49 protein-coding genes and 3 pseudogenes are annotated in these 57214 nt (G+C 71.9%); 20 read left to right on the top strand and 32 right to left on the bottom strand.

Annotated features, from left to right (window positions below; translation table 11 throughout):
* Positions 1–182: 182 nt before the first annotated feature.
* Complete coding sequence (locus tag AB0958_RS24530) at positions 183–1544, top strand: MFS transporter (RefSeq protein WP_366892602.1); 1362 nt, start codon at positions 183–185, stop codon at positions 1542–1544.
* 115 nt (positions 1545–1659) lie between these two features.
* Here AB0958_RS24530 and AB0958_RS24525 read toward each other — a convergent pair whose 3' ends face one another.
* Positions 1660–2085 carry a PPOX class F420-dependent oxidoreductase gene (locus tag AB0958_RS24525; RefSeq protein ID WP_366892601.1) on the bottom strand — a complete coding sequence of 142 codons (426 nt, stop codon included), beginning with the start codon at positions 2083–2085 and terminating at the stop codon, positions 1660–1662.
* Between the two features lie 207 nt (positions 2086–2292).
* Between AB0958_RS24525 and AB0958_RS24520 the strand changes: the two genes are divergently transcribed.
* Positions 2293–3516, top strand: coding sequence for a serine hydrolase domain-containing protein (locus AB0958_RS24520; protein WP_366892600.1), 1224 nt, complete (start codon positions 2293–2295; stop codon positions 3514–3516).
* A gap of 184 nt (positions 3517–3700) precedes the next feature.
* On the opposite strand, the gene ribA is transcribed toward AB0958_RS24520, so the two are convergent.
* Positions 3701–4360 (bottom strand): GTP cyclohydrolase II, encoded by a 660-nt coding sequence (ribA, locus tag AB0958_RS24515; RefSeq protein WP_360529155.1) that lies wholly within the window; start codon positions 4358–4360, stop codon positions 3701–3703.
* A gap of 38 nt (positions 4361–4398) precedes the next feature.
* On the opposite strand from ribA, the gene AB0958_RS24510 reads away from it, so the two are divergent.
* Positions 4399–5157, top strand: a complete 759-nt coding sequence (locus AB0958_RS24510; protein WP_366892599.1) for a creatininase family protein — start codon at positions 4399–4401, stop codon at positions 5155–5157.
* Between the two features lie 98 nt (positions 5158–5255).
* On the opposite strand, the pseudogene AB0958_RS24505 reads toward AB0958_RS24510, so the two are convergent.
* The 5 genes and pseudogenes from AB0958_RS24505 to AB0958_RS24485 all read right to left on the bottom strand — a co-directional run.
* Positions 5256–6137: pseudogene (locus AB0958_RS24505) on the bottom strand (lysylphosphatidylglycerol synthase transmembrane domain-containing protein); the annotation flags it as partial.
* Entirely contained in the window at positions 6134–7081 is a 948-nt protein-coding gene (locus tag AB0958_RS24500) for an SAM-dependent methyltransferase (RefSeq protein ID WP_366892617.1), read from the bottom strand. The gene AB0958_RS24500 and the pseudogene AB0958_RS24505, both read right to left, overlap by 4 nt.
* A gap of 95 nt (positions 7082–7176) precedes the next feature.
* The gene (locus AB0958_RS24495) at positions 7177–8388 is read right to left on the bottom strand and encodes a glycosyltransferase family 4 protein (protein WP_366892598.1); all 1212 of its coding nucleotides are present in this window, start codon (positions 8386–8388) and stop codon (positions 7177–7179) included.
* Positions 8385–8783, bottom strand: coding sequence for a 6-carboxytetrahydropterin synthase (locus tag AB0958_RS24490; RefSeq protein WP_132887112.1), 399 nt, complete (start codon positions 8781–8783; stop codon positions 8385–8387). Before AB0958_RS24490 ends, AB0958_RS24495 begins: the two co-directional genes overlap by 4 nt.
* A 149-nt stretch (positions 8784–8932) precedes the next feature.
* Positions 8933–9913: a zinc-binding alcohol dehydrogenase gene (locus AB0958_RS24485; protein ID WP_366892597.1), complete on the bottom strand. Its 981-nt coding sequence runs from the start codon at positions 9911–9913 to the stop codon at positions 8933–8935.
* Between the two features lie 122 nt (positions 9914–10035).
* On the opposite strand from AB0958_RS24485, the gene AB0958_RS24480 reads away from it, so the two are divergent.
* Positions 10036–10839, top strand: a complete 804-nt coding sequence (locus AB0958_RS24480) for a CDP-alcohol phosphatidyltransferase family protein (protein ID WP_366892596.1) — start codon at positions 10036–10038, stop codon at positions 10837–10839.
* A gap of 66 nt (positions 10840–10905) precedes the next feature.
* Here AB0958_RS24480 and AB0958_RS24475 read toward each other — a convergent pair whose 3' ends face one another.
* The 12 genes and pseudogenes from AB0958_RS24475 to AB0958_RS24420 form a co-directional block, all read right to left on the bottom strand.
* A complete protein-coding gene (locus AB0958_RS24475; protein ID WP_366892595.1) occupies positions 10906–11628 on the bottom strand; it encodes a YcnI family protein in 723 nt (240 codons plus the stop codon).
* A 52-nt stretch (positions 11629–11680) separates the two neighbouring features.
* Positions 11681–12301, bottom strand: coding sequence for a hypothetical protein (locus tag AB0958_RS24470; protein WP_366892594.1), 621 nt, complete (start codon positions 12299–12301; stop codon positions 11681–11683).
* Between the two features lie 129 nt (positions 12302–12430).
* Positions 12431–12796: pseudogene (locus AB0958_RS24465) on the bottom strand (MFS transporter); the annotation flags it as partial.
* Entirely contained in the window at positions 12793–14496 is a 1704-nt protein-coding gene (locus tag AB0958_RS24460; protein WP_366892593.1) for an ABC transporter permease subunit, read from the bottom strand. The pseudogene AB0958_RS24465 and the gene AB0958_RS24460, both read right to left, overlap by 4 nt.
* A 3-nt stretch (positions 14497–14499) precedes the next feature.
* Positions 14500–16014: an ABC transporter substrate-binding protein gene (locus AB0958_RS24455; protein ID WP_366892592.1), complete on the bottom strand. Its 1515-nt coding sequence runs from the start codon at positions 16012–16014 to the stop codon at positions 14500–14502.
* Positions 16015–16109: 95 nt separating this feature from the next.
* Entirely contained in the window at positions 16110–16640 is a 531-nt protein-coding gene (locus AB0958_RS24450) for a GNAT family N-acetyltransferase (RefSeq protein WP_366892591.1), read from the bottom strand.
* A gap of 16 nt (positions 16641–16656) precedes the next feature.
* Positions 16657–16842 carry a DUF397 domain-containing protein gene (locus tag AB0958_RS24445; RefSeq protein WP_366892590.1) on the bottom strand — a complete coding sequence of 62 codons (186 nt, stop codon included), beginning with the start codon at positions 16840–16842 and terminating at the stop codon, positions 16657–16659.
* Positions 16839–17708, bottom strand: a complete 870-nt coding sequence (locus tag AB0958_RS24440; protein ID WP_366892589.1) for a helix-turn-helix transcriptional regulator — start codon at positions 17706–17708, stop codon at positions 16839–16841. Before AB0958_RS24440 ends, AB0958_RS24445 begins: the two co-directional genes overlap by 4 nt.
* 117 nt (positions 17709–17825) lie before the next feature.
* Positions 17826–19190, bottom strand: a complete 1365-nt coding sequence (locus tag AB0958_RS24435) for a GH1 family beta-glucosidase (protein ID WP_366892616.1) — start codon at positions 19188–19190, stop codon at positions 17826–17828.
* A gap of 20 nt (positions 19191–19210) precedes the next feature.
* Complete coding sequence (locus AB0958_RS24430) at positions 19211–20071, bottom strand: carbohydrate ABC transporter permease (RefSeq protein WP_366892588.1); 861 nt, start codon at positions 20069–20071, stop codon at positions 19211–19213.
* Complete coding sequence (locus AB0958_RS24425) at positions 20064–21056, bottom strand: sugar ABC transporter permease (protein ID WP_366892587.1); 993 nt, start codon at positions 21054–21056, stop codon at positions 20064–20066. The genes AB0958_RS24430 and AB0958_RS24425 overlap by 8 nt, the downstream gene beginning before the upstream one ends.
* 5 nt (positions 21057–21061) lie before the next feature.
* Positions 21062–22378 (bottom strand): sugar ABC transporter substrate-binding protein, encoded by a 1317-nt coding sequence (locus AB0958_RS24420; RefSeq protein WP_366892586.1) that lies wholly within the window; start codon positions 22376–22378, stop codon positions 21062–21064.
* Positions 22379–23216: 838 nt separating this feature from the next.
* Here AB0958_RS24420 and AB0958_RS24415 point away from each other — a divergent pair.
* Positions 23217–24395, top strand: coding sequence for an MFS transporter (locus AB0958_RS24415; RefSeq protein ID WP_366892585.1), 1179 nt, complete (start codon positions 23217–23219; stop codon positions 24393–24395).
* A gap of 151 nt (positions 24396–24546) precedes the next feature.
* On the top strand, positions 24547–26247 hold the full coding sequence (locus tag AB0958_RS24410) for a carbohydrate binding domain-containing protein (RefSeq protein WP_366892584.1): 1701 nt from the start codon (positions 24547–24549) through the stop codon (positions 26245–26247).
* Between the two features lie 95 nt (positions 26248–26342).
* Here AB0958_RS24410 and AB0958_RS24405 read toward each other — a convergent pair whose 3' ends face one another.
* Positions 26343–29708, bottom strand: a complete 3366-nt coding sequence (locus AB0958_RS24405) for a lectin (protein ID WP_366892583.1) — start codon at positions 29706–29708, stop codon at positions 26343–26345.
* Between the two features lie 907 nt (positions 29709–30615).
* On the opposite strand from AB0958_RS24405, the gene AB0958_RS24400 reads away from it, so the two are divergent.
* The 3 genes from AB0958_RS24400 (at position 30616) to AB0958_RS24390 (ending at position 34126) form a co-directional block, all read left to right on the top strand.
* A complete protein-coding gene (locus AB0958_RS24400; protein WP_366892582.1) occupies positions 30616–32232 on the top strand; it encodes a hypothetical protein in 1617 nt (538 codons plus the stop codon).
* An 86-nt stretch (positions 32233–32318) separates the two neighbouring features.
* Positions 32319–32813, top strand: coding sequence for a hypothetical protein (locus tag AB0958_RS24395; protein ID WP_366892581.1), 495 nt, complete (start codon positions 32319–32321; stop codon positions 32811–32813).
* A 101-nt stretch (positions 32814–32914) separates the two neighbouring features.
* On the top strand, positions 32915–34126 hold the full coding sequence (locus tag AB0958_RS24390; RefSeq protein WP_366892580.1) for a cytochrome P450: 1212 nt from the start codon (positions 32915–32917) through the stop codon (positions 34124–34126).
* 20 nt (positions 34127–34146) lie between these two features.
* Here the strand turns inward: AB0958_RS24390 and AB0958_RS24385 are convergent.
* Together AB0958_RS24385 and AB0958_RS24380 are read right to left on the bottom strand one after the other, a co-directional pair.
* Positions 34147–35170, bottom strand: a pseudogene (locus AB0958_RS24385) (hypothetical protein); the annotation flags it as partial.
* Positions 35171–35292: 122 nt separating this feature from the next.
* Positions 35293–35730, bottom strand: a complete 438-nt coding sequence (locus AB0958_RS24380) for a glutaredoxin domain-containing protein (RefSeq protein WP_366892579.1) — start codon at positions 35728–35730, stop codon at positions 35293–35295.
* Positions 35731–35823: 93 nt separating this feature from the next.
* Between AB0958_RS24380 and AB0958_RS24375 the strand changes: the two genes are divergently transcribed.
* From AB0958_RS24375 to AB0958_RS24345, 7 genes are all read left to right on the top strand, one after another.
* Entirely contained in the window at positions 35824–37995 is a 2172-nt protein-coding gene (locus tag AB0958_RS24375; protein WP_366892578.1) for a hypothetical protein, read from the top strand.
* Between the two features lie 292 nt (positions 37996–38287).
* A complete protein-coding gene (locus AB0958_RS24370) occupies positions 38288–39370 on the top strand; it encodes an acyl-CoA desaturase (RefSeq protein ID WP_366892577.1) in 1083 nt (360 codons plus the stop codon).
* A gap of 155 nt (positions 39371–39525) precedes the next feature.
* Entirely contained in the window at positions 39526–40728 is a 1203-nt protein-coding gene (locus AB0958_RS24365) for an Ig-like domain-containing protein (protein WP_366892615.1), read from the top strand.
* A gap of 237 nt (positions 40729–40965) precedes the next feature.
* Positions 40966–41313, top strand: a complete 348-nt coding sequence (locus AB0958_RS24360; protein WP_366892576.1) for an antibiotic biosynthesis monooxygenase family protein — start codon at positions 40966–40968, stop codon at positions 41311–41313.
* Positions 41310–42197 carry an NAD(P)-dependent oxidoreductase gene (locus AB0958_RS24355; RefSeq protein ID WP_366892575.1) on the top strand — a complete coding sequence of 296 codons (888 nt, stop codon included), beginning with the start codon at positions 41310–41312 and terminating at the stop codon, positions 42195–42197. The genes AB0958_RS24360 and AB0958_RS24355 overlap by 4 nt, the downstream gene beginning before the upstream one ends.
* Positions 42194–43177, top strand: a complete 984-nt coding sequence (locus tag AB0958_RS24350) for an amidohydrolase family protein (protein WP_366892573.1) — start codon at positions 42194–42196, stop codon at positions 43175–43177. Before AB0958_RS24355 ends, AB0958_RS24350 begins: the two co-directional genes overlap by 4 nt.
* Positions 43174–44412, top strand: coding sequence for a cytochrome P450 (locus AB0958_RS24345; protein ID WP_366892571.1), 1239 nt, complete (start codon positions 43174–43176; stop codon positions 44410–44412). Before AB0958_RS24350 ends, AB0958_RS24345 begins: the two co-directional genes overlap by 4 nt.
* A gap of 7 nt (positions 44413–44419) precedes the next feature.
* On the opposite strand, the gene AB0958_RS24340 is transcribed toward AB0958_RS24345, so the two are convergent.
* The 5 genes from AB0958_RS24340 to AB0958_RS24320 form a co-directional block, all read right to left on the bottom strand.
* Positions 44420–44779 (bottom strand): STAS domain-containing protein, encoded by a 360-nt coding sequence (locus AB0958_RS24340; protein WP_366892570.1) that lies wholly within the window; start codon positions 44777–44779, stop codon positions 44420–44422.
* 167 nt (positions 44780–44946) lie between these two features.
* Positions 44947–45897, bottom strand: coding sequence for a sensor histidine kinase (locus AB0958_RS24335; protein ID WP_366892569.1), 951 nt, complete (start codon positions 45895–45897; stop codon positions 44947–44949).
* Positions 45894–46676: an MEDS domain-containing protein gene (locus tag AB0958_RS24330; protein ID WP_366892568.1), complete on the bottom strand. Its 783-nt coding sequence runs from the start codon at positions 46674–46676 to the stop codon at positions 45894–45896. The genes AB0958_RS24335 and AB0958_RS24330 overlap by 4 nt, the downstream gene beginning before the upstream one ends.
* Before the next feature lie 208 nt (positions 46677–46884).
* On the bottom strand, positions 46885–47544 hold the full coding sequence (locus AB0958_RS24325) for a response regulator transcription factor (RefSeq protein WP_366892614.1): 660 nt from the start codon (positions 47542–47544) through the stop codon (positions 46885–46887).
* Positions 47545–47609: 65 nt separating this feature from the next.
* Complete coding sequence (locus AB0958_RS24320; protein WP_366892567.1) at positions 47610–48902, bottom strand: sensor domain-containing protein; 1293 nt, start codon at positions 48900–48902, stop codon at positions 47610–47612.
* A gap of 188 nt (positions 48903–49090) precedes the next feature.
* Between AB0958_RS24320 and AB0958_RS24315 the strand changes: the two genes are divergently transcribed.
* Genes AB0958_RS24315 through AB0958_RS24305 form a run of 3 tightly spaced genes read left to right on the top strand, consistent with a single transcriptional unit; the run spans position 49091 to position 52632 of the window.
* A complete protein-coding gene (locus tag AB0958_RS24315; protein WP_366892566.1) occupies positions 49091–49324 on the top strand; it encodes a hypothetical protein in 234 nt (77 codons plus the stop codon).
* Positions 49321–50070: an ABC transporter ATP-binding protein gene (locus tag AB0958_RS24310; RefSeq protein WP_366892565.1), complete on the top strand. Its 750-nt coding sequence runs from the start codon at positions 49321–49323 to the stop codon at positions 50068–50070. Before AB0958_RS24315 ends, AB0958_RS24310 begins: the two co-directional genes overlap by 4 nt.
* A gap of 3 nt (positions 50071–50073) precedes the next feature.
* The gene (locus AB0958_RS24305) at positions 50074–52632 is read left to right on the top strand and encodes an ABC transporter permease (RefSeq protein ID WP_366892564.1); all 2559 of its coding nucleotides are present in this window, start codon (positions 50074–50076) and stop codon (positions 52630–52632) included.
* A 33-nt stretch (positions 52633–52665) separates the two neighbouring features.
* On the opposite strand, the gene AB0958_RS24300 is transcribed toward AB0958_RS24305, so the two are convergent.
* The 5 genes from AB0958_RS24300 to AB0958_RS24280 form a co-directional block, all read right to left on the bottom strand.
* Positions 52666–53346, bottom strand: coding sequence for an NAD(P)H-dependent oxidoreductase (locus AB0958_RS24300; RefSeq protein ID WP_366892563.1), 681 nt, complete (start codon positions 53344–53346; stop codon positions 52666–52668).
* Between the two features lie 34 nt (positions 53347–53380).
* Positions 53381–53719, bottom strand: coding sequence for a metalloregulator ArsR/SmtB family transcription factor (locus tag AB0958_RS24295; protein WP_366892562.1), 339 nt, complete (start codon positions 53717–53719; stop codon positions 53381–53383).
* 107 nt (positions 53720–53826) lie between these two features.
* Positions 53827–54897, bottom strand: a complete 1071-nt coding sequence (locus AB0958_RS24290) for an aldehyde reductase (RefSeq protein ID WP_366892561.1) — start codon at positions 54895–54897, stop codon at positions 53827–53829.
* An 11-nt stretch (positions 54898–54908) separates the two neighbouring features.
* On the bottom strand, positions 54909–55235 hold the full coding sequence (locus tag AB0958_RS24285) for a hypothetical protein (RefSeq protein WP_366892560.1): 327 nt from the start codon (positions 55233–55235) through the stop codon (positions 54909–54911).
* Positions 55232–56281 (bottom strand): aldo/keto reductase, encoded by a 1050-nt coding sequence (locus AB0958_RS24280; RefSeq protein WP_366892559.1) that lies wholly within the window; start codon positions 56279–56281, stop codon positions 55232–55234. The genes AB0958_RS24285 and AB0958_RS24280 overlap by 4 nt, the downstream gene beginning before the upstream one ends.
* A gap of 75 nt (positions 56282–56356) precedes the next feature.
* Here AB0958_RS24280 and AB0958_RS24275 point away from each other — a divergent pair, with 75 nt between their 5' ends.
* Entirely contained in the window at positions 56357–56893 is a 537-nt protein-coding gene (locus AB0958_RS24275) for a TetR/AcrR family transcriptional regulator (RefSeq protein ID WP_366892558.1), read from the top strand.
* Positions 56894–57214 lie beyond the last annotated feature (321 nt).

Below are 57214 nucleotides of genomic sequence, written 5' to 3'. Positions count from 1 at the left end.
CCCGGAGTCCGGCGCGACCTCTTGACAGCGGGGAAACGCGGGCGCAACATCCGTACCCATCGCGACTAACTACCCAGTGGGTTAATTAGCACGCTGGTCCGCCGACCCGTCACCCCTGGGAACCGGCCTTCTCCCCCGCCGCCCACTCCGCCTGAGTCGGAGTTCCCCGAAGGAGCACCGCCGTGCCCGTCCCCGCCCCACCCGCCGGCACCGCCGTACCGTCCGGCGGCCAGCCGAGGAAAGCCGCGCTGGCCGCCTGGATCGGCAGCGCCCTGGAGTACTACGACTTCTTCATCTACGGCAGCGCGGCCGCGCTGATCTTCCCGAAGGTCTTCTTCGACGAGTCGGACCCGGCCAACGCGACCCTGCTCTCGTTGGCCACGTTCGGGGTCGCGTACGCGGCCCGGCCGGTCGGCGCGCTGTTCCTCGGGCATTTCGGGGACCGGATCGGCCGCAAGAAGATCATGGTGTTCACGCTGCTGCTGATGGGCCTGTCGACGTTCCTGATCGGCTGTCTGCCGAGCCGCGCCCAGGTGGGGTCCCTCGCTCCGGTGCTGCTGGTGCTGTGCCGGGTGCTCCAGGGCGTCTCGGCCGCAGGTGAGCAGGCCAGCGCCAGTTCGATGAGCCTGGAGCACGCGCCACCGGACCGGCGCGGCTTCTTCACCAGTTTCACCCTCAGCGGCACCCAGGGCGGTCAGCTGATCGCCACCCTCGTCTTCATCCCGGTCTCCCAGCTGCCCGACGACCAGTTGCTGTCCTGGGGCTGGCGGGTGCCGTTCTGGGCGAGTGTGGTGGTCGCCGTGGTCGGCTGGGTGATCCGGCGCAGGATCCAGGAGACCCCGGCCTTCGTGCAGCAGGCGGCCGGCGAGGGTGTCGTACGGCTCCCGCTCGTGACGCTGCTGCGGCACCACTGGGCGGACGTGCTGCGGGTGATCGGCGGTGCGCTGATCGCGTCGGTGAGCACGATCTTCACGGTGTGGGCGCTGGCGTACGCGACCAGCGACTCGGTGGGCATGTCCAGGACGTCCATGCTGTGGGTGGGCGCGCTGGCGAACCTGGTGGCGCTGGGTGCGATCCCGGCGTGGGCCACGCTGTCGGACCGGATCGGCCGACGGCCGGTGTACCTGATCGGCGCGGTGGGCAGCGCGGTGGCGATGGCCGGGTACCTGTGGGCGATCTCCACCGGCTCCTACCCGCTGGTCATGCTTCTCGGGATCGTCGCCTTCGGTGTCGTCTACAGCGCCGCCAACGGCATCTGGCCGTCCTTCTACGGGGAGATGTTCTCGACCCGGGTGCGGCTGTCCGGCATGGCGATCGGCACCCAGATCGGGTTCGCGGTGGCCGGGTTCGCGGTGACCTTCGCGGCGCGGATCGCGGGTCCCGGCGGTGACGACTGGTCGGCGGTGGCCCTGTTCACGGGGGCGCTGTGCGTGCCGCCGGTGATCGCCGCGCTGACCGCCCGGGAGACCCACAGGGTGCCGACCGCACTGCTCGGCGAGCGGTCGGGGACGGCGGCGGCGCGACCGGAGGCGGTCTCGGCCTGAGCACTCCGCCGCGGGCGGCCTCCGGAGTCCCACGGCTCCGGGGGCCGCCCGCGCGTCAGGAGTCCACGGCCTGCGCGGGCACGTCGTGCTCCCGCACGACCACCGGTCCCGGGACCTACGCGCGCGGGATGCCGTACGCCCGTTCCACGCGGAGTCGGAGGACCAGGCGGCGGTCGCGGACCATCGCGGCGCGGTAGTCGTCCCAGTCGGGGTGTTCGCCCTGGACGTCGCGGTAGAGGCGGATGAGCTCCTCCACCGTCTCGTCGTGGGGGTCCTGGGCGACCGGTGACAGGTCGGCGGTGCCCTCGGCGACCGTGTAGGCCCAGCGGTCGGGGCTGGTGACGTGGTAGGAGGCGCGGGGATCGCGGCGCAGGTTCCGGGTCTTCGCGCGGTCGTCCGTGATCGACACGCGCACGGTCCGTTCGTCGGGGTAGTAGGCGTGGCTGACGTTGGACAGCTGGGGGCGGCCGTCGCGCTTGAGGGTGACCAGCACCCCGGCGTGGCCTTCGGCGAGCAGCTTCAGAAGTGTGTCCTGGGTCATGACGGGGGCAACCCCGGCGCTCCGGCCCGGCATTCCCACCGTCACCCGGGGCACACGCGTTCGGGACGTCGGCACGTCGGCTGCCCGGTGTCCCTTCTATAGCGTCCGTCACACCGCACGCGGATGAGCGCGACCATTCCCCTCTTCCTGCGCGACGATGAGGTCCAGGTCGGACCGCACCGCGGACGACACGACCGGAGGAGAGCGATGGCACAGCTGCGACAGGAAGTCGACCCCGGCGAGGTCGGGCTGGACGCGAAGGCGCTGGACCGCCTCGACCAGCACTTCGCCCACTACGTCGACGAAGGGCGCCTGCCCGGCTACCTGGTGGCCGTGGCGCGCGGCGGCCGGGTCGCCCACCTCACCACGCACGGCCTCCGTGACCGCGCCGCGGGGCTGCCGGTCGAACCGGACACCATCTGGCGGGTCTACTCCATGACCAAGCCGGTCACGGCGGTCGCGGTCCTGCTGCTGGTCGAGGACGGCCTGCTGTCGCTGGACGACCCGGTCGACCGCTACCTGCCGGAGTTCGCCAACCCCCGGGTCCACGTGAGCGGTTCGGGTGCGGACATGGTGACCAGGCCCGCCGACGGGCCGATCCGGATCCGTCATCTGCTCACCCACACCGCCGGGTTCACCTTCGCCTTCTACCACGCGCACCCGGTGGACGCCCGCTACCGGGAGGCGGGCCTGGAGTTCTCGGTGCCGGCGGGCGCGGACCTCGCCGAGACGACCGCCGTGTACGCGCGCATGCCCCTCCAGTTCGAGCCGGGCACGCAGTGGAACTACTCGGTCGGCTTCAACGTGCTCAGCCGGGTCGTCGAGGTGGTCTCCGGTCAGCGGCTCGACGAGTTCTTCGCGGACCGGATCTTCCGCCCGCTCGGCATGCCGGACGCGGGCCTGCACATCGCCCCCGAACAGGCCGACCGGCTCTCGGAGTTGTACGGGGAGACGAGCGACGGCGGCATCGAGCCGGTCCCCGGGCTGCCGTTGCGCGGCCGCCCCCGCATGCTGTCCGGCAGCGGCGGCCTCGCGGCGACGGCGTACGACTACCACCGTTTCATGGAGATGCTGCGCCGGGGCGGCGAGCTGGACGGCGCCCGGCTGCTCTCCCCCGCCTCGGTCGGGCTGCTCTCCCGCAACCACCTGCCCGGCGGCGCCGACCTGCGCGCCTTCGGCGCCCCCGCCCACCAGGAACCCGGCAACGACGGCCTGGGCTTCGGCCTCGGCGTCTCGGTCGTGATCGACCCCGACCGCACCCTCTCGCCGAGCAGCCGCGGCGCCTACGGCTGGACGGGGGCCGCCACCACCGCCTTCTGGGTCGACCCGGCGCACGACCTGACCGTGCAGTTCCACACCCAGCTACGGCCGAAGACGCTGAAGGTCTTCCCGGATCTGCGGCGGCTGGCCCACGAGGCGATCCTGGACTGACCCGCGTGCCGATCAGCGGGGAGAGCCGGGCCGCCTCCTTCGGGGTGGAAGAGGCAGCCGACGCGGCGCAGCCCGGCTTCCAGCGTGGGCGCGCACTCCGCCCGCGGCCTTCGAGGTGGATCCGGCGGCCGGTTCGGCGCGTTCGACGAGGACGTCGCGGACGCCGGGGAGGCCTCCCGGTACCTCAGGACCAGTGCGCCACCGCGTCGAGATGGGGCAGCACGTGGTCCAGGCGCTCCCGCTTGGTGCGCAGGTACGTGATGTTGTTCTCGCACGGCTCGATCAGCAGCGGGACCGTCTCGGCGACCTCGATGCCGTGCCGTACCAGGGACTCCCGCTTGCGCGGGTTGTTGGACATCAGACGTACCGAACTCACCCCGAGGTCGCGGAGCATGCCGGCGGCGACGCCGTAGTCCCGGGCGTCGACCGGCAGGCCGAGCGCGAGGTTCGCCTCGACGGTGTCCAGGCCCTCCGCCTGCAGGGCCATCGCGCGCAGCTTGGCGAGCAGTCCGATGCCGCGGCCCTCGTGCCCGCGCAGGTAGACGACGATCCCGCTGCCCTCGGAGACGACCGCGCGCAGTGCGGCGGCCAACTGGTCGCCGCACTCGCAGTGCTGGGAGCCGAACGCGTCCCCGGTGAGGCATTCCGAGTGCAGCCGGGTCAGCACCCGCTCACTGCCGATGTCGCCGTAGACCAGGGCCACCTGCTCGTCACCGCGGTCGTGGTCCAGGTAGCCGATCGCCTGGAATTTCCCGTACACGGTGGGCAGCGGTGCATTGACGACGCGTTCCACGCCCGAACGCCGTGGGGACTTCGTGCCGAGTACGCCGATGTTTTCTGTCATGATCTGATTCCTAAGCAGAGACGAAAGGCCGTGAAACGATGAGTGGTTCGGGCGCGCGTACGGCGGCGAACGGTCTGTTGCCGGCGGACACTACGGAGGAGGTACGGACCAGGGGGGCGGGCGTTTCAACACAGGTCGCGGTCCTTCCCGTGGGGAGCTTCGAACAGCACGGCCCCTACCTCCCGCTCGCGACGGACACGCTCGTCGCCTGTGCCGTGGCCCGGGAGATCGCCGCCGCGTACCCGGTGCACCTCCTTCCTCCGGTGACCGTCTCCTGCTCGCACGAGCACGCGGCCTGGCCGGGGACCGTCAGCATCTCCTCGGTCACCCTGCACGCGGTGGTGAACGACATCGCCGCCTCGCTGCGCCGCTCCGGTGTCGAGGCGCTGGTCGTGGTCAACGGCCACGGCGGCAACTACGTGCTGGGCAACGTCGTGCAGGAGGCGTCCGCGCGCGGCGAACGGCTGGCGCTGTACCCGGCCGCGGAGGACTGGGAGGCAGCGCTGAGCCGCGCCGGAGTGGAGACCTCGGCGCTCACCGACATGCATGCCGGGGAAATCGAGACGTCCATTCTGCTGCACGCTCATCCCGAATTGGTCCGCCCTGGTCACGAGTCCGCCGATTTCACCGCTGACGACCGTCGTCATCTCCTCACCCTGGGAATGTCCGCCTATACCGAGTCGGGCGTCATCGGCCGCCCTTCCCTGGGATCGGCGGAAAAGGGGAAGGAACTCCTCGCGGGCCTCGTCGATTCCTTCGGGGCGGTTTTCGAACTGCTCACCGCCGGGCGGGAATAGCGCAGCCCGGTGTACCAGCGGACGACCAGGACCACGAGGCCCGGCAGGGCGGCCACGAAGCTGAGGACGCCGTAGACGACGGCGGTCGCGAGCCCGCTGTCCGCGCCGAGGCCGGCCGCCGCGAACGCCCAGGCGGTGACGCCCTCGCGGGGGCCCCAGCCGCCGACGTTCAGCGGCAGCCCCATGGCGACCAGGGCGAGTACGCAGATCGGGACCAGCGCCGCGACGGAGGCGTGGGAGCCGGCCACCCGCGCGGAGACCACGAACATCCCGACGTGTCCGGCGAGGATGGCCGCCGAGGACAGGGCGACGCCCGGCCCGTTCTGCCGGGACAACAGGGCGCGGCGGGCCTCGGCGAGGGTCGAGCGCAGGGCGCCGACGCGCTTGCCCGGGGCCCGGTTCATCCGCAGGGCGACGACGATCGCGCACGCGCCGGCCACGCCGGCCGCCGCCAGCGGGGCGAAGCTGCGGACGTCGTCGCGGACCGGCGAGGGCAGGATCAGCAGGGCGGCCGCGCCGAAGACGGTCAACGCGAGCTGTCCCGCGGTCCGTTCCAGGACGACCGCGCGGACGCCGCGCCCGATGTCGCCCTCGCTCTGGCCGTGCCGCACCGCCCGGTGCACGTCGCCGAGCACCCCGCCGGGCAGGGCCGCGTTGAGGAACAGCGCCCGGTAGTAGTCGCCGACGGCGGGTCCGAGCGGCAGCCGCAGACCGAGGCTGCGGGCCACCAACTGCCAGCGCCAGGCGCTCAGCACGGTCGTGACCGCGCCGATCGCCAGGCCCATGAGCAGGGTCGGCGTGTCGATACGGCGCAGTCCGTCGACGAAGACCCCGGTGCCGAGCCGCCACAGCAGCACCGCGAGGATGGCGACCCCGCCGAGGGTGCCCAGATGGGTGCGGACGGCGCGCAGGTCCAGGCGCCGGGGCACGGCGACCGGGGCGACCGGCGCGCTCTCGCGGACCAGGGCGGGGGTGGTCATGCGGTGCCTCCGGTCGGGCGGGCGAGGGCCAGCAGGTCGCTGTGGTGCAGGAGGACCCGCAGTTCGCCGGCCGCGTTCGCGGCGAGCCGCTCGGCCAGGTAGGCGTCGGCGCGCTCGGCGAGTTCGGGGCGCTCCTCGACGGCGGCGCCGACCCAGCCGCGCAGCCACTGCTCGGTGAGCGCCTTCTCGGCGGCACCGAGCCGCCAGGGGCTGGGGTGCACCTTCACGGTGGCGCCGCGGTCGGCGAACGCCTCGCAGGCGGCGGTGATCGCGTCCGGTCCGAGCATTCCGCCGCGCCGCTGGTGGGCGTTGAACGCCTCCGCGATCTCCTTGTCCAGCGGGTGCTCCGGGGTGAGGTCGACGCGTCCGGCGACGGACAGGGTCAGCAGCGCGGGGCAGCCGGCCCCGGCGCAGGCCTCGGCGAGGGTGTCGACCTCCTCGCGGGTGAGCACGTCGAGCAGGGCGGAGGCGGTCACCAGCGAGGCGCCTATGAGCGCGTCGGGGGTGAGCCGGGCGACGTCGCCGCGCCGGGTCTCCACGGTGACCCGGCTGCCGTCGGCGGCGGCCCGGGGCGAGGCGACGGCGGCGAAGTGCAGCAGGTAGGGGTCGCGGTCGTGCAGGATCCAGTGCTGGGCGCCGTCCAGGCGGGGGGCCAGCCAGCGGCCCATCGAGCCGGTGCCGCAGCCCAGGTCGTGCACGACGATCCCGCCCGCCTTGCCGGGCAGGTTGGCCAGCCGGATCCGCAGCGGGTCCAGCAGATCGTGCGCGCGGGCCGCCGCGTCGGCGCTCTCCCGCAGTTGCAGCCACTCGGGCGCGTACCGCGGCGGCTCCTCGGGGTCGGTCTCGCGCAGTCGTACGGTGGCCCGCTCGCCCGGTCGGGTGACGGGGCCGGCGCCCGGGATCACTTCGGAACGCTCGGGGTCTCCGGAGGCAGCCGCGTCCATTCGCTCTCGTCCCACCCCTGCATCCGTGACATCCGCGGGTCCCGGCTGCGCGGGGATCGCGCCGACCGGAGTAGTGGTCGTGGTCTCGCCGGTGGTCATGCCGCCCTCCGGGGTTCGTCGGGGAGCCGCAGCAGGACTCCGGCCAGGCTGCGGGCGGTGGTCGCCCAGCCGTCGAGGGCCGCGCGCCGGCCGCGCGCGGCGGCCTTCAGGCGGCGGCGCACGTCCGGCTCGCCGAACCAGCCGCGCAGTTCGGCGGCGAGCGCGGCGGGGTCCTCCGGCGGCACCAGGATGCCGGGCACCCCGCCGTCGGGGGCGCGGCCGACCGCCTCGGGCAGGCCGCCGACGTCGGTGGCGAGCACCGGAATGCCGCGGGCGAGGGCCTCGGTGACCGCCATGCCGTAGGTCTCGGCGTACGAGGTGAGGACCATCAGGTCCGCGGCCGCGTAGCTGGCGTCCAGGTCGGCGCCGGAGCGCGGGCCCGCCAGGTGCAGCCGGTCCGTCAGCCCGTGCCGCGCGATGAGCGACCGCAGGTGGGCGACGTACTCGGGGTCCTGGTTGAGGCCGCCGACGCAGGTGCAGGTCCACGGCAGCTCCCGGACCGCGGCGAGGGCCTCCACCAGACGGTGCTGGCCCTTGCGGGGGGTGACGGCGGCGACGCACACCAGGTGCGAGACGCCGTCGGTACCGCCGGCGAGGGGGGCGATGTCGGCGCCCGGGGCGGCCACGTGGACGCGGTCGGGGGCCAGCCCGTGGTGCGAGACCAACCGTCGTACCGCCCAGTCGCTGGTCGCGATCACCGCGGGTACGGCGCGCAGCACCGCGCGTTCCCGGGCGTCCAGGTCGGCGGCCACGGCCCGGTCGAGGCCGGTCTCGTCGCCGAGCGGCAGGTGCACCAGGACGGCGAGCCGCAGCCGCTCCGCCTCGGGGACCACGATCTCCGGGACGCCGCAGGCGACCAGGCCGTCCAGCAGGACGACCGCGCCGTCGGGCAGTTCCCGCAGGGTCCGGGCGAGACCGTCGCGGGCGGCCTGCTCGGGGCGCGGCCAGGAGCCGGCCACCACGTGCCGGGTGACCTGCCAGCCGAAGCCGGGCAGGTCCAGGCAGACCCGCCGGTCGTAGGCGTTGCCGCCGCTCGGCTGGGCCGGGTCGTCGACACCGCCCGGCATGAGGAAGTGCACGGTGCGCAGGGACATGGAGAGGATCCCGATGTTCGCGGGGGCGTTCTGGCCCGAGGGGTCGGCGGTGGCCGCGCGCTGCGCGGGCACGTAGGTCAGGGCCGGCGGGCGGCCGATGGCCATGTCGGTCACAGGGCACGCTCGTAACTCGCCCAGGCGACGTGTGACTCGTGAAGGGTGACGGTCAGTCCGGCGAGGCCCTTGGCGCCCTCGCCGAGGGCACCCTTCTCGATGCGCTCGGCGAGCCGGTCCGCGATGACCTTGGCGAGGAACTCCGTGGAGGTGTTGATCCCGGCGAAGTCCGGCTCGTTGTCGAGGTTTCTGTAGTTCAGCTCGCTCACCACGGCGCCCAGTTCCTGGGTGGCGAGACCGATGTCGACGACGATGTTGTCGTCGTCCAGCTGTTCACGACGGAAGGTGGCGTCCACGAGGAACGTGGCACCGTGCAGTCGCTGCGCGGGCCCGAACACCTCGCCGTGGAAACTGTGAGCGATCATGATGTGATCGCGGACGGTGATGCTGAACAACGGACGACCCTCCAGGTGCGGCGCGTCTGGTCCCCCGGCGGAACCCTGCCGGGGGACCCCCTAATACGGCTCTCGACTTCCCCGTGTTCAGTCCACTCTCACTCTTTTCTCAGGTCAGGGCCTCTTGGCAGGCCGCATGGGACATGGCGTCAGCCTGCCTCGCCGTAGCTGACCCGGTGACAGAGGGCCGGGATCTCGCCGGAGGCGAGCCTCGGGAGCACCTCGGGCAGCTCCTCGAACGCGCTTTCGCCCGTGATGAGGGCGTCCAGGGCCGGGTCGGCCAGCAGGTCCAGGGCGAGGGCGAGACGGTCGGCGTAGCTGCGGCCGGCCCGGCGCGGGGAGACGGTGCCGACCTGGCTGCTGCGCACGGTGAGGCGGCGGGAGTGGAAGGCCTCGCCGAGCGGCAGGGCGACGCGCCGGTCGCCGTACCAGCTCAGTTCGAGGACCGTGCCCTCCGGGGCGAGGAGTTCCAGGGCGCGGGTGAGGCCCTGTTCGGTGGCGCTGGCGTGCACGACCAGGTCGCAGTCGCCGAGGGCGTCCTCGGGGGCCGCGAAGCCGACGCCGAGCGCCTCGGCGGTTTTGGCGCGGGCCGGATCGGCGTCGACCAGCTGGAGCCGTACGCCGGGGAAGCGGGCGAGCAGGGCGGCGACCGAGCAGCCCACCATGCCGCCGCCGATGACCGCGATCCGGTCGCCGACCAGGGGCGCGGCGTCCCAGAGGGCGTTCACGGCGGTCTCGATCGTGCCCGCGAGCACCGCACGCGCCGGTGGTACGTGCTCCGGTACCACCGTCACGGCGCTCACCGGTACGACGTAACGCGTCTGGTGCGGGTACAGGCAGAACACCGTACGCCCGACCAGCGTATCGGGGCCCTCCTCCACGACGCCGACGCTGAGGTAGCCGTACTTCACCGGCCCCGGGAACTCGCCCTCCTGGAAGGGCGCCCGCATCACCGCGCGTTGGCTCTCCGGGACGCCCCCGCGGAACACCAGGGTCTCGGTGCCCCTGCTGACTCCGGAGTACAGCGCGCGGACCAGCACCTCGCCGTCGGAGGGCGCCGCGAGGGTGACGTCACGCAGCTCTCCGCGGCCCGGAGAGCGGAGCCAGAACGCGCGGGCCGAGCGGTTCATCGGCATCCTCCTGAACGATCGGGAAGTTGTTCACGTACCGAGGTGTGCACAGCGAACAAGTGCACAGGCCGCGCACAGTACGCGGCGTTGATCGACTCTGTCACTCGGCCGGAGGACGTGCGGTGGCCCTGAACAACACTTACGAAGCCAGGCTGGTCCAGCAGGAGACCGCGGTGGGAGCGGGCGTGCAGATCCTGTTGCTGGCGCTGCTGGGCTCCGCGATCGGCATGGGGCCGGCGGGCTGGCTGACGGGCCTCGCGTTCGCGACGGCCACCTGGGCGGTCCTCTCCAGGGCCCTGCACCGCACCCGGCCGCGTTCCTTCGGCCCCGCCAACCGGGTCACCCTCGGCCGGGCGATCCTCGTCGGCGGGGTGACGGCCCTGGTCGCCGACTCCTTCGAGAGCTCCCCGCCGGTCACCCTCCTGGTCGGCCTGACCGCCGTGGCGTTGATCCTCGACGGCGTCGACGGCAAGGTGGCCCGCCGCACCGGCACGTCGACCGCGCTGGGCGCTCGTTTCGACATGGAGGTCGACGCGTTCCTGATCCTGGTGCTGAGCGTGTACGTCTCCACGCGGCTCGGTCCCTGGGTGCTGCTGATCGGCGCCATGCGCTACGTGTTCGTCGCGGCGGCGAAACTCGCCCCCTGGCTGAACGCGCCGCTGCCGCCGTCGATGGCCCGCAAGACGGTCGCCGCGATGCAGGGCATCTGCCTGCTGCTGGCGGGCGCGGACCTGCTGCCGTACGCGGGCGACCTGGCCGTGGTGCTGCTGGCGCTGGGCTCCCTGGTGTGGTCCTTCGGCCGGGACGTGGCCTGGCTGTGGCACAACGGGCGGGGTACGGCACCGGGGGCGGCGGCCGAGGCCGAGGAGACCGACGCGACGGTGGCGGCGCTGGAGCGGGAGCTGCTGGAGCTGGCGGTGCGGTAGCCGGCCGAGCACGACGGAGGGGCCCGGACCGGGGGATGGTCCGGGCCCCTTCGCGTCGCCGGTGGGTTACGAGCGTGCGCCGCGCGTCCGTACGAACGTGAACGCCGCCGCCGCGAGGCCCAGGGCGCCGACGATCAGGCCCGCGATGCCGAGGCCACGGGCGGTGGAGTCGCTGGCGTCGGACGCGGCGGTCGCCTTGGCGCTGCCGCCCCTCGCCGCGGGCGCCGCCGAGGACGCGGTCCCGTCGGCCGCCGTCAGCTTGAGGGTGGGCGCGGGGTTCTCCGGCTCGTCGTCGCCGCTCTGGGGCACCTCGATCCAGCGGACGACCTTGCCGTCGGAGTAGGTCTGGAGGGTCTTGAAGGTCAGCTGGTCGGTGTCCTCGGGCAGTTGGCCGAACGCGACGTCGAAGTCCTGGTACTGGCCGGGGCCGATTTTGCCGCCGGTCCAGGTGATCTCGGAGGCGGCCTCGGTGATGGTGCCGTCGTCGGTCTTGACGGGGTTCTTGAGCTTGGTGGTGGTGACCTTGGCGGTCCAGCCGGCCTGCGGGGTGACGAGGACGCCGAGCACCGGATGGTCGGTGGGCAGGACGACCTCGACCTTGGTGGTGGCGGCGGTGTCCTCCTCGTTGGGTACCCGGAAGGTCAGGACGCCGTCGGTGGCGCCCTTGGCGTAGCTCTCGGGGTGGACGGTGACGTGCGCGGCGGCGGCACCGGCGGCGGCGAGGACCGAGGCGGCCGTGAGTGCGGTGACGGTGGCGGCACGGCGCAGGGCGGCGCGGGTTGTGGACATGAGTGAGTGGATCTCCGTACGAAGGAAGGGAAACGACGGCTCTTCGCGGATGTCAGACCGCGTACGGGATCGCGCTCGGCGGCCCGCGCCGGCTCACCGCGTGCCGCAGGGTGAGCAGCCGGGGGCGGACGGGGCGGGCGGGAGCGGGCAGGCCGCGCTCGGCCGGCGCCGGCAGCGGGCCGTCGTGCCACCAGGCCGCGAGGCCGGGGACGAGGGCGGCCGCGCGGCGCAGCAGCGACCACAGGGCGGCCTCGCCCCGCCGCAGCCACCAGGAGGCGGCCAGCGCGGCGAGGACGTGGGCGAGGGTGGCGTGCGCGGTCAGGACGTGCGCGTGCTGCGCGGTCCCGGCGGCCATGGCGGGTCCGTGCGGCGGCATGTCCATGGGCATGCCGGCCATGTGTGCGGCGTGCGCCGGGGTGAACCGGCGCGCCGCGTCGAAGCCGACGTGCAGACCGCCCTGGGTGAGGAGCATGCCGGCGCCGATCTCCGGCAGCCCGCGCTCCCGCCCCGCGAGGGCCCGGCCGACGCCGAAGACCGCGCCGAACGCCGTGAGGTCGGCCCAGAGCGGCGGCATGTCCCCCATGGCGAGGCCGTGACCGGCGGCGGCCAGGAGTACGCACACCGCGGCGAACACCGCGGCACGCAGGCTCCGTACCGCCGGTGACGCACTCATGGTGAGCGATCCTCCCACGCCGGTGTGATACGCGCGGCGCACACACCCCGTTCAGTCGCAAGGAAGCGCCGGGGGGCAGCACCCCTCAGGAGCGCGGGGAACTGCGCGACCGGCCCCCACGCACCCGAGCACCGCCTGCCGGGCCACCTCGGACTCCACGGCGGGTGAGAACAGGGCCGCCGCGAAACCGATCAGCAGGACCGACGCGAGCACCGCCCAGGCCCGCTCGGCGTACCCGAGCCAGCCGAATCCGGCGATCCGCAGCAGGCACCCGGCGAGGACGACGGGCCGCACCCCGTACCGGTCGGCGAGCGCCCCGCCGACCACGAACAGCCCCTGCTGGCTGAACGTCCGCAGTCCGAGGACCAGTCCGACCAGCCACCCGGCCATCCCGATCGTCCGCCCGAGGTGTTCGGCGAGGAACGGCAGTACGGCGAAGAAAGCGACGTTGAAGGCGAGTTGGGTGAGGATCAGGAGCCTGGGCAGCGGGGTCATGCGGACTTCCGTGACGTGCCGGCGGCTTCGGCGGACGCGGTCACCGCCAGCGCGCCCAGCAGGGCGAGCACCGCGGCGGGGGCGAGGACCGCCCAGGGGGCGCGCTCGGCGTACGGCTGGTTCTCGGCGAGGAGCCGGCCCCACTCCGGGGACGGCGGCTGGGCGCCGAGGCCGAGGAAGCCGAGCGAGGCGAGGGCGAGGGCGACGCCGGGGAGCCGGAGCAGTGCGTGCCGGACGACGGGCGGCAGGACGGCGGGCAGCAGGTCGCGGCGGAGCAGGTACCGGCGGCTCGCGCCGAGGGCGGCGGTGGCGGTGACGTGCAGGGTGGCGCGTTCCTGTCGGAGCAGCGCGGCGGTGTGGGCGGCGAGCGGCGCCCAGGCGACGGCCGCGACGGCGCCGGCGGCGGTGCCGGGTCCGCCGCCGGCGACCGCCGTGACCAGCAGCGCCGCCAGTACGGGCGGGACGGCGTTGACGGTGTCGACGAGCGGTCCCGAGAACCTGGGCAGCAGCCCGAGGAGCACTCCGGCGGCCAGGGCGGCGGCGCTGATCGCCAGGGCGAGCAGCAGGGTGTCGAGGGCGCCGTGCGCCACCCGGGCCAGCAGGTCGCGGCCGAGCGCGTCGGTCCCGAACGGGTGCCCGGCGGACGGGGGTCGGAGCCGTCTGGTGGTGTCGACGGCCAGGGGGTCGCGGGGCAGTCCGGTGACGACGACCGCGAGGAGTACGGCGGCCAGGGTGACCGGGGCGGCCCGGCGGCCCGGTGCGGCGGGCCGCCGCAGGGCGGGCAGCGCTCCGTCGCGCAGGGCGGGTCCGACGAGCAGGCGTACCAGGAGGCGGGTGCCGAGCGCGGTGGCCGTGGCGAGCAGGAGGAGGACGAGGGTGCCGGCCTGGAGGACGGGCAGGTCCTGGGCGAGGGCGGCCTGGAGGGTGGTGCGGCCGAGCCCGGGGATGTCGAAGATCTGCTCCACGGCGACGGCTCCGCCGGTGAGGCCGACGACGAACAGGCCGAGGTTGGGCAGGAGTCCGGGCAGGCAGCGCCGCAGTGCCTGGCGTGCGACGCGGTACCGGGGTATGCCGCGGGCGGCCGCGGCCCTGGCCCAGGGTTCGGCGAAGGCGCCGGGCAGCGGGTCGTCGAGGAGCCGCCCGAGGACGGCGCCCGCGGGCAGGCCGAGGGCCAGGGCGGGCAGCAGCGTCCACCGGGGGCCGTACCAGCCGAGGGCGGGCAGCCAGCCGAGCTGGACGCCGACGACGGTGGCGAGGACGGAGGCGGTGAGGAACTCCGGCAGCGTGGCGAGCACGGCGGAGCCGGTACCGCCGGAGCGCCGGGTGCCGCCGGTGCGCAGGGTGCGGGCGCACACCAGGCCGGCGGTGCAGACGGCGACCCCGAGGGCGACCGTCATCAGCAGCAGGGAGGCGCCGAGCGCCTGAAGGACGGCCGGGGTCACCTCCCCGCCGGAGATCCACGACCGTCCGGCGTCACCGTGCGCCAGCCCGCCCGCCCACTCGGCGAGGAGGTGGAGCGGCCCCTTCTCCAGGCCGAGTTGGGTACGGATGTCGGCGAGCACGTCGGGCGTGGGGTCGCGGTCCTGGGAGCGCGCCTTGAGGACGGTGAGCGCCGGGTCGGTGCCCGCGAGCCAGGGCAGCACCCCGATCCCGCCCACCAGGGTGATGGCGAGCACCGCCCGCCACAGGAGGGTCGGCATGGGTCAGCGCCGCGTCCCGGTGCCGACGAGGACCCGCTCGTACGGGTCGAGGCGCACGCCCTTCACCCCGGCGCCGATGCCGGTGATCACGCGCTGGTGGACCAGGGGGACGACGGCGTCGGTCCCGAGGATCTCCGCCTCGGCGGCCAGCGCCGCGTCCTGCCGCTTCCCGGTGTCGGCGGTGGCCTCCGCCTCGGCCACGGCCCGGTCGACCTCGCTGTCGCACAGCCGGGCGATGTTGTAACCGCCCTCGCAGGTGTGGTCCGAGGCGAGGACGGCGACCGGGTCGCCGGTGTCCACGAGGGTGTTGCGGGCGAGGACGAACGCGTCGAACCTCCCGGCGAGGGCGTCGCTCTCGAGCCGTGAGTAGTCGCGCACGACGAGCTTGACGGCGAACCCCGCCTTTTCCAGCTGCTGCTTCAGCACCTGGGCGACTTCGGGGAGTTCGGGCCGGTTGTCGTAGGTGGCGAGGGTGACGAGGGTGCCCTCGGGCCGCGTCGCCTTCGCGCGCCCCACGGGCTGGACGCGCCCCGCCGCGGCCCAGGTGACGGCGGGCCCGTAGATCCCGGCTCCGGCGTCGGCGTGCCCCTCGTACACGCCCTTGGCGAGCGCGGAGGTGTCGACGGCGGCGCGGGCGGCGGCACGCAGTCCGGCGCTCGCGAAGGGGCCGGACCCGGAGTTGAGGAGGAGGCTGGTGGTGCGGGTGGTGGCGGTCTCGCGCCGGGTGTCCGCGTCCAGGGTGGCGGCCTGGGCCACCGGGATCGCCTCGGCGACGTCGGTGTCGCCGGTGCGCAGGGCGTTGGCGCGGGCGGTGCCGTCGGCGACGAAGCGGACGTCGAGGCCGGCGGCCTGGGCGCGGCCGCCCCAGTAGTCGTCGTACCGGTCGAGGGTGGCGGCGGTGGAGCCGGTGACCCTGGTGAGTTCGAAGGGGCCGGTGCCGGTGCCGACCGGGTCGACGCCGCCCTTGGCCCCGTACGCCTTCGGGGAGAGGACGGCGAGACCGGGGCCGGCCAGCCGCAGCGGGAGCACGGGGTCGGGCGCGCCGGTGGTGACCCGCACCGCGTGGTCGCCCTCGGCCTCGGCGGTGAGGGTGACGCCGGTCAGTGCGGCCGGGACGGGCTTCGCCCCGGTGGCGTGGGTGAGGGCGGCGGCCACGGCGGCCGGGGTGACGTCGGTGCCGTCCTGGAACTCGGCCTCGCGCAGGGTGAACACCCACCTGCGCGGCCCCTCCCTGCGCCAGGACTCGGCGAGGGCGGGCGCGGCGGTGCCGTTGGCGTCGAGCGAGGTCAGCCCTTCGGTGACGCCGAGTCGGCTGAGGATCGTGGCGTCGGCGCCGTACGGCGAGAGGCGTTCGGCGGGCGGGAAGGCGAGGGCGACCCGGAGCCGGGTGTCCTCACCGCCGTCCGTGCCCTCGGCGGCCGGACCGGCGCCGGATTCGGCGAAGCAGCCGGTGAGCAGCGGGGTGAGCAACAGGGCGGTGAGCAGCCGGGGACGGCGCGTGGGGCGCGGGAGCGACATGTTCCTCGGTTCGGTGCGGTGGACGTACGGACGAAGACGATCACCACCCTACATGACAATCATTTTCATTACGCCGGATGACCGCTCATGCCCGCTCACCCCATCGGCACCTCGAAGTGCACGATCCCCTGCCCTCCGCCCGGCTCCTCGCGCTCGTCGAGCACGACCTTCCCGAGCGACCGCCAGAACGCCTCGGCGCCGGGCACGGCGGGGTCGGTGTGCAGGTACACGGCCCGGTACCCGCCGTCGGCGACGGTGAAGTCGACCAGTTCGGCGACCAGTCGACGGGCGATTCCGTGCCGCCTGAACTCCGGCCGCACGTACACCCGTCGCAGCTGAGCGGTCTCCCCCGACGGGTACCGCTCCGCCAGCCCCCGCGGGTTGGGCGGATGGGCGGGACCCCGCGAGTCGAGCGCCCCGGTGCCGACCACCTGCCCGCCCCCGTCGACCGCTACCAGCAGTGCGTGCCGAGGGGAGGCGAGGTAGGCCGCGGCGGGATCGACGATGTCCCCGTGCCAGCGGGGCACGTACCCGGTCCCGAAGTCCCGGTAGACGGTGTCGAGCATGACGGCCCGCGCGCCGTCGAGGTCGTCGGGGGCCGCCGCCCTGATGCTGATGTCATGCACTTGCACATCATATGCATTAACGCCTGGCGGACCATCCCACGAACTCCGCCCAACCGTCCCGGCCCACGGCGACGTGCGGGCGGGACACGTCCTTGGAGTCCCGCACGCAGACCACCTGTTCGGTGACAGCGACCTCGATACAACTGTCTCCCTGGCTACCGCTGTGGCTGGACTTGAACCAGGCGAGTTCCGTGGTGCTCATAGTTCTCCTCGCAGTCGCTTCAACAAGCCCTGCGATTCTGTGGGGTTGAGGGCCTGCGAGCGCAGTGTGTCATAGCGCTGCTGGAGCAGGATCACCTCTTTCACGTCACCGATCAGCCGTCCGTTCTGCTGCCCCTCGGAGTACGCGAACCGCCTCCCCTCCGGCGTCTCCAAGAGTTGCAACGGCCCGTCCAGGCACGCATGCAACCCCGCCGCCAACGGCACGATCTGGAGCGTCACGTTGCGCAGTGCGGCCCGCTCCAGCACGTGGTCGTACATCGCGCGCATCTGCTCGGCGTCCCCGAACCGCCGCAGGAACACGTGCTCCTCGACGATGAAGCTGAACGGCACCGTCGGCCGCTCGTACAGCATCCGCTGCCGCTTCATCCGTACGTCGAGCAGGCTCTCCAGCCCCTCGTCGGTGACCACCGGAATGGTGCCGTCGAACACGGCCCGCGCGTACTGGTCCGACTGGAGCAGTCCCGGCACCAGCCTGCACTCGTACGTGCACAGGCTGACCGCGATCCGCTCCAGCCGGGCCCACCGCCGGAACCACACCGCCAGCCCGGTGTCGCCGCGCGTCAGGAACTGGGCCGCCTTCCGTAACGCCCCGGTGTCCCCGAGCACTTCCTCGGCCCGCTCCACCAGCGCCCGGTCCGGCATCCGCCTGCCCAGTTCCACGGACGCGACCGTGTGTTTGGAGTACCGCACCAGCTCGGCGAACTCGGCCCTGCTGTAGCCGGCGTGCTCCCGCAGGGCGTGGACGACGGCCCCGAAGGTGCGCAGACTGTCGGAGGGGTCGGGCTCGCGCTCCACCTCGCAGCCCGTCACGTCGTCGCCGTCACCCTCGTCCACTTCGTCGGTCATCCGCGGCCACCTCCAGGTACGTTCCCGCGATCAACTCACCCAGAGTGACGGAGGGATCGGAGTACTGTCCACGGAATGTGCTCGTACGCTGACGCAGCGTACGCGGCACACGTGGCGTCAGGCCGCCTTTCTGGTCCGTCCCCGGTGGGCGCGGATGATGTCCGCGTACCGGTGGCCGCTGCCCTTGATCGTGCGGACCTGGGTGTCGTAGTCGACGTGGACCAGGCCGAAGCGCTTGTCGTAGCCGTACGCCCACTCGAAGTTGTCCAGGAGCGACCAGGCGAAGTACCCGGCCAGCGGGGCGCCCTTGCGGGCCGCGGAGGCACAGGCGGCGAGGTGGCCGACCAGGTACTCCTGGCGCTCGGGGTCGTCTATCGTGCCGTCGGGGCGGACCACGTCCGGGTAGGCGGAGCCGTTCTCGGTGACGTAGAGCCTGCGGGCGCCGTACTCGTTCGTGAGGCGCAGCAACAGCGTCTCGATGCCGCTCGCGTCGATCTCCCAGTCCATGCCGGTGCGCGGGACGCCCGCGCGGTACACCGAACGGGCGTAGGGGGCGGGGCCGTCCGGGTCGTCCTCGACGTACGCGGGGAAGTAGTAGTTCAGGCCCAGCCAGTCGAGCGGGGTGGCGATGGTCTCCAGGTCACCCGGGTGTTCGGGGAGTTCGACGCCGTAGGTCTCGACCATGTCGGCCGGGAAGCCACGGCCGTGCACCGGGTCCAGCCACCAGCGGTTGACGTGCCCGTCGTGGCGGCGGGCGGCCGCCGCGTCCTCGGGGCGGTCCGTCGCCGCGAACACCGTGGAGAGGTTGTTGACGATGCCGACCTGGGCGCCGGGCGCGGCGGCGCGGATCGCCTGCGCGGCCAGGCCGTGGCCGAGGAGCAGGTGGTAGGAGGCGCGGACGGCAGCCGTGAGGTCGGTCCAGCCGGGGGCCATCGTGCCCTCCAGGTGGCCGATCCAGGCCGAGCAGGACGGCTCGTTGAGGGTGGTCCAGTGGTGCACGCGGTCGCCGAGGCGTTCCGCGACGACGGCGGCGTAGGCGGCGAAGTGCTCGGCGGTCGCCCGCTCGGGCCAGCCGCCGTGGTCCTGGAGGGCCTGCGGCAGGTCCCAGTGGTAGAGGGTGACCGACGGGGTGATGCCGGCCGCCAGCAGGGCGTCGATCAACTCGTCGTAGAAGTCGAGACCCTTGGCATTGACCGGGCCGTCCCCGCCGGGCCGCACGCGTGGCCACGCGACCGACAACCGGTAGGCGTTCGTGCCCAGTTGCCGCATCAGGTCGATGTCCCCGCGCCAGCGGTGGTAGTGGTCGCAGGCGACGTCGCCGTTGTCGTCGCCCGCGATCTTCCCCGGGGTGTGCGAGAAGGTGTCCCAGATGGAGGGGGCACGGCCGTCCTCGGTGGCGGCTCCCTCGATCTGGTACGCCGCGGTTGCCGTGCCCCACAGGAAGTCGTGCGGGAGTGCGGCGAGGTCGATGGTCACGAAGATCCCTTCGGAACTGGGTGTGTTCACTTGACGGCGCCGGCGGTCAGCCCGGCGACGAGGTAGCGCTGGAGCAGCAGGAACCCGGCCACGACGGGGACGCTCACCACGAGCGAGGCGGCCATGATCTGGTTCCAGTACACGTCGTTGAGCGTGGAGTAGCCCTGGAGGCCGACGGCCAGGGTGCGGGTGGCGTCGTTGGTCATCACCGACGCGAAGAGCACCTCGCCCCACGCGGTCATGAAGGCGTAGACGGCGACCGCGACGATGCCGGGGATCGCGGCGGGTACGACGATCCGCAGCAGCGCGCCGAGCGGCCCGCACCCGTCCACCAGGGCCGCCTCGTCCAGGTCCCGCGGGACCGAGTCGAAGTACCCGATCAGCATCCAGATCGAGAACGGCAGCGAGAAGGTCAGATAGGTGAGGATCAGGCCGCCGCGGGAGCCGAACAGGGCGATGCCGGTGGCGTTGCCGATGTTGACGTACAGGAGGAACAGCGGCAGCAGGAAGAGGATGCCCGGGAACATCTGCGTGGACAGCACGGTGACCGTGAAGACCCGCTTGCCGCGGAACTCGTAGCGGCTGACGGCGTAGGCGGCGAACACCGCGACGACGACCGAGCAGACCGTCGCCGCGATCGACACGATCAGCGAGTTCACGAAGTACTTCGCGAGCGGGACCGTCGACCAGATGTCGATGTACGGGCGGATCGTCAGCCCGCTCGGCAGCCAGCGGAACTTGCCGGTGACGTCCGAGAGGGGCTTGAGCGAGCTGGAGATCATCACGTACACGGGGACCAGCACGAACCCGGTGAGCAGTGTGAGGAAGATCCGCCGGGACCAGAGGAAGGAACGCGGCGGGGCCATGGGCGAGCTGGGACTAGACATCCGAGGTCCTCCGTCCGCGCGAGGTGAGCACCAGGTACACGCCGGTCACGACCAGCAGGAAGAGCAGCAGCAGCACGGACATGGCCGAGCCGGTGCCGAAGTTCCAGGTGACGAAGGAGGCCTGGTAGATGTGGACCGAGATGAGGTCGGCGGCCTCCGGGGCGGACTTCCCGAACAGCACGTACGGCGTGTTGAAGTCGTTGAACGTCCACAGGAACAGGACCAGGACCAGCACCTGGTTGACCGGGCGCAGCGACGGCAGGGTGATCCGGCGGATCTGCTGCCACATGCCGGCGCCGTCCAGGGCGGCCGCCTCGTACAGCTCCCGCGGGATGTTCTGGAGGCCGGCCATCACGATCAGGAAGGCGAACGGCCAGCCCTTCCACACCGACACGGTGAGCAGCGCGTAGAAGCTGTTGTCGCCGATCAGCCAGAAGGACGGCTTGTCCGTGAGGTGCAACTGGTCGTGCAGGACGTGGTTCACCAGGCCGTTGTCGTGCTGGAACATGAACACCCAGGTGATGACGGCCGCGTAGACGGGCAGCGCGTACGGGACGAGGAACAGGGCGCGCAGCAGGCCCCTCCCCCGGAAGGTGTCCTGCATGAAGACCGCCGCCGCCGTGCCGATCAGCCAGCACAGGGCGACGGAGAGCAGGGTGAAGGCGACGGTGACGAAGAAGGAGTGCAGCAGGGCTTTGCCGATCGGGGCGTCGAACTCGACCGACAGCTTGTAGTTGCCGAACCCGGACCAGGGCGCGGTGGTCCAGTCCCGGATGTAGAACTGGGTGAGTTCCTTGAAGCTCATCACGACGCCGATGACCATCGGGACGAGATGGACGAGGAGTTCGAGCAGCAGGGCGGGCAGGAGCAGCAGGTAGGGCAGTCCGACGCGGCGGATCCGCCCGGGGCGGCGGCCCGAGCCGCCCGCCGCCCCGGGGGAGTTCGCACGCACCGGTTCCTGTACGGCGGTGGTGGTGGTGGTCATGGTGCTCAGGCCGCCGGCATCTGCTGCTGGGCCTTCTCCAGCTCGGCCTTGACGGAGTCGGTGGTGATCGCGCGGCCGGCGGCCGCGTCCGCGAACAGGTTCTTCACGGCAGTACCGACGGTGGTCTCGAACTGGGACTCGGAGGCCACCTGGGGCAGCGCCGCGGCGCTGGTGGCGAGGGTGTTCTTCAGGACGGCGTTGGCGGGGGTGGTGAAGGCCGCGGCCCCTTGGGCGGTCTTGACCGGCGGGATGGAGCTGTAGGCGGTGTTGAGGATCTTCTGTTCGTCGTCGCTGGTCATGAACTTCACGAACTTGGTGGCGCCGTCGAGGTTCCTGGTGTTCTTGAAGACGGCCAGGTTGATGCCGGCGACCATCGAGTTGACCTGGGTGCCGGTGCCGGGGGTGCCGGACTGCACGGGCACCGGGGCGATGCCGTAGTCGCTGTCGCTCATACCCTGGGAGGTGAGGTTGGCGGTCGCCGACTGCCAGAGCAGCATGGCCTGCTTGCCCTTGGCGAAGTCGCTCACCGACTGGTTCTGCGCGTACTCGGCGTCGCCGGTCGGGATGACCTTGTCCTTGGCCATCAGGTCGACGTACTGCTGCACCGCGGCCACGATCTTGTCGTTGGTGAAGTCCGGTTTGCCGTCGGAGGTGAAGAAGTCGGCGCCGTGCTGCTTGGCGAAGACGAAGACGTGGTGGATGTTCTCCGAGACGTTGCCGCCCTCGGCGCCGAGCACCGACTTGCCCTTGGCGGAGATCTTCTTCCCGTCGGCGATCAACTCGTCCCAGGTGACCGGGGGTTTGGCGATGCCGGCGTCGGCGAAGATCTTCTTGTTGTAGTAGAGCGCGTACGCCATCGAGTACAGCGGTACGGCGGCCGGGTCCTTGCCCTCGGCGCCGGTGGATTCGAGGGCGGAGTCGACGAAGCGGTCCCTGCCGCCGATCTTTGCGAAGTTCTTCGCGTCCCAGGGCAGCAGCGCACCCGTCGCCTGGAGCGAGGCGCTCCAGGTGTTGCCGATGTTCAGCACGTCGGGGCCCTGGCCCGAGGTGGTCGCGGTCAGGATCCGGTTGAGCAGGTCCGACCAGGGCACGACCTCCAGCTTGACCTTGATGCCGGTCTGCTTCTGGAACTTGTCGAGCTCCGGTTGGAGCACCTTCTTGTCGACCTCGATGCTGGCGCCCTGGTTGGAGGCCCAGTAGGTGAGCGTCTTCGGGGAGTCGTTCGACCCGCCCCCGGTGGACGAACCGCCACCGCAGGCCGTGGCCGCGAGGGCGAGAGACAGGGTGACGGCGCCTACGGCCGCGGCTCGGATGCTGCGCATGGCTCCAGCTGTGCCTTTCCGGGAGTGGAGAACCCCGAGAGGGCTTCACACAGGTCGGCTCCCGAAGCCCCTCACGGCTTAATTTAGGACGTGAGTTAATACTCCGATCAGGGGCGCGTCAAGAGATCCGACACGGGCGCCGACGCGGGCGGCCGGGGGAAGCAGCCGGTTCGGGGGCGGAGGGCGACGGCGCCCGGGGGCGTGACCTGGGGCGAAGCGGGCCGATCCGGGCGGAGCGGTGGCCGGGCGCCGTTCCACAACGGTTGTGTCTCGACGCGGCGCCGGGAGGCGGGTCATGGTTCGCGTCCGCCGGGAGCCGACACCGTTCGGGCCGTCCGCGGCGACCGGGAACGGGTTCAAGTCACTCCTTTTCTCCCCCCTCAGGGAATTGCACGGCTCATTGCCCCGGCATTTTCCGGACATTCATCCGGCCGACGCCGACAACTCCGCGTGCACAGACGGCACTTTCCGCTTCGGCGGTCAAGGCAGCCGCAACTCCAGCGATTGGCCGAAAACCAGGCTTTACGACTCCTGATGGGACATCGGAGCACCCCTTCCCGGCCCGCCACCTGCGGGAGTTGATGTGGAACATGTGTGGACCTTCCGTGAAGCGCCGTTCTGAGCTGAGAAATTGGGATCCCGTCACGGTCAGGGCGGGCACGCAAAGGTCGGGAAGTGGCCCGTGCCGGTGGCCGGTGAACGCTCTCCCGGCGGGAGAGCGGGCCTAATCTGACGCGTGAGCGGGATGAATAGGACCGACAGGCGGACGGATTGGACTGGATTGGACACGGAAAAAACGCGGAGAGCGCCGTTCGCCGCGCTGCGCCCGGGTGCCGCGATGCCGGTCGCCGCACAGGTGCTCATCGCGGGAACGCTGTTCTCCCGTCTGGGTGACACGCTCGCCTCACTGGGCCTGGTGCTGCACGCGGCGGACCGGGACATCCGGTTCGGTGTGACCGAGGTGATGCTCGCCGAGCTCATTCCCACGGTGCTCGCGGCGCCGCTGATCGGTACCGTGGTGGACCGGTTCAGTGCGCGAGCGGTGTGCCTGTGGGCGTTGCTGGTCCAGGCGCTGGCCCTCGGTACGGCCACCGGGGTCGGCGGGTTCCACGTGAAGGTGGCGTTGATCGCGCTGTCGTGCCTGGCCGGAGTGGCCTCGGTGGCCGCCGGGTTCAAGATGCTGCCCGCCGTGGCCGGCGAGGAGCACACGGGCCGGGCGAACAGCCTGCTGACGGCGGGCCTGTCCGTCGCGGGGCTGGCGGGCCCTCCCCTGGCCGGCTTCCTGAACTCCCTGTGGGGCACGCCCGTGCTGCTCGCGGTGGACGCGGCGTCCTTCCTGGTCCTGGCGGGGTGCACCATGCTGGCCGTCCCGGGCACCGTGGACGTGGCGATCGGCCGCCGCCCCGCCACCAGACTCGCGGACGGCTACCGGGCGCTGCGCGACGCGCCGGTGGTGGGCACGCTGATGCCGGCCCTGGCGGCGGCGATCCTGGCCACCAGCATCGAGAACGTCGCGGGCGTCTACTACCTGCGGGACGTCGTCCACGGCAACGACACCGTGTTCGGTCTCTTCCTGGCCACCTGGGCCCTGGGCTCCGTGCCGGGCGCGCTGCTGGCGGGCCGCGCGGGCTGGTCGGACCGGCACACCCTGTTGATCGTCGGCGGCATCATGGGCATGGGGCTCGGCCTCCTCTTCGCCGGTCTCCTCCCGGTCGCAGCGGTGATCTTCCCGCTGTTCCTGCTGGCGGGCTTCGGCAACGGCGCGTGCAACGTCGGCCTGCGCAACGCGGTGCACTCACGGGTACCGGCCGAGGTGCACGGCAGCGCCTGGGCCTGCTTCCAGGCACTGTCCCGCAGCTGCATCGGCCTCGGCTATCTGCTGGGCACCCCGAACTCCCTGGTCTCCAGCCGGGGCCAGGTGATCGTCTCGGGTGTCATCCCGCTGGTCGCCATGGCATGGGCGGCCCTGGTGATGTTCCGCAGGGGCGAGGCGGCCGTGCCGGAACGGTCCGCCTGAGAGACGGAGCGACCGAGCGGGCGGGCGAAGCCGGGCTCCGTTGGTCTAGTCCTCTTGACGGAGGGGGCTTCCGGCGCTTTGGTATGTACCAAACCGCTCCGGCCCACCCCCACCCCTCCGCCCCGATGGGCATCCCGAAAGGGCCAATGTCATGCACCTGGCAAGAATGGCGGCCTCCGCGTGTGCGCTCGCACTCGCGGCCACCGGCGTCACCGTGGCGCTGGCCCCCGCCGGCAGCGCCGCGGCCAACGGCGTCTACTCCGTGGCTCCCTACGTCGACATGTCGAACGGTCAGGAAGGACTGCTCGACACGGCCCTCACCGGCCACGGGCTCAAGGCCTACACGGCGGCCTTCGTGCTCGGCGAGGGCTGCACCCAGATATGGGGGGACACGCTCCCCGTCGGCAACGACCCGTACACCGACCCCGAGATCGCCAGGGCGAGGTCCGAGGGCGCGTCCGTCATCGTCTCCTCGGGCGGCGCCAGCGGCGAACCGCTCGCCTGGACCTGCGCCACCCAGAGCAGCATCGACGCCGGATACCAGGCGATCATCGACGACTACGGCGTCACCCAGCTCGACTTCGACGTCGAGGGCGCGGCGATCGCCGACACCGCCGCCGCGGCCCGTCAGATGCAGGCGATGAAGGACCTGAAGGGAGCCAACCCGAACCTGCGGTTCTCCATGACCCTGCCGGTGCTCACCAGCGGGCTGACCGCGGACGGCGTCAACATCCTCAAGGCCGCGAAGAACGCGGGCCTCAGGATCGACGTGGTCAACCTCATGACCATGGACTACTACGCGGGCACCGGCACCGAGATGGGCCAGGCCGCCGTCTCCGCGGCCCGAGCCACCCTGGCGCAGATGCAGTCCGTCGACCCGGGCTACACCTACGCCGACCTCGGCATCACGCCGATGATCGGCAAGAACGACGACGGGTCCACCTTCACGCTCGCGGACGCCCGGACGGTGGAGAGCTTCGCCGCGCAGAACGGTGTCGGACGGCTGTCGTTCTGGTCGGCCAACCGGGACCAGCCCTGCGGCGGCACCGCCAACTCGCTGCCCACGTGCAGTGAGATCAGCCAGAACAGTCTCGCGTTCACCGACGCGTTCGTGCCCTACCAGGGCGGCTCGGGCGGCGGAGGCACCACCACCGACTTCTCGCTCGCCCTGTCCTCGGCCAGTGCCTCCGTGGTACGGGGCGGTTCGGCGACCGCGACCGTCACCACCGCCGTCACCTCCGGCAGCGCCGAGTCCGTCGCCCTCTCGGCCTCCGGCGCGCCCTCCGGTGTCACCGTCTCCTTCAGCCCCGCGTCCGTGACGTCCGGCGGCCGTTCGACGCTGACCGCGGCCGTCGGCTCGTCCGTGGCCCCGGGCAGCTATCCGATCACCGTCACCGGCACCGCCGCGAGCGGCAGCCACACCGCGACCTACACGCTCACGGTCACCACCGGCGGCGGTGGCAGCGGTGGCGGCTCGCTCTCCAACGCGGGCTTCGAGACCGGCTCCCCCGCGCCCTGGACCTGCACGGGCGGCAGCTCGGTGGTGTCCGGCCCGGTGCACGGCGGGAGCCACAGCCTCCAGGTCACGCCGAGTGCCGGCAGCACCGGCGAGTGCGACCAGACGGTCACCCTGTCCCCCCACACCGCTTACACGCTCACCGGTTGGGTGCAGGGGCCGTACGCGTACATCGGGGTCAGCGGTGGTGCCGCCGCGAGCACCTGGTCGAACGGCACGAGCTGGAACCGGCTGACGGTGAGCTTCACGACCGGCGACAGCGGCACGGTCACGGTCTTCGTCCACGGCTGGTACGGCCAGTCCGCCGTCGACGCCGACGACTTCACCCTCACCTGAAGGCACCGCCGCCACGGCCGGGGCCCTTCTGACGAAGGGCCCCGGGGGCCGGTTCCCGGACGCGTTCCCGGGAACCGGCCCCGCCGCTCTGCCCGTTACCGGCCGAAGCCGTAGGCGAACAGGTGGCCGCTGCCCGTCGCGCCGGTCACCGGCAGGGTGACCGAGGCCACCTGCTTGGTCGCGTCCAGGGGGACCTTCGTGGCGAAGACGTACGTCTTCACTCCGTCACGGCCCCCGCTGCCCGTGTTCCGGTAGGCCGTCGCGACGGCCGTCGTGTCACCGGCGAGCGGCTTGCTGGAGCCGCCGTTGAGGGTCCAGTCGGAGAAGCCGACCGTCGCCTTCGAGGTGGTGCCGTCGGTGTAGGTGACGGTGACGGTGCCGGACACCCCGCTGCCGTCGGTCGGCGCGTTGGCCGCGGAGCCCAGCAGGCCCAGCGAGGCACCCGACGTACCGGCCGGCATCGGGATGGTCTGGCCGGCCATCTCCAGGTTGTCCGGCCGGCCGGAGGTCACCGTCGGCCAGGTGTAGGAGACGCCGTCCACCGTGAGGGTGGAGCCGCTGCCGACGCCCGCCGCCGACAGCGCGTTCTGCGAGTAGGCCCAGCCACCGCTGTCGAACCCGCCGGAGAACGTGGCGCCGTCGGGGTAGACGCCCTCGTTGGTGTCGTACGGCCACAGCGCCCCGGCCTTGGCCACGGCCACCCGCAGGGCCGCCCTCGGCAGTGCCGCACCGGTGCCGTGGTCGGTCAGCGCGAACGTGACCGGGTACGTGCCCTCGTCGGCGCCCGCCGTCACGTGCACCTTCGCCTCGGCGCTGCCCGAGGCGGGCACGGTCAGCGAGCCGGACGCGGTGTCGAGCGTGACGCCGGAGGGCGCCGTCGCCGTCCAGTCGACCGTGACGGCCCGGCTGCCCAGGTTCGTCAGGTCGAGGGTGCCGTCACCGTCCGAACCCGGCTGGAGGACCAGTCCGTTGCCGGGACCGGTGGCGGCCAGCACCCGGCCGCCGCCGGTGGTGTCCGAGGGCGGTACCGCCGCCGGACCGGACGCCCAGGAGGTGTCGGGTGCGGTGCCAAGGGTGAAGTCGAGCGTTCCGGCCCCCTTGAACTGCCCGTACGTCAGCCAGGAGGTGTTCCATGCCTTGCCCTTCACTTTCAGCGCCTGTACGTACGGCGCGTCGGGCGCGGCCTGCGGCGCGTCGATCCGGACCGCCTTGCCGCCGTCGACGGTCACGCGGGCCACCGGGAACACCGGGCTGCCGAGCACCAGGGTGTCCGTGCCGGGGGTCTCCGGGTACATGCCGAGCGCGGACCAGACGTACCAGGAGCTCATGGCGCCGAGGTCGTCGTTGCCGAACGAGCCGACGGGAGCGTTGAAGTACAGGTCCCGCTGGGCCTCGCGGACGGCCGCCTGGGTCTTCCACGGCTGGCCGGTGTAGTCGTACTCCCAGGGGATCTCCACGCTGGGCTCGTTGCTCAGGTCGGCGTCGGTGTTGCCGGGGTGGGTGATGTCGTCGAGGAGGCTGTCCAGGTAGGACGAGTACGCCCCGGCGCCGCCGCGTGCCTGGATGAGCTGCTTCAGGTTGAACGGGACCATCGGCGTGTACTGGGCCGACGTGCCCTCCACGAAGCCGTTGGAGGTGCCCGGGGTGAAGCCGCCGGCGAACTGGCCGTCCTTGTTCTTGCCCCGCATGTAGCCGGTCTGCGGGTCGAAGACGTTCATCCAGTCCTGGGCGCGGGTGGCGAACTTCTCGTACACGGCTGTCCTGCCCAGGGACTTGGCGAAGGCGGCGAGGGCGTAGTCGGCGGAGTCGTACTCCAGTTGGGTGGAGACCGGGCCGTAGAAGTTGCAGCAGTTGTAGTCGTTCTCGTCCAGCGGGAGGTAACCCTTGGCGTCGCGTACCGGCTCGCCGGGGCGGTCGTTGTTCGGGGCGGTGGCCTCGTGCTGGAGTGCGGCGAGGGCCTTGGCGGTGTCGAAGTCCCGCGCGCCGAAGGCGTACGCGTCGGCGATGATCCCGGCGGCCGGGTCGCCGACCATCACATAGCTCTCGCCGTTGTTCGAGGCCCACTTGGGCAGCAGCCCCGTCTGGTCGTAGCCGTTGAGCATCGAGGTGACGACGTCGCCGGCGACCTTCGGCTCGACCAGCGCCATCAGCTGGGTCTGGGAGCGGTAGGTGTCCCAGCCGGAGTAGTTGGCGTACTGGGCTTTCTGGCCCTTGGCCAGCTTGTGGACCTGGTTGTCCATGCCCATGTACTGGCCGTTGGCGTCCGAGAAGACGTTCGGGTGCAACAGCGCGTGGTAGAGCGCGGTGTAGAACTGCGTCTGCTGGTCGGCTGAGCCACCGCCCACCTGGATCTTCTTCAGTACGGCGTTCCAGGCGTCGTGGTTGGCCTTCTCGACGGCGCCGACGTCCCAGTTCCTGATCTCCTTGGCGAGGTTGTCCGCCGCGTTGGCGTCACTCGTGTACGAGATGCCGACCTTCGCCGTGACCGTGCGGTTCGCGGCGGTGTCGAAGGTGAGGTACATGCCGTTCGCGCCGGTCGTGGGCGGCTGGGCGGCCCCGGCCGTCGCGGACAGCCGGGACGCGGTGTCCCCGTGGACCGTCGGGGCCGGTTTCGCCGGGACGGTGAAGTGCTTCTCCTTCAGCGGCTTCGACGTGGACCGCTGCGGGGCCTGCCGGACCTTGCCCGCCGTCAGCGACCTGGCGTCGGGGGTGATGGTGCCGCCGACCCAGGTGCCGCTCGCCGTGAACGCCCGGTCGAACTTGATGTCGAAGTGCAGCGTGTACCGGTTGCCCGCGCCGCAGAAGTGACCGCTGTCGATCGCGCCGCTGATCTCCTTGCCGTTCACCACCCGGACGCGCGTTCCGTCCACCTGGGTGGCGCCCCCGCTCAGCTTGAACAGCAGGTTCGCCTGCTGTCCCGCCGGGAAGGTGAAGGTGCCGAGGCCGGCGCGGGTGGTGTCGGTCAGTTCGGTGGTGACCCCGTTGGCGTCGGTGACCTGGTAGGACCCGATGCCGGCCCGCTCGTCGTGGTGGCTGAAGCCGACGGACGTGCTGCCGAGGTTGCCCGGCAGCGCGCCGGTCACCGGCAGCACGGGCAGGTCGCCCGCGACGGGGCAGCCGGGTCCCGACACGTGGGTGAGGCTGTAGCCGGAGATCTTCTTGTCGGCGTACTCGTAGCCGCCGCCGTCGGGACGGTCCGGTGTCGTGTCGGGGCCCCACTGCACCATGCCGGCCGGCATGTCGGGGCCGGGGAAGGTGTCCACCGCACCGGAGGTGCCGATGAGGGGGTTGACGAGGGACGCGGGGTCCTTGACGAGGGCCGGTGCGGCGGGGCTCGCGGCTTCGGCGCTTCCGATCGCCGGAAGCGGGAGGGCTGCCAGGCCCAGGACGCAGATCACGGCGAGGCGTTGCCGGAATTTCGTGCGGTCGGGTGGTGCGGCTGAACGTCGGGGTCTCACCATCGGTTGCCTCCGCAGCAGTTCGCGCTTCGCATATCAGGCGTCGAGTTTGACAACGTTGCCAGGCACGAGAGTCGAGTGAAACGCGTGCGCTTGTGGCGTGTCAACGAGGCCGGCGAAACTTTCTGCGCGCGAAGTTCACGGAGCGTCAGGCGCCAGCCACGGGCGGCTCGGACCGAACCGCCTTGCCCCTGACGGAAGTTCATGGCCGACGGTACCGGCGTGGAGTTCCGCACGCGGACAGCGCGGATCGCGAACGGCCGCTATTCACAAGCAGGGATAACCACTCAGCTGCCACGGCAATCAATTGACCGTCGATTACCGGATTTTGACCGAGCATTGTCTGGAACTTTTTCGAATTCAGAGGCGCGTTGTGTAGGGCGAAAACAGTCGCGGCGCGCACTCCGTCGCGAGTCGCCGCCCGCCTGACCGCACAACTCCCTTGTTCAACAGCGCACTTGGCTGCTCACCAGCGACAACGTCGGGTGCGCGCCGACCGGGCGAAGCGGCCCCGAAGGGGGTCGATCAGCTTCCCTGTGAGAAAGCTATTCGCTTCCATTGACCTGAACCCGTCAACTCTGCTTTGCTTCTCGGCGTCTGACCACGCATCACCATTGCGACGGCAAGAAGCCGTAGTGCGAACGCTTCTCGCCGCCTTTCCAGCAGTCGGTTCCAGGACGAGAGTTCCCCGCGGGTCGCAACGCCGTGCGTGAGTTCCCCAACTGCCCGGGTCTTCGCCCGTGCAGGCACCCGGCGCCGCTCGGGCCTCCCCTCCTGCTCTGCGACGAGACGGGCGTCAACGCCGACGACCGGAGCCGGCCGCCGGTGATGCGCCCCGTCGACGTTCCATGCACCTCACCTCCGCCGAACCGACGGCGGAGGCCCATGCGAAGAAAGGGCCCCATCACCCATGGGCACTCCCCACCTGCGCGGCGCAGCCCGAGCGACCCTGACCGGTCTCGCGTCGTTGTCCCTCGTCACCGCTGCGGCACTCGCCTCCGTACCCCAGGCGGCAGCGGCCCCCCAGGCCACGGGCCACACGGCGAGATCCAACCCCTACAGCCCCGCCTACCAGCACCCCTACCGGCACGGTGTCATACCGACCATCCAAGGGAACGCCAGGATGAAGTCCTGGGCGGCCGGCCACCCGGCCGCCGCCGCGGCGACCGGGCCGCAGACGCTGTCCTACGGCGGCGGCATCGACGGCATCGGAGTCCAGAGCGGCCACTCCAAGGTCTACCTGGTCTTCTACGGCTCGCAGTGGGGCACCCAGAGCACCAACGGCAGCGGCGACGCCACGTTCTCCGGCGACCCGGACGGCGCGGCGCCGGTCACCCAGGAGATGTTCAAGGGCATCGGCACCGGAAACGAGCGGTGGTCCGCGGACCTCACCCAGTGGTGTGACGGGCCCAACGTGTCATCGGGCGCCACCAGTTGCCCGTCCAACGCGAACTTCATCCCGTACCAGAGCGGCGGCGTGCTGTCCGGCGTGTGGTACGACAACTCGGCGGCCTCGCCGAGCGCCGCGACCGGGCACCAACTCGGCGCCGAAGCCGTCAAGGCTGCTGGGCACTTCGGCAACACCACCGCCGCGTCCAACCGTGACGCCTACTACATCATCCTCTCGCCGCACAACACCAACCCGGACAGCTACCAGGGCCAGTACTGCGCCTGGCACGACTACAACGGCGACAGCACGCTCACCGGCGGTCCGGTCTCCTCCTCCTACGGGGACATCGCGTTCAGCAACCAGCCGTACAACATGGACTCCGGCTCCGGCTGCGGCGTCGGATTCGTCAACTCGCCCGGCACGCTTGACGGCTGGACCATGACGCTCGGCCACGAGTGGCACGAGATGATGTCCGACCAGAACCCGGCCGGCGGCTGGACCAACCACACCGGCAGCTCGTACGACGGCCAGGAGAACTCCGACGAATGTGCCTGGCTCTCGCCCGGCAGCACGGGCGGGGCGGCCAACGTCGCCATGGGCACCGGCACCTTCGCCGAGCAGGCCAGCTGGTCCAACGACACCAACAACTGCGCCATCTCCCACGCGATCGTCGGCGGCGGCAGCAGCGGCGGTGGCGGTGGCGGCACCCTCACCAACGGCACCTTCGAGACCGGCAGCCTGTCGAGCTGGACCACCAGCGGCAGCACCTCCGCCACCGCCTCGGCGGCGCACAGCGGCGGCTACGGCGCGATGGTCGGCTCGACCAGCCCGACGAACGCCTCCTCGGTCTCCCAGTCCTTCACCGCGCCGTCCGGCACCAGCAAGGTCTCCTTCTGGTACGACGTCACCTGCCCGGACACGGTGTCCTACGACTGGGCGACGGCCACCCTCCAGGACACCACGGCCGGTACCACCACGACGCTGCTCGCCAAGACCTGCACCCAGGGCGCAGGCTGGAAGCAGGTCTCCGGCACCGTGACCGCGGGCCACGCGTACACGCTCACCCTCACCAACAACGACGACGGCTACGCGGGTGACGCGACCTACACCTACTACGACGACGTGACCGTCTCCTGACCCCTCGACCCGTAGGTGGGGGCGGCCGTCGGCCCGCCCCCACCGCCGTCCGACCGCCCCACCGGGCGGCATCCACCGGAGGGCCCGTGTTCCGTTCGCCGGTCCGCACGTTCCCCGCCCGGCGCGCACTGTGCGCCGGGCTCGCCGTCCTGGCCGCGGCGGCCACGACGGCCGCCCTGGGCGGCTGTTCGCCCGGCCGCACCGGGTCGGCGGTCCCCTCCCCGCCGTCGCGTGCTCCGGCCTCGTCCGGGTCCTCCACCCGGTCGGTCGTCCTCGACGAACGGGCCCGCGGGACCACGGTCCGGGTGACCACCGGCACGCTCGTCGTGGTGCGCCTGCACAGCGCCCACTGGTCGACCCCGGCCGGCTCGGACCCGCGGGTGCTCACCTCCCTCGGCGGCGGAACCACCGCCACCGCGACCTGCCCGCCCGGCCGCGACTGCGGCATCTCCTCCGCGCGGTTCACCGCCCTGCGGCCCGGCACAGCTCGAGTCACCGCCGGACGCGACTCGTGCGGGGAGGCCATGCGCTGCCCACCGGGCCAGGGACGCTACGACGTCACCGTGACAGTCACCCGGTAGCCCTGCGGGACTGGCCGAAAGGGTTATTGGCAGCCACTGACAATAAGGTGCTACGGTCGAAAATGCCGGAAGATCGCGTTCCGAGGTCCAGAAGGAGGACCATGAACGTCACCGCCGAGCGTTCCCGCCTGCCCTTCGCACGACCGAATGTGCTCGAACTCGCACCGCTCTACGAGGTGCTGCGCCGGGAGGCGCCCATCACCGCGGTCACCACGCCGGCCGGGGATCCGGCCTGGCTCGTCACCCGCTTCGACGACGTGCGCGACATCCTGAGCGACAAGCGGCTCGGCCGCTCCCATCCCGAGCCGGAACGGGCGTCCCGCATCACCACGGCCGCGGTGCAGGAGGGCCCCACGGGCAACTACGCCACCGAGGAGGCCGACCACACCCGGATGCGCCGGCTGCTCACCCCGGCCTTCTCCGCCCGGCGGATGGTGATGCTCTCCGATCACGTACGGCAGCTCGTGGACGGCTGCATCGACCGGCTGCTCGCCGAGCGGGCCGCCGCCCCGGACGGGGTGGTCGACCTGCACGCCGGGCTGGCCTTCCCGGTGCCGGTCGCGGTCATCTGCCGGCTGCTCGGCGTGCCCGAGAGCGACCGCGACCACTTCGCCTCGCTGTCGGAGCGCATGGCCGACCACTCCATCGGCGACGCGGCCCCGCGGGCGCGGGACGAGTTCAACGAGTACATGATCACGCTCGCCGAGGCCAAACGCGCCCGGCCGGGCGAGGACGTCATCTCCGATCTCGTCCGCGCCCAGAGCACCGACGAGGCCTACGACTACGACGAGATGATCCGGCTCTGCGTCGGGCTGCTGTTCGCCGGGCACGAGACCACCGTCAACCGCATCGGCCTGGGCACGCTCTTCCTGCTCACCCGCCCCGAGCAGTGGCGGGCGCTGACCGCGGACCCCGCCGGCCGGGTGAACGCCACCGTCGAGGAGATCTTGCGGCTGGGCGCGCCCGGTGACCTGGGCCTGCTGCGCTACGCCCACACCGACGTCGACATCGACGGGGTCACGATCCGACGCGGCGACGCCGTGATCCTGTCGATCAACTCGGCCAACCGGGACGCGTCCGTCTACCGCGACGCCGAGACCTTCGACCCCGACCGTCCGGAGCGCAACCATCTCGGATTCGGCCACGGCCCGCACTTCTGCATCGGGGCGAGCCTGGCCCGCACGGAACTGCGCGTCGTCTTCGCGGCGATGGCCGAGCGCCTGCCCGGCCTGCGCCTCGCCAAGGACGTCGACGACCTGGAGGTGCGCACCACCCTCACCGGTGGCGTCAGGGAGCTTCCCGTGACCTGGTGAGGGCGGCGCGCCCGCCGCCCTCACCCCGCGTCGCGCAGCCGTGCCGCCAGAGAGGTCAGCGGTTCGGTCTCCTCGGTGTGGCCGAGGGCGGTGAGACGCCCGACCGCGCCGTCGAGCCGGGCGAGAGCGGGGTCGGTGCGCTCCAGGTAGCGGCCCTCCACGACCGCCGCGAGCCGGACGCACTCCGCCCACTCACCGGCCTGGTCCTGGTCGGGCCCCGGTTCGCCGAGCAGGCCGAGGGCCTTGTCCAGGGCGGCCAGGGCGGTCTCGTACTCGTCGGCGTAGGCGTTGACCCGTCCGTGTTCGTAGGCGAGGGCGCTGTCCAGATCGCGGCCGCGGACCGGGTGTCCTGCGGCGCGGGCCTCCTCGGCGATCCGGCCCGCGTCGGCGAGCACGGCGAGGGCGTCGGCGAGGCCCTCGGCACCCTGCCGCTCGGCCTGGAGGCGGGCGAGTTCGCGCAGGCAACTGCTGAGCTGCTCGTAGCGGGGAGCCAGGGCGTGCGCGGCGAGAGCCTGGTCCGCGGCCTTTCGGGCCGGGCCGAACTCGCCGCACTCGGCGAGGAGTACGGCCGTCTCCGAGGCGATCATGGCGTGGCTCGCCGGGTCGTCCTCCCAGCCGGCCGACTCGGCCGCGAGCGCGGCGTACTCGGCGGCCGCGGCCTTGAGGTCCTCCCCCGCGTGCAGCGCGCGGGCACGGCACGGCCGCAGCTGGGCGACGAGCCGGGGCCACGTCGTCGAGGTCCCGGGTGCGCAGGGTCAGTTCGAGCGCGTCCAGCAGGGGCGCGCGGTCGAGGCGGGCGGTGCGCCGGTCGGCGTGGGCCGTGGTGCCGTTGCGGGCGTCGAAGCCGGCGGCGAGGTCGTCGGCACGGACGCGCACCTCGGCGCGCAGGCCGGCCACCGTCCAGCTGCGGCCCGGGTGTCCGGCGGCGGGCAGGTCGCCGTGACCGAGGGCTTCGACGCGCTGGAGGAGCACCTCCACGCCGGTGAGGAAGGCGAGCAGGTCCAGTGGCGAGTCCACCTCGTCGAAGAGATTCCGGTTCTCCGCGTGATCGTTCCGGTGCAGCATAAGGGGGCCCACCGACAGGCATTCCACAGGGTTTTCACGGACGGCGGTGACCGCGCGGCCGCGGCCGCGAACTCCAGGAGCCACCAGTCGACTTGTTCCGGTCACGCGGAAGCAGAGAGCTGGGCGCGCACCCATGCGGGGTCGGGGTTGGTGTGCGGTCGGCCCGCCACCACGACGGTCGGCACCGTCTCGTCGCCGTCGTTGGCCGCTCTCACCGCCGCGGCTCCTTCCGGGTCGCGCCAGATGTTCACCCAGTGCAGCCGCCGGGCGTCGCGGCCCAGGCGGATGCGCAGGCGCATGCAGTACGTGCAGCCCGGACGCCAGAAGACCACCGGGCGGCCGTCGACCGCGCTGCGTCGTCGTGCCTCCGCCGCACCGATCGATCGCGGGAAGACCAGGGGCGAGTTCACACCGGCGAGCACCAGGAACACCAGCAGGACCGCCGTGGCTGTGCCGGTGTCCCCCTGGAGGACCGGCCCCGTCGCGAGGGCCGAGCCGCAGACCGTGAACAGCACCGGCAGGATCCACACGCGCGTCATGGTGACGCAGGCTACCGTGCGGGCGGTGCAGCGGCCGGCGCGCGTACGGAAACTCCGGTGCACCGGCTCGGGCGTCTCTGCGATCATCCCCTGATGGCGCACAGTCTCGAATCGCTGGTCATCCGGCACGCCCACCGCCTTCCCTCCCCCAGCGGCTCCGCCGGTCAAGGAGCCCCCGCCGCCCGGCAGTTCGACGCGGCGCTGACGTCCGTGGGCTTCAAGCTCTCGGCGGAGCTGCTGGAACGGCTGTCGGGGCTGGCCGAGGACGCGGTCGTGCACACCGCCAAGCGGACGCTGCGCACCGTGAGCGAGATGGTGGGCGACCACGTCCGGCACAACGCGTACTTCATCGACTTCCCGGCCAACGTGCCGGACACCGAGGAGTTCTGGACGCGGTGCGTGGCGCGGGCGCTCGGCGACGAGAAGGCGCGCGACACCGTGCTGACGCAGCTGCGGGACGGGGTGCTGAACCTGCTCAGCCTCCCCACGTACGGCCGCTACCAGCACACGTACGAGGAGATGCTCGCGGCCCAGGACGAACTGATCGCCTCGGCGGGCGACCGGGTCACCGTCCTGCACCTGGGCCAGGACCTGGACGACGAACTCACCGAGCTGTACCTGGCGCTGGCCGGCAGCACGACCCCGCTGAACGAGGACGACCTGCGCGACCTGAAGACCCTCGCCGAGCGGTGCGCGCTCGGACCCCAGCCGGAGGCGATCCCGGTCCGGGAGCACCGGGCCGTCGTCAACGCGGGCCGGCTCGGCGCCGGGGCGGACCTCCTCCTCGACACCGTCACCGACGTGCTGCGGCTGGCCTGCGCGCTGTCGGACGGGGACGTGACCCTGCGGGAGCCGACGCGGTTCCGGGCGCTGTCGCGGCCGGTGCGCCGGAGACTGCTCGCGGGTCTGGACGCCGTGGTCGCGGCGAACCCCGCGAAGCTCGCCGACGTGGCCGCGCACCGGGAGCCGTTCAAGCGGCTCGGCGAGCGTCTCCACCCGCACGAGCACCCGGGCCGGCCGCACGCCGCCGAGGTGTTCGCGGTCGCGCGCGGCGAGAAGGCGGCGCCTTCCTTCGACAGCCTCTTCGAGAAGCTGCTCGAGGCGTACGACGTCCGGGGCGCGGTGGACCTGCTGAGGTCCGCTCCCGGCAGGCTGTTCCGCTCCCTGGATCTGCTGCTGCGCATCGCCGCCGACCAGGAGGAGCGGGACGCGGTGGTGGCCGCCGCCGTACAGGTCGCGCCCGATGTCTCCGGCCGGGTGGTGCTCTCGGTGCGCGAGCATCTGCACAACCGGGAACGGGAGAGCGGCCGGCCTCGGATCTTCGTCAACCGCCGGGGCCGCGCCTGGGTGACCCCCGACGACCGGCCGCCCGTGCCGGACGCCGACCGCGACCGTCTGATCGCCGCCCTCGACGCCGAGATACGCCGTCGGCTCCCGGCGCCGGACCGGCTGCTGGTCGACCCCGACGTCCTCGACGTGGCGCTGCCGCTCAGCGGCCGGGCGACCGCGGCCGGGCTCGGTGTGCTGCCGCGCGGGTCGGTCTCCACGGTCGACGGCGATCAGCTGCGCTTCTTCGTGTACTGGAAGCAGGCCAGGGCCCGGACCGACTTCGACCTGTCGGCGCTGCTGCTGCACGCCGACTACAGCACCGATTCCTGGCTCTCCTACACCTCGCTCAGGGCCGTGGGGGGCGAGCATTCGGGCGACGTCACCGAGGCGCCGGACGGGGCCTCGGAGTTCATCAACCTGTCCCTGGACCGGGTGCGCAGCACCTTCGTCGTTCCTCAGGTCAACATCTACGCCGGCGAGAACTTCGAAGAGGTCGAGGAGTCGTTCTTCGGCTTCATGCTGCGCGACGCCGAGCAGAAGGGCCGGCCGTTCGAGCCGCGCACCGTGCGGATGAAGTCGGAGCTGCGCGGGGTGGGCCGGGTGGCGCTGCCGCTGGTGTTCCGGCGCGGGGACGACGGCCGGTGGCGCGCGAAGTGGCTGCACCTGTACCTGAAGGGCCTCTCGACGGAGAACCGGGTCGAGGAGAACCAAGCGTCGGTGTCGACGGTGGTGCGCGCCGTCGTGGAGCGCGAGCAGTTGACGGTGGGGTACCTGATCGACCTGATGTCCGGCGACACCACGACCGTGGACCTGTGGGGCGGCGAGCGGGTCCCGGACGAGCCCGTGACGTACATCGGCCTCGAACGTCCCGAGGGACTGCACCCGGACTCGCGGATCGTCACCGTGGAAAACCTGCGCGACCTGATCCCGGGCTGAGTGCTAGCGTTGGCCATGGCGAGGCCATGAAGGGGCTTCCTTCTCAAACTCCTTTACAGATACGAGTTCCTTCGCTCTCCTCGCCGTCGACCTCGACCGGGAGGCGCCCAGTGGGCGCCTCCCGGTTTCTTTCGTTCCGGTGAGCCTGCGGCAGCGGCCGTGACGACGCCCGAAGCCGAGGTCAGCGGCGTGGAAGTGGTGGTAGCCCCCCGGGCGCCCGGAGGCGTCCCCCCTGCGGATCCGGTGGCTGGCCCCGTGTCGGCGCGGTGCGGCCGTGCCGAGACTCGGCAACATGACGTTCTCCGACGCCCCCGTCGCGTCCCCGACGCCCGCCGCCCCCGCGCGGCCCTCCGGTCCCGGCAGCGATTTCGCCCGGCTCTCCCGGCGCATCGGGGAGGCGGGCCTGCTGGACCGGTGCCCGGGCTACTACACCGTGCGGCTCGCCCTGGTGATCGCGGCCCTGCTGGGCGGCTGGGGGGCCTTCCTCGCGCTCGGCGACACCTGGTGGCAGCTGGCCGTCGCCGCCGCGATGGCCCTCGTCTTCGGTCAAGTGGCGCTCGTGGCCCACGATCTGGCGCACCGGCAGGTCTTCCGGCGGCGCCGCCCGAGCGAGACGTGGGGCCGTCTCTTCGGCAACCTCGGCATCGGGATGAGCTACGGGTGGTGGATGAACAAGCACACCAGGCACCACGCCAACCCCAACCACGAGGAGCTCGATCCCGACGTCGCTCCCGACATCCTGGTCTGGTCCACCGACCAGGCCCGCGAGAGCACGGGCCTGGCCCGGTCGATCGGCGCCCACCAGGCGTTCCTGTTCTTCCCGTTGCTGACCCTGGAGGGTTTCAACCTGCATGTGTCGAGCATGCGGGCGCTGCGCTCGCCGTCCACGAAGAACCGGGTTCTGGAGGGCACGCTGCTCCTGCTGCACCTGGCGGCCTACCTGTCCGCGCTGTTCCTGGTGCTCTCCCCCGGGAAGGCGGTGGCGTTCCTCGCCGTGCACCAGGGTCTCTTCGGGGTCTACCTCGGCTGCACGTTCGCCCCGAACCACAAGGGCATGCCCACCTTCACCGGCGACGAGCGGCCCGACTTCCTGCGGCGCCAGGTGCTCACCTCCCGCAACGTGCGGGGCGGCCGGTTCACGGACATGATGCTCGGCGGCCTCAACCACCAGATCGAACACCACCTGTTCCCGAGCATGCCCACCCCTCATCTGCGCCGCGCGCGGGTGATCGTGCGGGAGTACTGCGCGGAGATCGGAGTGCCGTACCACGAGACCGGCCTGCTCCGGTCCTACCGCGAGGCCCTCGGACACCTGCACCGGGTGGGAGCGCCTCTGCGGCGGGAGCGCGGGGCGGCCCGGCGGGGTGACCACTGAAGTCCGCCGCCTCGGCGAGATTCGTCACTACGTGGCATTCGCCATAATTCGCCCTCTTCGGGACGGACAGATGTAAAGGTGGTTCTTCGAAAAGACGACCAGCCGCATGGGAGAGACGTTTGTTCACGGTACGTAAGCAGCGAAGCACCGGGCTGATGGCCGCGGCCGGCGTACTCGGCGGCGTACTCGCACTCGCACTCGGCGGTACCAGCAACGCCGCCACCGGCGGGAACGACGCCGGAAGCCAGCAGAAGACCCCTGCGTCGGCACAACCGACGGGCGCCCAGGACACCTCCGACGCCCGAATAAGGATCACGCCCGGTCAAGGTGCCTACGGCGTCGGGGTCGACAGCCCCGTGGGGGTCACCGTCAGCAACGGCACCCTCACCAAGGTGACCATGACCGCCGTCGCGACCGGTACCGAGATCCCGGGCACCCTGTCCGCGGACGGCACGTCCTGGAAGCCGAACGGCCCGCTTCAGCGTGCCACCAGGTACCAGATCGCCGCAGAGGCCCAGGACGCCCAGGGCCGCTCCGCCACCGGGTACGCCACGATCAGCACCGTCTCCCCCGCCAACGACTTCGTCGGGCACGTCTCCCCCGAGGACGGCTCGACCGTCGGGGTGGGCATGCCGGTGACGGTCACCTTCGACAAGGCCGTGGGCGACAAGGCAGCCGTGGCGTCGGAGATCCAGGTCAGCACCAGCAGCGGACAGCGGGTCGTCGGTCACTGGCTCAACGGCGCCCGCCTGGACTTCCGCCCCGAGACGTACTGGACGCCCGGCTCCACCGTCACCGTCAAGCTCACCCACCGCGGTGTCCTGAAGACGGTCACGTTCAAGATCGGCCGGAGTCAGGTCAGCACCGTCGACGCCGCCACCAAGCAGATGACCGTCGTACGGGACGGCAAGACGATCAGGACCATCCCGATCTCGTCCGGCAGCCCGGAGCACCCGACGTACGACGGCCAGATGGTCATCTCCGAGAAGTTCCGGCAGACCCACATGAACGGTGCGAGCGTCGGCCTCCTGAAGGACGGCAAGCCCGCGTACGACATCGACGACGTACCGCACGCCATGCGCCTGACCGACTCGGGCACGTTCATCCACGGCAACTACTGGGCGGCCGACTCCGTCTTCGGCAAGGCCAACACCAGCCACGGCTGCATAGGCCTGAACGACGTCAAGGGCGGCGGCGACGGCAAGCAGCCCGCCGCCTGGTTCTTCGACAACTCGATGCCCGGTGACGTCGTGATCGTCAAGAACTCCGCGGACAAGACCGCGCCGGCCCCGGACAACGGCCTCAGCGACTGGAACATGCCGTGGTCCCAGTGGGTCTCGGTCGGCGCGACCGGCTGACAGCGCGCCGCGCCACACAGGTACACCCGAACCCCTTCCGCCAGGCGGCGGCCGACCGTGTCGGCCGCCGCCTCGCCATTCGCCTCGTCCCCACCTCGTCACTCACCCGGACGGAGCAATCACGCACCGTCATTCCCTTGTCCCCGTTGGCCCGTCCCCCATTCGGAGTTGCGTCCGCACGGGCGACATGAGGCCGTGGGAATCGTGTCCTGCCGGATCTCACCCTCAGGAGGAGACATGGGCACGAGGAACACGAGGATCGACGGCCGACCGGCCGACAAACTCAGCGTCGTCTTCACCGTCCGCGTGATCGAGGGCGGCGAGCAGGGATTCCTGGAGGCGTACGACCAGCTCCGCGAGTCGGTCGCCCGGACCCCCGGCCACATCGTCGAGAGGCTGGGAGCACCCCTGGACGACTCCCGCGAGTGGGTCATCACCAGCGAGTGGCAGACGGCCGAGCACTTCTTCGCCTGGCAGCAGAGCGAGGAGCACCGCGCACTGGTGGCTCCGCTGCGCCAGTGGGTCGACTCGACGCAGTCGCTGCGGTTCCGAGTCGTCAAGGAGACCGAGGGGGTGGCGTCATGACGCGCACCGCCAACGGCCCCGTCGCCGTACTCGGGCTCGGCACGATGGGCAGCGGCCTGGCCGGCCGCCTCCTCGACCGGGGCATGCAGGTCCGGGTCTGGAACCGTACTCCGGAGCGGGCCGCGCCGCTCGCCGCGGCAGGCGCCTTCGTCGCCCCGCACCCCGCCGACGCCGTCGCGGGCACGAGTGCCGCCGTCTGCGTCGTCGCCGACGGCGAGGCCCTCTCGTCCGTGCTGCACGGACCCGACGGCGTGCTGTCCAGGGGCCGCTACCCCGGGGTCCTCGTCTGCGCCAGCACCGTCTCCCCCGAAGAGGTGCTCCAGATCGCCGGGGACATCCCCTCGGTCGTGGACGTCGGCATGCTCGGCAACCGCGACCACGCCCGTGACGGCGAGCTTCGGCTCTTCGTCGGTGGCGAGGAGGAGGCGTTCACCGCCTGCCGCCCGCTGCTGGAGGCGCTGGGCAAGGAGGTCGTCCATCTGGGCGCACTCGGTTCCGGCATGCGGATGAAACTGTGCCTCAACCTCCTGATGGGCATCGAGGTGCAGGCCCTGGCCGAGGTCACCGAACTGGCGACCGCCTGCGGCCTGGACCGGCAGTCGGTCCTCAAGACCGTCGCGGGCAGCGGCTTCGCCTCTCCGGTCATGGCGTTCAAGGCGAGGCGCCTGGGTTCCGGCCGCTTCGAGGAGCCGGACTTCCGGCTGCGGCTGATGGCGAAAGACCTCATGCTCGCTACCAAGCAGGCGGCGGCGGTCGGCCTGAGCCTGCCGCTCACGACCGCCGCGGCAGAGACCCACGTCCGTGCCACCGAGCAGGGACTGGGCGACCAGGACTGTGCCGCGGTCACCCGCGCACTCACACCGAAACCGGGCAGCGACACGTGATCATCGACATCCACGGGCATCTCTCCCCGCCGGAAGCGGCCGAACGCTTCCCCATGCCGCCGAGCCTGACCGACGTCGACGGCATGCTCGCCGCTCGCGCCGAGGCAGGCATCGACCTCACCATCATCGGCAGCCCCGTGGGCGCCGGAGCGATGGCACGGGTACCGGGCGTGGACAACTACGCGCAACCACGAGACCGGCTGCGCGGTTTCCACGCCTGGATGTCGGGGCTGATCGCCAGGTTCCCCGACCGGTTGCGCGGCTACGTGTACGCCAACCCGTTCGGCGACGACGATCACCTCGAAGGGGTGCGGGAGACCCTGGCGGATCCGGCCTTCGTCGGCCTGATCACCACGTCCAGCGTCCATGGGGAGCTGCTCGGCTCCCCCCGCGCCGACTCCTTCTTCGCCCTGGCGGCGGAGGCGGGGGTACCGGTCCTGGTGCACGCCCCGGCCGAACCGGTCGGCACCGAACAGGTCGACGAGATCGGCTTCGTCGAGCAGATCGGCCGGTTCGGCGATGTCACCATGGGCATGGCCATGATCGCCTTCGCGGGATGGCTCGACAAGTACCCGGAGCTGCGGCTGATCGGCGCGACCGGCGGCGGCGCGATGGCGCTGCTGCCGGAGCGCCTGCAGACGGCGGCGCGCCCCCGGCACTGGGCCGGGGGCGCCCCGCCCGCCGGCCGGCCCGAGGGAGCGCGCGCTCCCTCGGCGGCCCGGGGACCGGCGGCCGACCCGGCCGCGGCGCTGCGGCGCATGTACGTCGACACGAGCCCGTTCAGTTCGGCGCACCTGAGCCTGAACGCGGAGGTGCTGGGACCCGAGCGGATGCTGTTCGGCACCGACTCACCGCCGCTGGCCGTACCGCTGGAGGAGCAGCTCCGCATGATCGAGAAGCTGCCGGTCGACAGGGCGGCGCAGCAGCTCATCCTCGGCGGCAACGCCGAGACCCTCTTCGACCTCAGGAGTCGTCCGTGACCACCACGCAAGAGGCCGTCACCGCGGCCGAACGCTGCACCCCGGAGTTCCGGCGGGACCCGCACACCGTCTACGCCCATCTCCGCGAGGCGGCCCCGGTCTGCCCCATGAGACCGCCGCACGGCAACGAGACGTACCTGATCACCCGGTACGAGGACGCGCGGGCCGCGCTGGCGGATCCGCGGTTGAGCAAGGACATGTACGGGGCCATGGACGCCTACCGGAGGATCTTCGGTGACTCGTCCGTCGCGCTGGACGACAACATGCTCAACTCCGACGCGCCCAAGCACACGCGGCTGCGCAGGCTGGTCAACTCCGCGTTCACCCCACGGCGGGTGGCGGCGCTGCGGCCGAAGATCCAGGACATCGTCGGGGGCCTGCTCGACGCGTGCCCGCCCCGGGAGCCCTTCGACCTGTTGCCGGCCTTCGCGTTCCCGCTGCCGATCACCGTGATCTGCGATCTGCTCGGCGTACCGCCCGAGGAACGGTCGCGGATGCAGAACCTGTCCTCCACGGTGGCCCAGAGCGGCTTCGACGAGGAGGCCAAGCGGGCCCAGCAGAATGCGGAGGAGGACCTGCACGCGTACTTCTCGGATCTCATCGCGGCCAAGCGGAGGGATCCGGGTGACGATCTCCTGAGCGCGCTCACCGCGGTCCGGGACGACGACGGCGGGCTGACCGGGAACGAACTGGTGTCCACGGCGTTCCTGCTGATGTTCGCGGGTCACAAGACGACCGCGTACCTGATCGGCAACGCCGTGCACCACCTCCTGTCCCATCCCGAACAGCTGCGCGTCGTGCGGGAGGACCCGGAACTGATGCGTGCCGCCGTCGAGGAACTGGTGCGCTACGACGGCTCCGTGGAGAGCGCCACGTTCCGTTACGCGACCGAGGACGTGGAGTACGGCGGGACCCGGATTCCGAAGGGAGCCCTGGTCCAGATCGCGCTCAGTTCGGCCAACCGCGATCCGCTGAAGTTCGACGCGCCGGACGAGCTGAACGTGACGCGTCCGGGCAACGCGCAGGACGCGCATCTGGGGTTCGGGCACGGCAGCCACTACTGCCTGGGAGCCCCGCTGGCCCGGCTGGAGATGCAGGTGGCGCTCACCGCCCTGTTCGACCGGTTCCCGAGCATGACCCTGGCCGACCCGGACGCCGGACCACGGTGGCTGGAGGTGCCCTTCCCGGCCTTCCGCGGCCTCGCAGAACTCCCGGTCGTGCTCGACCCTGAGTGACTACTCACTACGAGGTATCGGCGCACGCGCCTGTCACACGCCCGTCGAGCGCGGCGTTCACCGTGGGGAAGACGGGGAGCAGCGAGTCGAGGCCGAGGAGGCGCCAGACCTGCCGGTAGTTGTCGCTGAGGGCGGCGAGGCGGAGGGCGCCGGCATGGTCGTCGAGCAGGCGCGACAGCGTGATGATCATGCTGATGCCGGAAGAGTCGAGATACTGCACGTCGGAGGCGTCGAGTACGAGGGTGCGGCAGCCTTCCCTGATCAGGGCTTCGCACCGGGCGCCGACGACGTCGGCGTTCTCGTAGTCCACTTCGCTCGGCAGCCGGACAACTGTCGTATCCGCATGGCGTACCAGCACCCTCAGCATCGAGAACGGACTCCCATCCCATCGATCACGACCGCGCCGTACCTCGAGCACCGGCACCTTTCTGCTTGTCACCGCCCGGCGACACCTCCGCGCCTACCCTGGGGCGACGTCGGTCACGCCTCCCCTCGAAGGCGGGGCAGGTGAGCAGACCGTCGGCATCGGCGGGCTCACCCGGGCAGCTCCGTGTGCAGGCGGATCGTGGTCCCCTCGTCCGGTGTGGACCGGATCTCGACGAGATCGCACAGCTGGTGGACGAGCCACAGCCCGCGTCCACCCACTTGCCTGGCGGTCGGCATCGTACGTCCGGCCAGTGGATCCTCCAGGTAGCCGGCGTCGCGGAACTCGCAGACGAGCCGTCGTTCCTCGCTCCAGGTGCGCAGCACTCCTTGTCCGCCGCCGTGGCGGATGCTGTTGCTGGCCACCTCCGTCGCGGCCAGGTGCAGTTCGCGCAGGCGCCGACCGGTCAGGCCGTGCTGTTCGGCGCAGGCAGCGATCTTCTCTCGGAGAGCGGGCAGGTCACCGCTCGAGTAGAGAAACTCGTCGTACGGGTCACAGGGGCCGGTGAGGGCGACGAAGGGGTAGGGTGCCCGCGCGTCGTAGTCCTCGGACGGTACCGTCCGGCCGTCTCTTCGGATCTGGGGGTGGCAGCGTGCCATCCCGGTCACGGCGGCCTGGTCGCGTGCGACGTCGTAGGGGCACAGCAGCCACCAGGCCGGGCCGTGGGCGAACGCCTTGTTGAGCAGCCACTCGTGGTAGCGCAGCTCCTCGGCCTCGGCGGCACTGCGGACCTGGTCCCAGGGGGATTCGCCGATCCCCCGGACGGGCCGCCCCTCTGAGACCTGATCCTTGATCCATTCCTGCCAGGCGGCGATGAGCCGCCCCGGATGACGCGCCACCCGGCTGGTGTCGACATAGCGGACGGTGTCGTTCTCACGGATCTCCGCACGCAGCAGGGACGCCTTGTCCTGCGGTACCGCCACGACGACGGCCTCGTCACCGTCAAGCGCTTCCTGGATGAACCCCAGGGTGCCCGCGACGAACTCGTCGCTGCCCGAGTACGGATAGAGCTCGTGCCGGTATCCGGTGCCTTCCAGCGGAGTGGACGAAGAGGGGGTCACGGCGCGATCACCACCGGAACGTCGGGGACTGCGAAGCCGGAAAGCCTCCAGGCGAGCCGCACGGTCTCGTTGGCGCCCTCCAGGACGACCTTGCGATCCGGAAGGTGCCTGGCGGCGTCGGCCAGCGCGCTCATCCCGGCGGCATCGAAAAACTCCAGGGTCTGGCAGTGCAGACGCACCGTCGGCGTGTGCGCGAGGAGGGTGCACAGGATGGTGCCGAAGACCACCGCGCCGTCGCTGTCGACGGTACCGGACACCGTCCAGCCCTCCTGCTCGGTTCGGTACACCCGGAAGGCGGGGGAAACCGGACGGCTGCCCAGATGATGCGGATGCACGCAACTGATCTGCTGCAGAGCCGGCAGGTCCCAGTCGGTCCCGCTGTAGGCGCAGACCACCATGGCTCCGGTGTCGGCGGCGAACTCCTCGAGATCGAGCTCGCTGCGCAGCCACTCCCCGTTCCGGTCCGCGCGGGAGGCGGGCATGACATGGTGCAGCACGCGCAGGGAGCGGAACCCCTCCCGGTCGGCGACGGCCGCCTCCCGACGCACCGCGGAGAGAAGCGAACCCTGCAACCGGGCAGGGTCCAGTACAAGCGGTGCGAACTCGCTGTCCGCACGCGGGACGGGCCCGACGATCACGACCTTGTCGCCGTGCAGCGCACCGTCCGCGACGAAGGCCCGGCTGCGGTCGATGACGTCGTCGATACGATCCATCAGGTGGCAGACGTGATCGCCGGGGTCGACCTCGTCCAGGGTTGGCAGTACGCGCGGCGCTCTCACTACTTCTCCCTCGCTCCGCCCTCACCCTACTGCTCTTGCCCCCTCCTCTGCTCAGCCGGCCGAGGCGTACGGCTGCTGTTCGAACACCGGGGAGCAGACCAGTCGCACGAGGGTTCCTGTTGCACGCCATCGACCACATCGGAGCCCGGCTGCCGGCCCGCCACGCCCGCGATCATGAGCTTCCGGGCGTCGTCCCCCGGCTGCACGACTACCCCCGTCGCCTCGCGTCCTCCAGGTAGTGCAGGACCGCCGCCACCCGGCGGTCCACCTGGTCCGCCGGGGAGAGATCGAGCTTGGCGAAGATGCTGCGGATGTGCTTGTGGACCGCGCCGTCCGTGACCACCAGCCGCTCCGCGATCGCGCTGTTGCCGAGGCCCTCGGCCATCAGGGCGAGGACATCCCGTTCGCGCGGGCTGAGCCGTTCCAGCCGGGTGTCCTGGCGGGAGCGGGTGAACAGCTGGGCGACCACTTCCGGGTCGATGGCGGTACCGCCGGACGCCACCCGGTGCAACGCGTCGAGGAACTCCTCGACCCGGCCGACCCGTTCCTTGAGCAGATAGCCGAGTCCGCCCACCCCGCACGTGAGCAGCTCGGTGGCGAAGCTCTGCTCGACGTACGCGGACAGGACGAGAACGGCGAGGCCGGGACGGCGGCGCCGGGCCTCCACCGCCGCGCGGATGCCCTCGTCGGTGTGCGTGGGCGGCATCCGTACGTCAAGGATCGCGACGTCCGGCTGGTGCTCCTCGATGGCGTCCAGGACCCCCTCGGCCGTTCCGGTCTTCGCCACCACGTCGAGGCCCTCGGCACCCAGCAGCAGGGCGAGCCCCTCGCGCAGCAACGGGTCGTCCTCGGCCATCACTATGCGCATGTCGGCAACCAACTCACTTGTAGAACAGGGCAGTTCCGTGGACCGGCCCGCGGGCTTCCAGAACGTCACGTGCCGCAGGGCAGGTCCACGTCGAGCACCGTCGGCCCGCCCGCCGGGCTGGTCACGCGGAGCGTACCGTCATGGGCCGCCACCCTCCGGCGAATGCCGCTCAGCCCGGAGCCGCCCGCTTCGTCGGCGCCGCCCCGCCCGTCGTCCTCGATCCGCAGATGCAGCCGACCGCCCCGCGCCCGCACGGTGACCGCCGCCCCGCTCGCCCCGCTGTGCTTGGCGATGTTCGTCAGCGCCTCCGCGACCACGAAGTACGCCGTGGCCTCCACGGACGCCGCGCACCGCTCCGGCGCCTCCACATCCGTCCGGCACGGCACGGCGCACTCGGCGGCGAGACCCGACAGCGCCCCGGCCAGCCCCCGGTCGGACAGCACCGGCGGGAGGATCGAGCGGGAGACCGCGCGCAGTTCGGCCAGCGCCTGCTCGGCGGCGCTCTGGGCACGTTCGAGGAGTTCGTCGGCGCGCTCCGGATCCCGGGCGGCCATCCGCCGGGCGGCGCCGAGCAGTACCGTCACCGTGACCATCCGATTCTGCGTCCCGTCGTGCAACGACCGCTCGATGCGCCGCAGTTCGGTGGCGTGGGCGTCGAGCGCGGCGGCCCGGGTCGCGGTCAGCTCGGCCACCCGAAGGGACAGGTCGGTGTCCGGCCCGGCGGCGAGCAGCGTCCGCCCGGCACGGGCCTGAAGACGCGCCATGCCGGGTGTCAGGCCCAGGATGACGGCGATCCAGCCGACGCCGACCAGGCTCACCGACAGCGCCTCCGGCCAGGTGTGCGCCACCCCGAACCCGAAGGACGTACTACTCGTGTCCGCCGGCGCGAACGGCCACACCAGCGGAAAGAGGGTGTCCCGGAACGCGGCCAACGGCAGATACACCCCGAGCAGCCCCAGCAGCAAGCCGAGGGTGCCGTGACGCAGCGCCCAGCGCAGCTCGCGCCGGGTGGTGGGGTCGGCGAGGGCGGCCCGCAGCGTCGGCGGCGGCGGGTCCGGGGCGACGATTTCCGGCCCCCAGCGGGCCAGCCGCTTCCGCTCCCGTTCGGCCAGCGCGTGCAGGGCACGGACGACGACCGGCGCCAGCAGCAGGCCCACGCCGGCCGGCGCGGTCACCGCGGCGACGGCCGCCGGCACCAGCACGCCCAGCGCCGTCACCGCCGTGCCGAGCCCGCCGACGAGCTGCCCGAGCGCGGCACCGGAGGCCCGCAGGGCCCGGACGACGATCTCCCGCGGACGCTCGGCGCCGGGGCCGGCGTCTGCGGTGTCCGCGGTACCGGTGGGCTCGGTGGTCGTCATGCTCACTCCGCTTCTGAGGTGCGCCGACGACTCTAGGAGCAGGCCCGCTTCGCCGTAAGTACAGCAGGCTGTACTTACGATCCGGCTGCTGGCGGGATCGGCCGCGGGGGGCGCGGTCCGTAGCGTCGGGGACATCAGCCGGGACGCCGGCCGAGACACCAGCCGAATCCCCGCCGAAGGAGCCCGCGATGGCGACCATCGACCCCCACCGACCGAGCGTCGACGACGCCCCCGCCCCGTCCGTCGCCCGCGGCGACGTCACCCGCGTCCTCCTCTGGCTGGTCCTGGTGATCAGCGCGGTCGCCAACATGGTCGCCTCCTACGCCGCCGCCGGTGTCGCCGTGAACCTCGCCTGCGGCTCGGTCACCGGACTCGCGGCCATCGCCCTCGTCCTGCGCCGCCTGAAGGGCGGCCGCCGGTGAACCTCGCGTCGGCCGCCGTACGGGTCAGCGCGCCCGCCATCGCGCTGGAGCGGGTCACCAAGACCTACCCGGGCGATGTGAAGGCCCTCGACGAGGTGTCCCTGACCGTCCGGCCGGGCACCTTCCTCGCCGTGATGGGCCCCTCGGGCTCCGGCAAGAGCACCCTGATGCACTGCGCGGCGGGGCTGGACTCGCCGACCTCGGGCAGCGTCCGCATCGACGGGCACGAGATCGTCGGCCTGAACGAGACGCGCCGTACCGAACTGCGGCGCGAGCGCGTCGGGTTCGTGTTCCAGGCCTACAACCTGATCCCGTCCCTCACCATCGAGGACAACATCACGCTGCCGCTGCGGCTCGCCGGCCGGGCCCCGGACCGGGAGTGGATCGCGGCGCTGGTGGAGCGCGTCGGCCTGGCCGGCCGGCTCGGCCGACGCCCCGCCGAACTCTCCGGTGGCCAGCAGCAACGGGCCGCCGTGGTGCGGGGGTTGGCGGCCAGGCCGGCCGTCGTGTTCGCCGACGAGCCGACCGGCGCGCTGGATCTGCGCAGCGCGCACGAGGTGCTGGAGCTGCTGCGCGCCCTGGTCGACGAACTGGGCCAGACCGTGATGATGGTGACCCACGACCCGGCCGCCGCGTCCCGCGCCCACCAGGCCCTGGTGATGGCCGACGGCCGGGTCGTCGAGGCCCTCGACCACCCCACCGCCCCCCGACTGGCCGAGCGACTCGTCGCGTTGGGAGACCGCTGACCCATGTCCGAGCACTTCCGCCCCACTTGCCGCCTTCCCCTCTTCCCGATCGCCCTGCGGATGGCAGCGCACCGGATCACCGCGCTGCTCGCCGTGGTGTGCGCGGTACTCGGCGGGGCCGCCCTGATCACCGGCACCGGTGTGCTGGCCGAGTCCGGGCTGCGCTCGCAGCTGCCGCCGGGACGGCTCGGCGGCGCGGACATCGTCGTCGCGGCCGACCAGGAGTACCACCCGGACGGCGATCTGCCGCTCGCCCTCCCCGAGCGCGCCCGGGTCCCGTCGTCGCTGGTCGACCGGCTCTCGGACCTGCCCGGGGTGACTGCCGTGGTCGGCGACCTCGGCTTCCCGGCCGCGCTGGTCGACGCCCGTGGAGAGGTCGTAGCGACCGCCGACGACCCAGCGGCGGCCGGACACGGCTGGTCCTCCACCAAGCTGCTGGCCCACCCACGCGTCACCGGCCGCGCGCCGGCCAGGGCGGACGAGATCGCCGTCCCGGCGGCAGCCGGGCTGCGCACCGGGGACCGGGTCCAGGTCGTGGCGGGCGGCCGCGCCGCCGTGCGCTGTCGCGTCGCCGCGGTGGTCGACGCACCGGGCGCGGGCGTCTATTTCGCCGACGCCACGGCCGCACGGCTCGCGGGCCGCGACGGCGCGCGCCGATACGACGTGATCGGCCTGCGCACCGCGCCCGGAAGCGGCGAGCGGGTCGCCGACGCGGTGCGCGGCCGGGTGGCCGGCACAGGGCTGACCGTCCGCACCGGTGCGGACATCGGCGAGACCGTGGCGCCGGGCGTCGGCACGGCCCGCTCGCTCCTGGTCCTGCTGGCCGGTTCGCTCGGCGGAATCGTGCTGCTGATCACCGGGTTCGTCACGGCGGGCGCGCTGGGTGTGTCGATCGCCGGGCAGCGCCGCGACCTGGCGCTGATGCGGGCGGTCGGGGCGACCCCGCGGCAGATCCGCCGGCTGGCCGCCGCGCAGTCCTCCCTCGTGGCCGCCGTGGCCCTGGCCCCCGGAGTGGCCCTCGGCTACCTCCTGGCGGGCCGCTTCCACGACCTGCTCGCCGACCGCGGCGTCCTGCCCCCCGAACTCCCCCTGACCGTCGGCCCCTTGCCCGCTCTCGCCACTCTCATCCTGCTCGCGCTGACCGTGCAGATCTCCGCCCGGGGCGCGGCCTGGCGCACATCCCGGATGCCGGCGACGGAGGCCGTCGCCGAGTCCCGCAGCGAACCGCGCAAGCCGTCGAAGGCCCGTACCCTCACCGGAGTTCTGCTGATCGCCGCCGCGTGCGCGCTGTCCGTCACCCCGCTGCTGACCCGTACGGTGATCGGCGCGTCGGCCACCTCCGTCGCCGGGATCGTCGCCGCGATCGGCCTGGCCCTGTGCGGCCCGGCCCTGGTCCGGTCGCTCGGTGAGCGGGCCGTGCGACGGCTGCGGCCCGGGACTCCCGCCCCCACCTGGCTCGCCCTGGCCAACGTACGGGCGTACGCGCTGCGGGTCGCCGCAGTGGTCAGCCCCCTGGCGATGGCGGTCGTGTTCGTCCTGACCTACACCCTCACGCAGACCACCGTCCTCGCGGCGACCGCCCAGGACACCCGCACGGGCACGCTCGCCCAGTACCGGCTGAGCGCACCGGACCTCGGTGGCCTGCTGGCCGGCACGCGGGACGCCGTGCAGAAGCTGCCCGGAGTACGGTCCGCCGCACCCGTCGGCTCGACGACTGTCGTCTGGCCGTACGAGACGTTCGGCGAAGCCGATGTGGAGTCGGTGCCGGCGCTGATCACCACGCCGGACGCGGCCGGGGCCCTCGACCCCGGGGTGCGGGACGGCCGGCTGGCCGGCCTGACCGGCGCCACGGTCGCGGTGAGCAGCGAGGTCGCCGGTTCGCGGGACGCCGGACTCGGCCGGCGGATCCGGCTGGTCCTCGGCGACGGCACGCGGACCGAGGCGCGGGTGGTGGCCGTGTACGACCGGGGCCTCGGCTTCGGCTCGCTGATCGTCTCCGCGGACCTCGCGGCCGGCCACACCACCTCCGGCCTCACCCAGAGCCTCCTCGTCCGCACGGACGGCACGGCGACGGCGGCGCGCGCACTGGCCGGTCTGGCGGCGTCCCGCCCGGGCCTCGTCCTGGAGAACACGTCCGGCGCGGTCCTCGGCGGCAAGCAGGACACCCCGCCGGAGGTGTGGATCAACCTCGCGACGATCGTCGTACTCCTCGGCTACCTCCTCCTCAGCATCGCCAACAAGCTGGTCGCGGCCACGGCCCAGCGCCGTACGGAGATCGCCGCACTGCGGCTGGTCGGCACGACGCCACGGCAGATCCGGGCGATGATGCGCCGCGAGGCGGCCGTGATCGCCGCGGCGGCGCTCGTCTCCGGCCTGCTGCTCTCCGCCCTCCCCCTCGCCCTCCTCGGCCAGGGCTTCCTCGACCGCCCCTGGCCGGCGGGCCCGGCCTGGCTGCTCCCCGCCATCGCGGCGACGATCGTGACGACGGCCTTCCTCACGATCGAACTCCCCACCCGCCAGGCCCTGCGCACACCCCCGGCGGACGCGATCCGGGCGACGTGAGGATCCACTCGTCGGCCTTCGTCGACGTCGGGGTCAGCTCGCGGCGGACCTCGAATCCGCCGCGATGAGCGCGACCGACTCGCCGACCGCCGCCAGCGCCGCTGCCCTTTCCTGGTCGGACATACGGGCCGGTCCATGGGTGACCACGGGGTCGAGGACCCGGTAGCCGACGAACTCGAGCATCCCGCGGTGGATGTGGAACAGGAAGTCGTCCATCGAACCGAAGGCGCCACCGGGCCGGAACGACTCACTGGGCCCGCCGGTCGTGAACAGCAGCATCGCCCGCTTCCCGGCGAGCGCCGCGTCACCGAAGAGTCCGTGGTCCCCGCCGAAGACCCCGCCCATCACGAAGACCCGGTCCACCCACCCCTTGAGGATCGCGGGCAGCGAGAACCACCACATCGGAAACGACAGCACGAGCAGGTCAGCGGCGAGGAGCCGGTCGAGATGGGCCCGGACGGCGGCGTCGAGCGTCCCGTCCTCGACCGCGCGCATCTGCTCGGCCTGCGGCTTGAACGGGCCGTCCGTCGGTGCGAACTCCTCGCGGGCGAGGACGGGGGCCCAGGCGTCGGCGTAGAGGTCGAGGACGTCGACGCGGTAGCCGCCGTCGCGCAGAGCTTGAGCCGCGGTGGCCATCTGGGCGGCGCTGAACGAGCGGGGCTCGGGGTGAGCGTGAACGATCAGGGCGGTGGGGGCAGCGTCAAAGGTCGACATGAGAAAATCATATCGACATATTGCGATGCGTCAATCAGATGGCGGTGCCGAACGCCCGCGCCACCTGAGTCAGCCGCTCTTCGTCGCGCCGGTAGTGAGTCCACTTGCCCACCCGGGTGGAACGCACCAGCCCCGCCCGCTCCAGCGTGCTCATGTAGCTGGAGACGGTCGACTGTGCGAGCCCCGACTTCGCCTGGATGTGCGTGACACACACACCGACCGCCTGGCGGTCCGCGATCGGCTCGTACTCGCGGAAGTGCGCGTCGGGGTCCTTCAGCCACTGCATGATCTGCAAACGGGCAGGGTTGCCCAGAGCCTTGAACACCTCGATCAGGTCATCCGGCCCCGACCCCGGTCCGGCCGTGACGGCCATGGCCACCTCCCTCGCCAGACACTCCGACACACCACGATATCTCGATACGGGATCCGCGGCGGCCGCAAGGGAGGCGGCCGCACTGGAGGTCGTCGCCGTCGACAACGTCATGTCCGATCCCGCACGCGGTGGTGTCTGTCGAGCGCCGACCCGGCCCTTGCCCCGATGCCGTGGGCGAGGATGCTCTCGGCGGTGTCCGCGATGGTGTCGTCGAGGGGGCGCGCTCGCCATCCGAGGACTTTCTCCGCCTTGGCGCTTGTGGCGTCGAGATCCCGGCCGAGCTGGTGTTTGAGCAGGCGCAGTTCCGGGTTCACGAGGCCCAGGGCGCGGGCGACCCAGACGGGCAGTTCACGAGTGGGGGCCTTCGCGGCGCGTGCACCGAGGCGGTCGTGCAGGACACGTGCGATGTCGATGACGCGCAGACTGTGCCCGGCGATGGCCAGGAAGCGTTCGCCGGCGGCTGCCGGATCGGTCATCGCGCGCAGGTGCAGATCTGCGACGTCGCGGACGTCGACGAAGCCCATCCCGAAGGGAGGGCACGCGGGAACCTGTCCTTCGAGCATTCTGCGGACCAGACGCAGGGATGGCGGGTCGTCCGGGCCGAGCAGGGGTCCGAGGACTCCTACGGGATGGACCGCTGCCAGTTCCAGGCCGCCGCCTTCGTCCTGGATGAACTGCCAGGCGGCGCGTTCGGCGAGTGTCTTGGAGCGCTGGTAGGGCGGGATGTCGCTGTCGACGTCGGTCCAGTCCTCCTCGGTGAACGGGGTCGAGCGCGGCGGGTGTCCGATCCCGATGGCGCCGAAGGCGCTGGTCAGGACGGTCCGGCGGACACCGGTGCCGCGGGCGGCGCGCAGCACTCGCAGGACGCCCTCGCGCGCCGGGACCACCAGGTCGTCGTCCTTGGCCGGCGTGTGGCGCAGGGTCGGCGAGGCGACGTGCAGGACGAACTCGCAGCCGGCGACGGCGGCATCCCAGCCCTCGGGCTGTTCGAGATCGGCGCGTACGACGGGGAGCCGCTCGTCGTCGAACGGTGTGGCCGCGTGCAGCCAGGACCGCAGTGCCGGCGCGCGTCGCAGGTCGCGGACCGTGGTGCGGACGGTGTGCCCGCCCTCCAGCAGGGCCTGGATGCACCAGCTTCCGATGAAGCCGGTTCCTCCGGTGACCAGTACCTGGGTCATCCGTCTCTCCATCAGCTGTGGGCTCGTGCGGTCAGGGGGACCGTCGGGTGCGTGGCGCGGTGGCGCCGGGTGACGGCCACGCTCCTTCCCAGGAGGGCGTGGCCGATCATGATCGGGTAGATGACAGCGCCGAGGGGGGAGTTGGCGACCTGTCCGAACGCGGTCCCCGGCGGGCCGCTCAGACCGAGGTGGCTGCCCCTGTCGTACAGGGGCGAGTACGGCGGGTCCTGCCATGCGGCGGCGGTGACGAACTCGGCGACCCAGGACACGAGCGGGCCGAGAAGGACGAGGAGGGCTCCGGCGCGGGCAGCGGTGCCGGAGCGGACGACGGGGTTCATGCGAGAGCCATTCCGGGCACGCGCCGGCGGATGGCCTCCAGCTCGGCTTCGTCCGAGACGCCCTGCCAGTCGTGGCGCGGGGTGTAGGGGGCCTCCAGGGCGCGCACGTCGTCGTCGGTGAGCTCGATGTCGAGGGAGGCCACGGCCTCGTCGATCTGCCGGACCGAACCGGCGCCGACCAGCGGCGCGGTGACGACCGGCCGACGTCGCAGCCAGGCGAGCGCGACCTGTGCGCGGGTGACGCCGTGTGCGGCGGCGACCTGCCCGACGGCGTCGATGATCGCGTGGTTGGACGCCTCCTCGGCCGGCGGGTAGAGCAGGTCCGCGTAGGCGCCGTCCGTCCCGGAGCGCACCGTCGAGCGGGCGTCGTCCCAGGCGCGGGCGAGGCGGCCGCGGGCCAGCGGCGACCAGATGACCGTGCCGACGCCCTCGTCCAGGCACAGCGGGATCATCTCCCGCTCCTCCTCACGGGCGAGCAGGTTGTAGTGGTTCTGCATCGACACGAACCGTGCCCAGCCGTGCTGCTTCTGCAGGTGCAGTGCCTTCGCGAACTCCCAGGCGGGCATGGACGAGGCGCCCAGGTAGCGGACCTTGCCGGCCTTCACGAGGTCGCTGAGCGCTTCGAGGGTCTCCTCCCAGGGGGTGGAGTGGTCGTTGCGGTGGATCTGGTAGAGGTCGATGTAGTCGGTGCCCAGGCGGCGCAGCGAGTGGTCGACCTCCGTCATGATCGCCTTGCGTGACAGACCGCGGCCGTTCGGTCCCGGCCGCATCGGATGGCGCAGCTTGGTCGCGATCACCACGTCGTCGCGGTCGGCGAAGTCCTTCAGGGCGCGGCCCAGGATCTCCTCGCTGGAACCGTTGGAGTACATGTTCGCGGTGTCGAAGAAGTTGATCCCGGCTTCCAGCGCGTGCTGGACGAGCGGGCGTGCGTCCTGTTCGCCCTTCGACCAGACGGGGTGCCCGCGGTCGGGTTCTCCGTAGGTCATCGCGCCGATCGCGATCGGGGACACGTCGAGGCCGGTCGTGCCGAGCTTGATGTATTGCATGACGCTCCTTAAAGTATGTGGAGAGCTCTCCGGATAACGTAGTGGAGAACTCTCCACTTAGCAAGGTGAGGTCCCGTGATCCGTTCGGACGCCCGTGAGAACAGGGCGCGCATCCTCGCCGCCGCACGCGAAGCGCTTGCGGCGGACGCCGGCACGTCGATGAACCAGATCTCCCAGCGCGCGGGAGTGGGCGCGGGCACCCTGTACCGCAACTTCCCCACCCGCGAGTCGCTGGTCCTGGCCGTCTACCAGGACGAAGTGGCACGCATCACCGGCACCGTGCAGGACCTGCTGGCCCAGCTGCCGCCACTGGAAGCACTCCGCCACTGGACGACCGACCTCGTCGAGGCCATGCGCAGAAAACACGGCCTCGGCGACGCACTCGGACCAGGAGCGCACCAGGCGATCAGCGAACAGAGCTACGGCCCGGTCATCGCCGCGATCACCCAGCTCCTCGACGCCGGCAAGAAGGACGGAAGCATCCGCCCCGACGCCGACCCGGGAGACTTCCTCCACCTCACCGGCGCCTTGTGGCGCGCCGCCTCCAGCCCCGAGGACCGGGCACCCCACATGCTCGCGCTCATCCTGGACGGACTCCGCACGCACCGATGAACGCCGCGGACGAGCAGCGGGCGGTGCCGGAGCCACTGTTGCCGAAGGGCGTCAAGACTGGGCGGCCGCCCGTCTGGCGCACCCATCAGCATGCGGCCGGGGCCCGCAAGCAGGGCGACCTGCAGAAGGAACCACCGAGCGGCATCTTCACCGAGCCCCGTGATCACGGACCAGGAAGGTCACGCGTCGGGTTCGCCCGGACAAGGCCGACCAGGCACGCAGCCGACTAGGGTGCGTTTCAGAAGTGGATCTTGATGTGTCAAGATCCACTTCGTGGGGAGGCACGATCTGACGAATGCGCAGTGGGCGAAGCTGGAGCCG

It is taken from the genome of Streptomyces sp. NPDC006655, assembly GCF_040703965.1.
GTDB lineage: Bacteria > Actinomycetota > Actinomycetes > Streptomycetales > Streptomycetaceae > Streptomyces.
Note: the sequence above shows the minus strand (reverse complement) of the source record. Positions and strands in the feature narration are given on the sequence as shown.

Coding starts and splice junctions, on each gene's coding strand:
- AB0958_RS24305 (WP_366892564.1), top strand. CDS start 50,074: ATGTCCGAGCACTTCCGCCCCACTTGCCGCCTTCCCCTCTTCCCGATC.
- AB0958_RS24280 (WP_366892559.1), bottom strand. CDS start 56,281: ATGCAATACATCAAGCTCGGCACGACCGGCCTCGACGTGTCCCCGATC.
- AB0958_RS24290 (WP_366892561.1), bottom strand. CDS start 54,897: ATGACCCAGGTACTGGTCACCGGAGGAACCGGCTTCATCGGAAGCTGG.
- AB0958_RS24460 (WP_366892593.1), bottom strand. CDS start 14,496: ATGCCGACCCTCCTGTGGCGGGCGGTGCTCGCCATCACCCTGGTGGGC.
- AB0958_RS24365 (WP_366892615.1), top strand. CDS start 39,526: ATGGCCGCGGCCGGCGTACTCGGCGGCGTACTCGCACTCGCACTCGGC.
- AB0958_RS24295 (WP_366892562.1), bottom strand. CDS start 53,719: ATGGCCGTCACGGCCGGACCGGGGTCGGGGCCGGATGACCTGATCGAG.
- AB0958_RS24445 (WP_366892590.1), bottom strand. CDS start 16,842: ATGAGCACCACGGAACTCGCCTGGTTCAAGTCCAGCCACAGCGGTAGC.
- AB0958_RS24300 (WP_366892563.1), bottom strand. CDS start 53,346: ATGTCGACCTTTGACGCTGCCCCCACCGCCCTGATCGTTCACGCTCAC.
- AB0958_RS24390 (WP_366892580.1), top strand. CDS start 32,915: ATGAACGTCACCGCCGAGCGTTCCCGCCTGCCCTTCGCACGACCGAAT.
- AB0958_RS24380 (WP_366892579.1), bottom strand. CDS start 35,730: ATGACGCGCGTGTGGATCCTGCCGGTGCTGTTCACGGTCTGCGGCTCG.
- AB0958_RS24415 (WP_366892585.1), top strand. CDS start 23,217: ATGCCGGTCGCCGCACAGGTGCTCATCGCGGGAACGCTGTTCTCCCGT.
- AB0958_RS24355 (WP_366892575.1), top strand. CDS start 41,310: ATGACGCGCACCGCCAACGGCCCCGTCGCCGTACTCGGGCTCGGCACG.
- AB0958_RS24525 (WP_366892601.1), bottom strand. CDS start 2,085: ATGACCCAGGACACACTTCTGAAGCTGCTCGCCGAAGGCCACGCCGGG.
- AB0958_RS24425 (WP_366892587.1), bottom strand. CDS start 21,056: ATGACCACCACCACCACCGCCGTACAGGAACCGGTGCGTGCGAACTCC.
- AB0958_RS24370 (WP_366892577.1), top strand. CDS start 38,288: ATGACGTTCTCCGACGCCCCCGTCGCGTCCCCGACGCCCGCCGCCCCC.
- AB0958_RS24410 (WP_366892584.1), top strand. CDS start 24,547: ATGCACCTGGCAAGAATGGCGGCCTCCGCGTGTGCGCTCGCACTCGCG.
- AB0958_RS24510 (WP_366892599.1), top strand. CDS start 4,399: ATGAGTGGTTCGGGCGCGCGTACGGCGGCGAACGGTCTGTTGCCGGCG.
- AB0958_RS24440 (WP_366892589.1), bottom strand. CDS start 17,708: ATGACCGACGAAGTGGACGAGGGTGACGGCGACGACGTGACGGGCTGC.
- AB0958_RS24340 (WP_366892570.1), bottom strand. CDS start 44,779: ATGCTGAGGGTGCTGGTACGCCATGCGGATACGACAGTTGTCCGGCTG.
- AB0958_RS24325 (WP_366892614.1), bottom strand. CDS start 47,544: ATGCGCATAGTGATGGCCGAGGACGACCCGTTGCTGCGCGAGGGGCTC.
- AB0958_RS24320 (WP_366892567.1), bottom strand. CDS start 48,902: ATGACGACCACCGAGCCCACCGGTACCGCGGACACCGCAGACGCCGGC.
- AB0958_RS24315 (WP_366892566.1), top strand. CDS start 49,091: ATGGCGACCATCGACCCCCACCGACCGAGCGTCGACGACGCCCCCGCC.
- AB0958_RS24400 (WP_366892582.1), top strand. CDS start 30,616: ATGGGCACTCCCCACCTGCGCGGCGCAGCCCGAGCGACCCTGACCGGT.
- AB0958_RS24430 (WP_366892588.1), bottom strand. CDS start 20,071: ATGTCTAGTCCCAGCTCGCCCATGGCCCCGCCGCGTTCCTTCCTCTGG.
- AB0958_RS24455 (WP_366892592.1), bottom strand. CDS start 16,014: ATGTCGCTCCCGCGCCCCACGCGCCGTCCCCGGCTGCTCACCGCCCTG.
- AB0958_RS24375 (WP_366892578.1), top strand. CDS start 35,824: ATGGCGCACAGTCTCGAATCGCTGGTCATCCGGCACGCCCACCGCCTT.
- AB0958_RS24475 (WP_366892595.1), bottom strand. CDS start 11,628: ATGTCCACAACCCGCGCCGCCCTGCGCCGTGCCGCCACCGTCACCGCA.
- AB0958_RS24500 (WP_366892617.1), bottom strand. CDS start 7,081: ATGGACGCGGCTGCCTCCGGAGACCCCGAGCGTTCCGAAGTGATCCCG.
- AB0958_RS24485 (WP_366892597.1), bottom strand. CDS start 9,913: ATGAACCGCTCGGCCCGCGCGTTCTGGCTCCGCTCTCCGGGCCGCGGA.
- AB0958_RS24285 (WP_366892560.1), bottom strand. CDS start 55,235: ATGAACCCCGTCGTCCGCTCCGGCACCGCTGCCCGCGCCGGAGCCCTC.
- AB0958_RS24420 (WP_366892586.1), bottom strand. CDS start 22,378: ATGCGCAGCATCCGAGCCGCGGCCGTAGGCGCCGTCACCCTGTCTCTC.
- ribA (WP_360529155.1), bottom strand. CDS start 4,360: ATGACAGAAAACATCGGCGTACTCGGCACGAAGTCCCCACGGCGTTCG.
- AB0958_RS24360 (WP_366892576.1), top strand. CDS start 40,966: ATGGGCACGAGGAACACGAGGATCGACGGCCGACCGGCCGACAAACTC.
- AB0958_RS24405 (WP_366892583.1), bottom strand. CDS start 29,708: ATGGTGAGACCCCGACGTTCAGCCGCACCACCCGACCGCACGAAATTC.
- AB0958_RS24520 (WP_366892600.1), top strand. CDS start 2,293: ATGGCACAGCTGCGACAGGAAGTCGACCCCGGCGAGGTCGGGCTGGAC.
- AB0958_RS24470 (WP_366892594.1), bottom strand. CDS start 12,301: ATGAGTGCGTCACCGGCGGTACGGAGCCTGCGTGCCGCGGTGTTCGCC.